49 protein-coding genes and 2 tRNA genes (2 of these 51 cut by a window edge) are annotated in these 57,671 nt (G+C 60.6%); 18 read left to right on the plus strand and 33 right to left on the minus strand.

Going from position 1 to position 57,671, the window contains the following annotated elements; genetic code table 11:
- A protein-coding gene (locus ACYAR8_RS09195) for a carboxy terminal-processing peptidase (RefSeq protein WP_463579701.1) crosses the window boundary here: on the plus strand, positions 1–770 show its final stretch. It extends 1,312 nt beyond the left edge of the window; the window shows 770 of its 2,082 coding nt (coding positions 1,313–2,082); its start codon lies off the left edge, out of view; it ends in the stop codon at positions 768–770.
- Positions 771–890: 120 nt separating this feature from the next.
- Positions 891–2,681 (plus strand): bifunctional diguanylate cyclase/phosphodiesterase, encoded by a 1,791-nt coding sequence (locus ACYAR8_RS09200; RefSeq protein ID WP_463579702.1) that lies wholly within the window; start codon positions 891–893, stop codon positions 2,679–2,681.
- Positions 2,682–3,353: 672 nt separating this feature from the next.
- Here ACYAR8_RS09200 and ACYAR8_RS09205 read toward each other — a convergent pair.
- The 5 genes from ACYAR8_RS09205 to ACYAR8_RS09225 form a co-directional block, all read right to left on the minus strand.
- Complete coding sequence (locus ACYAR8_RS09205; protein WP_065986840.1) at positions 3,354–3,728, minus strand: hypothetical protein; 375 nt, start codon at positions 3,726–3,728, stop codon at positions 3,354–3,356.
- A complete protein-coding gene (locus ACYAR8_RS09210) occupies positions 3,725–4,081 on the minus strand; it encodes a helix-turn-helix domain-containing protein (protein ID WP_463579703.1) in 357 nt (118 codons plus the stop codon). The genes ACYAR8_RS09205 and ACYAR8_RS09210 overlap by 4 nt, the downstream gene beginning before the upstream one ends.
- Before the next feature lie 145 nt (positions 4,082–4,226).
- A complete protein-coding gene (locus ACYAR8_RS09215) occupies positions 4,227–4,676 on the minus strand; it encodes a YkvA family protein (protein ID WP_074890601.1) in 450 nt (149 codons plus the stop codon).
- A gap of 428 nt (positions 4,677–5,104) precedes the next feature.
- Positions 5,105–5,890 carry an FKBP-type peptidyl-prolyl cis-trans isomerase gene (locus tag ACYAR8_RS09220; protein WP_074890603.1) on the minus strand — a complete coding sequence of 262 codons (786 nt, stop codon included), beginning with the start codon at positions 5,888–5,890 and terminating at the stop codon, positions 5,105–5,107.
- A 192-nt stretch (positions 5,891–6,082) separates the two neighbouring features.
- Positions 6,083–9,889, minus strand: coding sequence for a molybdopterin-dependent oxidoreductase (locus ACYAR8_RS09225; RefSeq protein WP_463579704.1), 3,807 nt, complete (start codon positions 9,887–9,889; stop codon positions 6,083–6,085).
- 647 nt (positions 9,890–10,536) lie between these two features.
- Here ACYAR8_RS09225 and nirB point away from each other — a divergent pair.
- Both nirB and nirD read left to right on the plus strand, forming a co-directional pair.
- Entirely contained in the window at positions 10,537–13,098 is a 2,562-nt protein-coding gene (nirB, locus tag ACYAR8_RS09230; protein WP_463579705.1) for a nitrite reductase large subunit NirB, read from the plus strand.
- Positions 13,095–13,472, plus strand: a complete 378-nt coding sequence (gene nirD / locus ACYAR8_RS09235; RefSeq protein ID WP_108122052.1) for a nitrite reductase small subunit NirD — start codon at positions 13,095–13,097, stop codon at positions 13,470–13,472. The genes nirB and nirD overlap by 4 nt, the downstream gene beginning before the upstream one ends.
- Before the next feature lie 869 nt (positions 13,473–14,341).
- Here the strand turns inward: nirD and ACYAR8_RS09240 are convergent.
- Together ACYAR8_RS09240 and ACYAR8_RS09245 are read right to left on the minus strand one after the other, a co-directional pair.
- A tRNA-Asp gene (locus ACYAR8_RS09240) sits at positions 14,342–14,418 on the minus strand.
- A gap of 19 nt (positions 14,419–14,437) precedes the next feature.
- A tRNA-Val gene (locus tag ACYAR8_RS09245) sits at positions 14,438–14,513 on the minus strand.
- A 159-nt stretch (positions 14,514–14,672) separates the two neighbouring features.
- On the opposite strand from ACYAR8_RS09245, the gene rdgC reads away from it, so the two are divergent.
- Positions 14,673–15,593: a recombination-associated protein RdgC gene (gene rdgC / locus ACYAR8_RS09250; protein ID WP_108122056.1), complete on the plus strand. Its 921-nt coding sequence runs from the start codon at positions 14,673–14,675 to the stop codon at positions 15,591–15,593.
- A gap of 142 nt (positions 15,594–15,735) precedes the next feature.
- Positions 15,736–16,698, plus strand: a complete 963-nt coding sequence (locus ACYAR8_RS09255) for a bile acid:sodium symporter family protein (protein WP_074890614.1) — start codon at positions 15,736–15,738, stop codon at positions 16,696–16,698.
- A gap of 222 nt (positions 16,699–16,920) precedes the next feature.
- Here the strand turns inward: ACYAR8_RS09255 and ACYAR8_RS09260 are convergent, their stop codons facing one another.
- Together ACYAR8_RS09260 and ACYAR8_RS09265 are read right to left on the minus strand one after the other, a co-directional pair.
- Positions 16,921–18,792 carry an MFS transporter gene (locus ACYAR8_RS09260; RefSeq protein WP_463579706.1) on the minus strand — a complete coding sequence of 624 codons (1,872 nt, stop codon included), beginning with the start codon at positions 18,790–18,792 and terminating at the stop codon, positions 16,921–16,923.
- Positions 18,793–18,934: 142 nt separating this feature from the next.
- A complete protein-coding gene (locus ACYAR8_RS09265) occupies positions 18,935–20,077 on the minus strand; it encodes a TDT family transporter (protein WP_463579707.1) in 1,143 nt (380 codons plus the stop codon).
- A gap of 323 nt (positions 20,078–20,400) precedes the next feature.
- Between ACYAR8_RS09265 and ACYAR8_RS09270 the strand changes: the two genes are divergently transcribed.
- Entirely contained in the window at positions 20,401–23,874 is a 3,474-nt protein-coding gene (locus ACYAR8_RS09270; protein WP_463579708.1) for a hybrid sensor histidine kinase/response regulator, read from the plus strand.
- Positions 23,875–24,337: 463 nt separating this feature from the next.
- On the opposite strand, the gene ACYAR8_RS09275 is transcribed toward ACYAR8_RS09270, so the two are convergent.
- From ACYAR8_RS09275 to cysK, 4 genes are all read right to left on the minus strand, one after another.
- Positions 24,338–25,192 carry a DMT family transporter gene (locus tag ACYAR8_RS09275; protein ID WP_074890621.1) on the minus strand — a complete coding sequence of 285 codons (855 nt, stop codon included), beginning with the start codon at positions 25,190–25,192 and terminating at the stop codon, positions 24,338–24,340.
- A gap of 394 nt (positions 25,193–25,586) precedes the next feature.
- On the minus strand, positions 25,587–26,909 hold the full coding sequence (locus ACYAR8_RS09280; RefSeq protein ID WP_463579709.1) for an OprD family porin: 1,323 nt from the start codon (positions 26,907–26,909) through the stop codon (positions 25,587–25,589).
- A 185-nt stretch (positions 26,910–27,094) separates the two neighbouring features.
- Positions 27,095–28,033, minus strand: coding sequence for an aspartyl/asparaginyl beta-hydroxylase domain-containing protein (locus tag ACYAR8_RS09285; RefSeq protein WP_133773082.1), 939 nt, complete (start codon positions 28,031–28,033; stop codon positions 27,095–27,097).
- A gap of 328 nt (positions 28,034–28,361) precedes the next feature.
- Positions 28,362–29,336, minus strand: coding sequence for a cysteine synthase A (gene cysK / locus ACYAR8_RS09290; RefSeq protein WP_074890628.1), 975 nt, complete (start codon positions 29,334–29,336; stop codon positions 28,362–28,364).
- A gap of 126 nt (positions 29,337–29,462) precedes the next feature.
- Between cysK and ACYAR8_RS09295 the strand changes: the two genes are divergently transcribed.
- Positions 29,463–30,536 carry an AsmA family protein gene (locus tag ACYAR8_RS09295; RefSeq protein ID WP_463579710.1) on the plus strand — a complete coding sequence of 358 codons (1,074 nt, stop codon included), beginning with the start codon at positions 29,463–29,465 and terminating at the stop codon, positions 30,534–30,536.
- 103 nt (positions 30,537–30,639) lie between these two features.
- Here ACYAR8_RS09295 and ACYAR8_RS09300 read toward each other — a convergent pair whose 3' ends face one another.
- Both ACYAR8_RS09300 and ACYAR8_RS09305 read right to left on the minus strand, forming a co-directional pair.
- A complete protein-coding gene (locus ACYAR8_RS09300) occupies positions 30,640–31,188 on the minus strand; it encodes a DUF2442 domain-containing protein (RefSeq protein WP_463579711.1) in 549 nt (182 codons plus the stop codon).
- Positions 31,185–31,415 (minus strand): DUF4160 domain-containing protein, encoded by a 231-nt coding sequence (locus ACYAR8_RS09305; RefSeq protein WP_172611112.1) that lies wholly within the window; start codon positions 31,413–31,415, stop codon positions 31,185–31,187. Before ACYAR8_RS09305 ends, ACYAR8_RS09300 begins: the two co-directional genes overlap by 4 nt.
- A 207-nt stretch (positions 31,416–31,622) precedes the next feature.
- On the opposite strand from ACYAR8_RS09305, the gene ACYAR8_RS09310 reads away from it, so the two are divergent.
- On the plus strand, positions 31,623–32,468 hold the full coding sequence (locus ACYAR8_RS09310; RefSeq protein WP_074890636.1) for an AAA family ATPase: 846 nt from the start codon (positions 31,623–31,625) through the stop codon (positions 32,466–32,468).
- Between the two features lie 46 nt (positions 32,469–32,514).
- Entirely contained in the window at positions 32,515–33,693 is a 1,179-nt protein-coding gene (locus tag ACYAR8_RS09315; RefSeq protein WP_108122074.1) for a vWA domain-containing protein, read from the plus strand.
- Between the two features lie 137 nt (positions 33,694–33,830).
- Here ACYAR8_RS09315 and ACYAR8_RS09320 read toward each other — a convergent pair whose 3' ends face one another.
- The 6 genes from ACYAR8_RS09320 to ACYAR8_RS09345 all read right to left on the minus strand — a co-directional run bounded on the left by ACYAR8_RS09320 (position 33,831) and on the right by ACYAR8_RS09345 (position 38,461).
- A complete protein-coding gene (locus ACYAR8_RS09320; protein WP_463579712.1) occupies positions 33,831–34,757 on the minus strand; it encodes a 5-oxoprolinase subunit C family protein in 927 nt (308 codons plus the stop codon).
- Complete coding sequence (locus tag ACYAR8_RS09325; protein WP_463579713.1) at positions 34,754–35,458, minus strand: 5-oxoprolinase subunit B family protein; 705 nt, start codon at positions 35,456–35,458, stop codon at positions 34,754–34,756. The genes ACYAR8_RS09320 and ACYAR8_RS09325 overlap by 4 nt, the downstream gene beginning before the upstream one ends.
- Positions 35,455–36,219, minus strand: a complete 765-nt coding sequence (locus tag ACYAR8_RS09330) for a 5-oxoprolinase subunit PxpA (protein ID WP_463579714.1) — start codon at positions 36,217–36,219, stop codon at positions 35,455–35,457. The genes ACYAR8_RS09325 and ACYAR8_RS09330 overlap by 4 nt, the downstream gene beginning before the upstream one ends.
- 363 nt (positions 36,220–36,582) lie before the next feature.
- Complete coding sequence (locus ACYAR8_RS09335) at positions 36,583–37,107, minus strand: DUF2937 family protein (protein ID WP_463579715.1); 525 nt, start codon at positions 37,105–37,107, stop codon at positions 36,583–36,585.
- Positions 37,108–37,120: 13 nt separating this feature from the next.
- On the minus strand, positions 37,121–37,894 hold the full coding sequence (locus ACYAR8_RS09340; protein WP_108122082.1) for a class II glutamine amidotransferase: 774 nt from the start codon (positions 37,892–37,894) through the stop codon (positions 37,121–37,123).
- Positions 37,895–37,945: 51 nt separating this feature from the next.
- Positions 37,946–38,461, minus strand: a complete 516-nt coding sequence (locus tag ACYAR8_RS09345) for an MFS transporter (RefSeq protein ID WP_463579716.1) — start codon at positions 38,459–38,461, stop codon at positions 37,946–37,948.
- A 151-nt stretch (positions 38,462–38,612) separates the two neighbouring features.
- Between ACYAR8_RS09345 and ACYAR8_RS09350 the strand changes: the two genes are divergently transcribed.
- A complete protein-coding gene (locus tag ACYAR8_RS09350) occupies positions 38,613–40,670 on the plus strand; it encodes a S9 family peptidase (protein ID WP_463579717.1) in 2,058 nt (685 codons plus the stop codon).
- A 119-nt stretch (positions 40,671–40,789) separates the two neighbouring features.
- Positions 40,790–41,272, plus strand: coding sequence for a Crp/Fnr family transcriptional regulator (locus tag ACYAR8_RS09355; RefSeq protein WP_074890651.1), 483 nt, complete (start codon positions 40,790–40,792; stop codon positions 41,270–41,272).
- A 16-nt stretch (positions 41,273–41,288) separates the two neighbouring features.
- Here the strand turns inward: ACYAR8_RS09355 and ACYAR8_RS09360 are convergent, their stop codons facing one another.
- Positions 41,289–41,576 carry a hypothetical protein gene (locus ACYAR8_RS09360; protein ID WP_074890653.1) on the minus strand — a complete coding sequence of 96 codons (288 nt, stop codon included), beginning with the start codon at positions 41,574–41,576 and terminating at the stop codon, positions 41,289–41,291.
- 111 nt (positions 41,577–41,687) lie between these two features.
- On the opposite strand from ACYAR8_RS09360, the gene ACYAR8_RS09365 reads away from it, so the two are divergent.
- From ACYAR8_RS09365 to ACYAR8_RS09380, 4 genes are all read left to right on the plus strand, one after another.
- Positions 41,688–42,374 carry a spermidine synthase gene (locus ACYAR8_RS09365; protein ID WP_463579718.1) on the plus strand — a complete coding sequence of 229 codons (687 nt, stop codon included), beginning with the start codon at positions 41,688–41,690 and terminating at the stop codon, positions 42,372–42,374.
- A gap of 70 nt (positions 42,375–42,444) precedes the next feature.
- Entirely contained in the window at positions 42,445–42,816 is a 372-nt protein-coding gene (locus ACYAR8_RS09370; protein WP_074890657.1) for a YajD family HNH nuclease, read from the plus strand.
- Between the two features lie 168 nt (positions 42,817–42,984).
- Complete coding sequence (locus ACYAR8_RS09375; RefSeq protein WP_065986778.1) at positions 42,985–43,473, plus strand: RNA methyltransferase; 489 nt, start codon at positions 42,985–42,987, stop codon at positions 43,471–43,473.
- 85 nt (positions 43,474–43,558) lie between these two features.
- Positions 43,559–43,930, plus strand: coding sequence for a YgaP family membrane protein (locus tag ACYAR8_RS09380; RefSeq protein ID WP_108122086.1), 372 nt, complete (start codon positions 43,559–43,561; stop codon positions 43,928–43,930).
- A 62-nt stretch (positions 43,931–43,992) separates the two neighbouring features.
- Here the strand turns inward: ACYAR8_RS09380 and ACYAR8_RS09385 are convergent, their stop codons facing one another.
- The 8 genes from ACYAR8_RS09385 to ACYAR8_RS09420 form a co-directional block, all read right to left on the minus strand.
- Positions 43,993–44,442, minus strand: coding sequence for a YcgN family cysteine cluster protein (locus ACYAR8_RS09385; RefSeq protein WP_074890660.1), 450 nt, complete (start codon positions 44,440–44,442; stop codon positions 43,993–43,995).
- A 323-nt stretch (positions 44,443–44,765) separates the two neighbouring features.
- A complete protein-coding gene (locus ACYAR8_RS09390) occupies positions 44,766–45,698 on the minus strand; it encodes a D-2-hydroxyacid dehydrogenase (RefSeq protein WP_074890662.1) in 933 nt (310 codons plus the stop codon).
- A gap of 131 nt (positions 45,699–45,829) precedes the next feature.
- Positions 45,830–46,123 (minus strand): YcgL domain-containing protein, encoded by a 294-nt coding sequence (locus ACYAR8_RS09395; protein WP_074890664.1) that lies wholly within the window; start codon positions 46,121–46,123, stop codon positions 45,830–45,832.
- Entirely contained in the window at positions 46,120–47,253 is a 1,134-nt protein-coding gene (gene rnd / locus ACYAR8_RS09400) for a ribonuclease D (protein WP_463579719.1), read from the minus strand. Before rnd ends, ACYAR8_RS09395 begins: the two co-directional genes overlap by 4 nt.
- Positions 47,254–47,386: 133 nt before the next feature.
- Complete coding sequence (locus ACYAR8_RS09405) at positions 47,387–48,046, minus strand: class I SAM-dependent methyltransferase (RefSeq protein WP_463579720.1); 660 nt, start codon at positions 48,044–48,046, stop codon at positions 47,387–47,389.
- On the minus strand, positions 48,039–49,688 hold the full coding sequence (locus tag ACYAR8_RS09410; protein WP_463579721.1) for a phosphoethanolamine transferase: 1,650 nt from the start codon (positions 49,686–49,688) through the stop codon (positions 48,039–48,041). Before ACYAR8_RS09410 ends, ACYAR8_RS09405 begins: the two co-directional genes overlap by 8 nt.
- Positions 49,689–49,884: 196 nt before the next feature.
- The gene (locus tag ACYAR8_RS09415; protein WP_463579722.1) at positions 49,885–51,510 is read right to left on the minus strand and encodes a GMC family oxidoreductase; all 1,626 of its coding nucleotides are present in this window, start codon (positions 51,508–51,510) and stop codon (positions 49,885–49,887) included.
- Positions 51,511–51,641: 131 nt separating this feature from the next.
- Complete coding sequence (locus tag ACYAR8_RS09420; RefSeq protein WP_074890671.1) at positions 51,642–53,330, minus strand: NAD-dependent malic enzyme; 1,689 nt, start codon at positions 53,328–53,330, stop codon at positions 51,642–51,644.
- Positions 53,331–53,724: 394 nt separating this feature from the next.
- On the opposite strand from ACYAR8_RS09420, the gene ACYAR8_RS09425 reads away from it, so the two are divergent.
- The gene (locus ACYAR8_RS09425; protein ID WP_108122094.1) at positions 53,725–53,955 is read left to right on the plus strand and encodes a DUF6555 family protein; all 231 of its coding nucleotides are present in this window, start codon (positions 53,725–53,727) and stop codon (positions 53,953–53,955) included.
- A gap of 49 nt (positions 53,956–54,004) precedes the next feature.
- Here the strand turns inward: ACYAR8_RS09425 and ACYAR8_RS09430 are convergent, their stop codons facing one another.
- From ACYAR8_RS09430 to ACYAR8_RS09440, 3 genes are all read right to left on the minus strand, one after another.
- Positions 54,005–54,676 carry a class I SAM-dependent methyltransferase gene (locus ACYAR8_RS09430; protein ID WP_463579723.1) on the minus strand — a complete coding sequence of 224 codons (672 nt, stop codon included), beginning with the start codon at positions 54,674–54,676 and terminating at the stop codon, positions 54,005–54,007.
- A 323-nt stretch (positions 54,677–54,999) separates the two neighbouring features.
- Positions 55,000–55,830: an undecaprenyl-diphosphate phosphatase gene (locus ACYAR8_RS09435; RefSeq protein ID WP_108122098.1), complete on the minus strand. Its 831-nt coding sequence runs from the start codon at positions 55,828–55,830 to the stop codon at positions 55,000–55,002.
- A gap of 119 nt (positions 55,831–55,949) precedes the next feature.
- Entirely contained in the window at positions 55,950–57,005 is a 1,056-nt protein-coding gene (locus ACYAR8_RS09440; RefSeq protein WP_463579724.1) for a WecB/TagA/CpsF family glycosyltransferase, read from the minus strand.
- Between ACYAR8_RS09440 and ACYAR8_RS09445 the strand changes: the two genes are divergently transcribed.
- On the plus strand, positions 56,992–57,671 hold the 5' portion of the coding sequence (locus tag ACYAR8_RS09445; protein WP_463579725.1) for a glycoside hydrolase family 5 protein. It continues 301 nt past the right edge of the window; the window shows 680 of its 981 coding nt (coding positions 1–680); the start codon lies at positions 56,992–56,994; its stop codon lies off the right edge, out of view. The two genes, ACYAR8_RS09440 and ACYAR8_RS09445, sit on opposite strands and share 14 nt — an antisense overlap.

The following is a 57,671-nucleotide window of genomic DNA, read 5'->3' on the forward strand; positions in this document are numbered from 1 at the left end:
CCGTTCTGGTCCGTAACGCCGACGGCAAAGTTGATGTGCTGGAAGACGAAAACAGCGGTGCGTTCTACAAAGGCCCGATGGCGCTGCTGGTCAACCGTCTCTCGGCCTCGGCTTCGGAGATTTTCGCCGGTGCCATGCAGGATTATCACCGTGCGCTGATCATCGGCGGCCAGACCTTCGGTAAAGGCACCGTGCAGACGATTCAGCCGCTGAACCATGGCGAGCTGAAACTGACGCTGGCGAAGTTCTACCGGGTTTCCGGGCAGAGCACACAGCACCAGGGCGTACTGCCGGACATCGCCTACCCGTCGATCATCGACACCAAGGAAATTGGTGAAAGCGCACTGCCTGAGGCCATGACTTACGACACCATCAAGCCGGCGATCAAGCCTGCGGTAGATCCGTTCAAACCGTTCCTCGCCCAGCTGCAATCGCGCCATGACGTGCGTTCGGCCAAGGACGCCGAGTTTGTCTTCATCGAAGAAAAACTCGCGCTGGCGAAGAAGCTGATGAGCGAGAAGACCGTCAGCCTCAACGAAGCAGAACGCCGCAAGCAACACGCCGACATCGAGGCCAAGCAACTGGCGCTGGAGAACGTGCGTCGCAAGGCCAAAGGCGAAGAGCCTCTCAAGGAGCTGAAGAAAGAAGACGAAGACGCGCTGCCTGCGGAAGACGACAAGACCAAACCCGAGGATGACGCCTACCTGGCTGAAACCGGGCGCATCTTGCTCGATTATCTGGGCTTGAGCGGTTCGGTAGCGAAAAAATAAAACACCATGAAACGTGACAAAATGATGGCAATACGTCATCAAACAGTCATGAAGCTGTCGTGAAATAGCGGGGCTCGACGCCACAGGCGTCCAGCCCCTTTTTCTTGCCCCGAGATTGCCATGACCGTGACTGAACAGCTGGGCGCTCTGAGTTCGATCCTGACTCACGGCGACTTGCACAGCCTGTTCCAACCGATTGTGTCGCTATCGGATCGGCGCATTCTCGGCTACGAAGCCTTGACGCGAGGCCCTTCCAACAGCGCGCTGCACTCCCCCCTCAGTCTATTCGCCGTGGCCCGCCAGGCCGGGCGCCTCAGCGAACTGGAACTCGCCTGCCGCGAGTCGGCCTGCCGTCGCTTCAGCCAGCAGAAGCTGGAGGGCAAGCTGTTCCTCAACATCTCGCCCGAGTCCCTGCTGGAAGCCTCGCACCCGCCGGGGCGCACCTTGCAGCTGTTGCAGCGCTACGGTATCCCGCCCAGCCGCGTGGTCATCGAGCTGACCGAGCAAACGCCCACCGATGACTTCGGCCTGCTCTACAACGCGCTGTATCACTACCGGGACATGGGCTTTTCCATCGCCCTCGATGACTTGGGCGCAGGGTATTCGAGCCTGCGGCTATGGTCCGAGTTGCGCCCGGATTACGTGAAGATCGACCGGCATTTCATCGACGGCATTCATCAGGACGCGGTCAAGCGCGAGTTCGTCGGCTCGATGCTGCAAATGGCCAAGGCGTCGCGGGCACTGGTCATCGCTGAAGGCATTGAGTTGCAGGAAGAGCTGGCCGTGTTGATCGACATGGGCGTCGAGTTGGTTCAGGGCTATTTGCTCTGCCGTCCGCAGGAGTTTCCACCCCGGGAGGCCCGCGCGCTGCTGCCAAAAGTCGACCCGGCCGCCGCGACCTTGACCGAAGAAACCAGCGACCTCAGCGCCCTGCTCAACGAGCTGCCGGCGGTGGTGCAGACCACGCCCACCGCCGCCGTGCTGGAGTCGTTTCGCAAACAGGCCAATCTCAACTCCCTGGCGGTGCTGGATGAGCAGCGTCAGCCAATCGGCATCGTCCACCGCCACTCGCTGTCGGACGTGTTGCTGCAGCCCTTCGCCACCGAACTGTATGCGCGCAAGCCCATTAGTCGTCTGATGAGCGACGACTTTCTAGCCGTCGAGCTGAGCCAGTCGCTTCAGCAGGTCAGCAGGCTGATCACCAGTCGCGCGCGACAACGCATCGAAGAAGATTTCATCATCATGCAGAACGGCGCCTACCTCGGGCTGGGCCGGGTAATTGATGTGCTTAAGCTGATCACCGAGGTCAAGATCCAGCAGGCGCGATACGCCAATCCGCTGACCCTGCTGCCGGGTAACGTACCGATCCAGCAATGCCTGACCCGGTTGTTGCAGCAGGGACGTGAATCGATGATCTGCTATGTGGACATCGACAGCTTCAAACCCTTCAACGACATCTACGGCTATGGGCGCGGCGACGAGGTGCTGCTGTGTCTGGCGCAGTGCCTGAACGACCGCATCGACCCGAGTCGTGACTTTGTCGGCCATATCGGCGGCGACGATTTCCTGATGGTGCTGGGCTCGGAAGACTGGCGCAAACGCTTGAACATGCTGCTCGAGGATTTTCAGAACCAGTGCCGACGCTTCTACCGCGCCGAGCATCTGGAGGCCGGCTGCTTCGTCGCCCTCAACCGCCAGGGCCAGCGCCAGGAATTTCCGTTGCTGTCGCTGTCCATCGGCGTTGTGCACCTGCATCCGGAAGTCTGCACGACCCTCGACGCCAGCCAGCTCGCCGAACTCGCTTCCCAGGCCAAGCACCATGCCAAAGAGGTGATGGGTGCGAGTTTGCATGTGATCAATACGCTGGAAGCGGAGGTCATGGCGACGTTGAATCAGGCGGTTTTAGGGTGACCGACTGGGTTCGCCAGCAAGCCGACTCCACAGGTTTTGTGCCTGACGCGGAAATCCCGGTCCACGGAAATCCAGTGTAGGAGCGCGCTTGCCCGCGAATGCGGTCTGCCTGTGCCATCCATTTCGACTGACCCACCGCCTTCGCCAGCAAGCCGGCTCCTTGGTTTTGCGTCTGACGCTGAAATCCCGGCCAGGGAAGATCCGGTGTAGGAGTGAGCTTGCTCGCGATCGGCTGCGCAGCAGTCGTGAAACCTGACGCCCCGGTTACCGCTGACACATCGCGTGCACGGGTCTGCTGCCGCTTCGCGCCAGATCGCGAGCAAGCTCACTCCTACAGTTTGATCCCCGGCCGGCGAGGAATGGGCGGCAGATCACATATCACGCAAAGACGTGCACGGATTTGGCGTCATACCCCGACCGGTGTAGGAGCGCGTTTGCCCGCGATCGGCTGCGCAGCAGTCGTGAAACCTGACGCCCCGGTTACCCCTGACACACCGCGTGCACGGGTCTGCTGCCGCTTCGCGCCAGATCGCGGGCAAGCGCGCTCCTACAGTCTGATCCGCGGTGGGCGAGGAATTGGCGGCATCGTTTAACACGGTCCGCATGAGCGTAGGTAAGGTTTGGGTGTGCGCCCGAATTCGGATCTGGCCTGTAAGCCACCCGATCTGCAACTTACTCCGGCTTCACCGGCTGCGCATACTCGAACTCAAACACCCGGGCCACTTCCGAGGCGTGCCAGGAGGCGGCAGCAATGCCGTCCGAGGGGCCGGAGAAACGGCCGAGGCGTTCGACGCATTCAAAGAATCCGGTGCGTGGCAGGCGGCTGGCGCCCTGGCTGATCACCAACGAACTGCGCAATGGCTGCTCGGCCCGGGCGTCGAGGGCGGCGAGGTGTTCAAGGGCGGCGGTCAGGGTTTGCATGGCGGGAGTGGGTAACTGCAACCGCTCAAGCAATGCGCGATAGGTGACCAGATGACGTTGGCGACGGGCCAGGTCCAGTTCGGCGAGCAACCCGTCCCAGTGCTGGCGACTGATGCGCACGCTCATGCCTCACCCCGCCAGCCCGCAACACCCAGTTCCCACGCCAGACTCCGGCGAATGGCCGCGTCCGGCTCACGGTCGCCGCTTTCTATCAGGTCCAGATAAGAGGGGCTGATGCCAACCGCGCGGGCCAGTTGCGCCACTTCAAGGCCCTTGGCCTCGCGCAATGCACCGAGCTGAGATAAAGAAGGAAAATCTGCAGCAGGCGACGACGGTTCATGCTCGGCCTCGGAATGGATCGCCGCCCCGGACTCCGGACCACGCGAAATACCCGCCGCGCGCAACAGCGCTTGGTACTGCGCCCATGGGAGCACGGCATATTCCGGCTCTCCATCGCGCGAAATAACCTGAAGATCCATATCACCCCCCTGTAGGACTAAAACACGCTGTTAAGCAGTCTTTTTCTAAGTATGGGCGGCATCTTAACAGCCGTTGGCTAACACTTGCGTATGGGGAATCAGCGGAGCGCTGGCAGCATCGTTAATGAGCTGCACAAATCCGCCTTCAAATCTTCTTCTCGTGCTCCAGCAAAACAGGCGTCGCCGGCAAACGCTCAACCACCGCGAGCTTTTCCGGGTTCTGCAATTCGCGCCAGGCACGGAAAGCGCTGAGCTCGGCCTCAAGGTGTTTCATCACCCACGCCAGGACCGCGATGTCGTCCAGCATCCCCAGACCCGGAATCCAGTCAGGAATCGCATCCAGAGGGCTAAGGAAATACATCAGGCCCGCCACGATCGACAGAATAGCCTTACCGCTGATGGCGCGATATTCCCCGCGCCAGTAGGCCAGGCACAGGGACTGAAGCAGTTTCAAATCGTCCTTGATCTTGCCCAACCGACCGCCCTCGCTGGCCGTTTTACCTGCGACGGCAAACAGCAATGCGGGCAGGCGACCTGCCGCCATCAGGCGCTTGGCCATGGGCAGATAACGAATGAGATTCCAGGGTGCCTTCATATCCACTCCACGATTACCGATAAAAATCGACGTACTGGCTTGATGCGTATGCCGCAATTGCCCACTGACCCGTACGCCGAATGCGCACCCGAAGGTTATCCACACAAATTGTGGATAACCTTGTGAACAGACCCGCTTTTCGCGGCCGGAACGCCCGTTCTACCGGGTCCGGACTTAGATCGCGCGTTTTTTACACACATAAAAACCCGCGAAAACCGTTGACTCACCGGGCATGTGACGCTAGCCACAACCCAATGAACACCCTGATGGACGCCCCGCAACCTCCGACAAATCCCGGCTTAAAGCACGTTGACTGACCGACATGGGACTCTGCCCGTCCAGACCGGTTCGATCAAAAAGAGGCGCAAATGAAAATGCCCCGTCGAGACGGGGCATTTCTTTCAAGCGATAACCGAACGCAGGAACGATTACTTCTTGGCGGCCGGCTTGGCCGGTTCGGCGGCCGGAGCAGCCTCTTCTTCATCAGCGCCGGCGGCAGCATCATTGGCGCCTGCAGCAGCAGGGTCCTTGATGCCCAGCAGTTCCAGGTCAAAGACCAGAACCGAGTTCGCCGGGATCATTGGGCTAGGGCTCTGTGCGCCGTAGGCCAATTCGCTAGGGATGTAGAGTTTGACCTTCTCGCCGACGTGCATCAGCTGCAGGCCTTCAACCCAACCCGGAATCACACCGCTGACCGGCAGATCAATCGGGCTGCCGCGTTCAACGGAGCTGTCGAACACTTTGCCGTCAGTCAGCTTGCCTTCGTAGTGAACAGTCACGACATCAGTCGGCTTCGGTACCGGACCGTCGGCTTTCTTGATGATTTCGTACTGCAGACCGGAAGCAGTGGTGGTGACTTCCTTACGCTTGCCGTTTTCTTCGAGGAATTTCTTGCCAGCGGCTGCCGACTCTTCGCTCATCTTGGCCATGCGCTCTTCAGCGCGCTTTTGCAGGTCGCCGAATGCTGCAACCAGCTCTTCGTCTTTGAGCTTCTGCTCTTTCTTGCCAACGGCGTCTTCGATACCCAGCGCTACCGCTTTGGAATCCAGATCGTCCATGCCTTCCTGAGCCAGGCTTTTGCCCATGTTCAGGCCGATGCCGTAAGAGGCTTTCTGGGCCGGGGTTTTCAGCTCAACGGTGCTGGCTTGCTTGTCACAGCCCGCGAGTACCAGACCGACCAGGGCAATCGCCGCTGCCAACCGATGCTGTTTCATTCTGTTTCCTTGTTCATGCGCCAATAGGGCAAACGAGTAAAGCCGCGAGCTTATCAGGCTGCCGCGATCAATGGCTACCGGCATGAGAGGGAGAAAAGGCAGATAAGTTCAGGTATCCAAAGGTTTTCTTGTTTGATCGAGAAATTCGTTCAGTTGGGGTTCAGCGGCCTGCCACGGGATGAGCGAACGACGCTAATACACGTCACGCACATAACGCTTCTGCTCGCTCAGACAGCGTAACTGCTCGGCCGCCTTTTCCAGGCTGACCCCGCCCTGTTCACTGATCACACGACGCAATGCCTGATCGACATCCCGCGCCATCCGCGAGGCATCGCCGCAAATGTAAAGGTGCGCGCCCTCCTCCAGCCAGCGCCAGAGCTCAGCGGCCTGTTCCTGTATGCGCTGTTGAACGTAGATCTTGTCCGCCTGATCCCGGGAAAAGGCCAGACTCAGCCGGGTCAGCAGGCCGTCCTGCTGCATGCCTTGAAGCTCGTCACGGTAGTAAAAGTCGGTCGCCTGATGCTGCTCGCCGAAGAACAGCCAGTTACGGCCCCGATCGCCCCGAGCGCGGCGCTCCTGTAAAAACGCCCGAAACGGCGCCACGCCGGTGCCCGGGCCGATCATGATCATCGGCACGTTGCCATCGAGCGGTGGGCGAAAATGCCGCGTGGGCTGCAGGAAAATCGGCACCTCGCACTCGCCCGCACGATCCGCCAGGAAGGTCGACGACACGCCTTTGCGCGGGCCGTAGCGCACGGCGGAAACCGTCAGATGGACTTCATCGGGATGCGCCTTGGCGCTCGACGCGATGGAATAAAGCCGCGGTTGCAGCGGTTTGAGATGATCTAGCCATTCCTCCGCAGAACAGGTAATGGGGAACTCGCGCAACACATCGGCCAACTGCCGGCCCCACAGCCAGTCCTTCAGCTCGCTTTTGTAGGGTTCGGTCAGCAGGTTTTTCAGATCGTTGCTGCCGTTACGCTCGGCGATGAACGCCAAGGTGTCTGCGCCAGGTCGCGCGATTTCGAACTGCTCGGCCAGCGCCTGACCCAGCGGCACGTCGCCAGCCTTTACGCCGCGCACCGGTTGCTCGGCATTCAGGCCCGTGAGCTTGAGCAACTCATCGACCAGCTCGGGGCAATTGCGCGGCCAGACCCCCAAGGCATCGCCGGCTTCATAGGTCATCCCTGAACCTTCAAGGGTCAGCGCCAGTTGCCGGGTGTCTTTCGCGGCACCGTCCGCATTCAGTCGCCGATTAATCGACAAGCGCGCGTAATAGGGCTCTGCTCGTGAAGGCTGTTTCCCAAAAACCGGGCCGTTGTCGATGATTGAAGGAGTAGGAAGATTCAGCGACAGCGCCTGCTGCAACCCTGTGAACCAGTTGTGTGCGTGGAGTTGGTATTCGCCGTCGCAATCGATTCTGGGGAGCAATGACGAGGCGCCTAGGTGCTGCAGGCGCTGGTCGAGGTTTTTGCCGTGCTGACAGAAGCTGTCATAACTCGAATCACCCAGCGCCAGAACGGCGTAGCGCAAAGATTCCAGACGTTCTTGCCGGGCAGCCAGTGACTGCCAGAACCGTTGCCCGTTATCGGGGGACTCGCCGTCGCCGAAGGTACTGCTGATCAGTGCCACGTTCTGCAGTTGGTCCAGACGCTCCGAGGGAAAACTGTCCATCGCCGCCACCTGAACCGGCACACCGGCAATCTTCAACTGGTCACCGAACTGCCGGGCCAATGCCTCGGCATTGCCGGTTTGTGATGCCCACAGCAGCGTCAACAGCGGCGCCTTTTCGGGTGCTGCCCGCGCCTCGGTCTCGGCTTGGGGCAAGTCGAGAAACCGATGACCGATCAGCTCGACCTTGCGCAGGGCGACCGCACAGCACTTGAATTCGGGTTGCCGGGAGATCGGGTCGACGGCGTCGTTGGTCACCGCGTTGATCGCCAGCTTTTCGCCATACACGTCGTTCCAGTGAAAAGGCGCGAAGCAGTTGCCTGGCAGCACGCGGTTGCTGATCACCGCAGGCAACACCGCCAGCCCCCGCGCAGAACGGATTTCCACGCCATCGCCTTCGCGGATGCCCAGCGCAAGGGCATCCTCGGGGTGCAGCTCGACGAACGGCCGAGCATTAAGCGCGTTCAGTGTTGGCACTTTCCCGGTCTTGGTCAGCGTGTGCCACTGGTGTTGCAGGCGGCCGGTGTTGAGCACCATGGGAAATGCATCGTTGGGCTGTTCAGCCGGCGGCATGTGCGGACGTGGGAAAAATACCGCCTTGCCGTTTGCGGTGGGAAAGACAATCGGCCGCCGTGGCGTTACGCCTTCCTTGACTGGGCTCGCACCGCTCTCGCTGAGGTAGCGAATCGGACTGCGCACGGTCTCGTCACTTGGCTCGCACGGCCACTGCAAAGACTGACCCCGCAGCCGCCCATAGCTGGCGCCGCGAATGTCGTAGCCCGTGGCGGGGTTCCAGGCCTGTTTGATTTCTTCGAATACTTCCTCCGCCGAGGCGTAAGTGAAAGCCTCGGCGAAGCCCATTTCACAGGCGACCCTGGCGATGATTTGCCAGTCCGGCAACGCCTGGCCCGGCGCATCGACGGCTTTCTGTGTCAGATTCAGATTGCGTTCGGAGTTGATCATCACCCCTTCCGCTTCGGCCCAGAGCGCGCCCGGCAACAAGATGTCGGCGTAGCGGTTGGTTTCGGTGTCGAGGAAGGCGTCTTGGGTAATGACCAGCTCGGCGGTCTTCAGGGCGTCGATCACCGTGGTGCGGTTGGCGACGCTGGCCACCGGGTTGGTGCAGATGATCCAGCAGGCCTTGATCACGCCGTCACGCATCTGCTCAAACAGGTCGATGGTGCCGCCACCGGGCTGGTGCGGGATGCAGCCCAGGGGGATGTGCCAGAGGTCTTCGATGAAGCGGCGATCGGCGTCCACCAACACCGAGCGCTGTCCGGGAAGTCCTGGGCCCATGTAGCCCATTTCCCTTCCGCCCATGGCATTCGGTTGGCCGGTCAGGGAAAACGGACCGCTGCCGGGCCGGCAAATCGCCCCGGTCGCCAGGTGCAGATTGCATAACGCATTAGTGTTCCAGGTGCCGTGGGTGCTCTGGTTCAGGCCCATGGTCCAGCAGCTCATCCACTCCTGCGCCGCGCCGATCATCCGCGCAGCCTGACGGATGTCGGCTTCGGCCAGGCCGGTAATCTGCGCAACATGAGCGGACGTGTACTCGGCGAGGAAGTCGGGCATGGCCTCCCAGCCCTGGGTAAAAGAGGCGATGAATTCGGCGTCGGTGTCGCCGTTCTCCACCAGCAGATGCAGCAGGCCATTGAGCAGCGCGAGGTCGGTGCCCGGTTTGATCTGCAGAAACAGGCCGGCCTTGTCGGCGGTGGCACTACGCCGGGGATCGACGACGATCAGCTTCGCCCCGGCCTTGACCCGGTCCATCATGCGCAGGAAAAGGATCGGGTGACAGTCGGCCATGTTGGCGCCAATCACGAAAAACAGATCGGCCTTGTCGAAATCATCATAGGACCCGGGCGGGCCGTCGGCGCCTAGCGAGAGCTTGTAGCCGCTGCCCGCGCTGGCCATGCACAGCCGCGAGTTGGACTCGATATTGGCCGTGCGCACAAAACCTTTGGCGAGCTTGTTGGCGAGGTATTGCGCCTCCAGGGACATCTGCCCCGAGACATAGAACGCCAGCGCGCCGGGGCCGTCGCGATCCAGAATCCCACGCAGGCGCCGGGCGGTTTCGCTGATCGCTGCGTCCATGTCAGCGCGTACCGGCTCGTGGCTGCGCTGATGGCGGATGTACGCGGACTCCATCCGTCCCGACCCGGCAATCGCCTGGCCGCAGGTGGTGCCTTTGGTGCACAGTCGGCCGAAATTGCTCGGGTGCGTCTTGTCGCCGACGACCTTGATGACCCGGTTGTCCTCGACCTGCAGGACGATGCCGCAACCGACGCCACAATAAGGACACACGCTTTTTACGCTGTTGCTCGCCATATTCCGTTTCCTGAAAGCAAAAAAAGACGCCCTGTTCTCATCCGTTGAAAAACGGAGAGCACACGGCGCCTTTGTCGTGAATATGGCAATCGGCGTTGATTGCCTGTGGGGACGATCTTGCAAATGGCAGGCCAGCGCGGGGCAATACCGCGCCTATAGAAACTCGCTCAGCTGCCGATTGGCCCTGGCAGGCCGCATTGCCGACGGCAGCGATCCCGAGTGCGCCACCGCTGCTCGCCAAACGGCTTCGGCGCGGGGAATGTTTGAGCTTCACGATGGGGCGGTCCGCGCGAAATCGCACTGTTTGTGTGCCGGCTCAGGCTGACCCAAATCCCGCTTCTGCCCAAAGGGCGGGCAGAATCAAGAGCAGAACGCGCCGTACGCGGGCGTGAGTTACTCACCCATACCCGGCTGGCACAGCCATTGCTAGGTCCCTGATCAAGTCCAGCCTGAACACGCGGTTGGCAGCCCTGGCCGGTCAACGCGGACCGCCAGCCGTTCGCGGCATCGGGCTCACCAGGTTGGCGTCGACACTGTGGTCGCGCGGCAACCCCTAAAAGAACAGGCAAAGGCGCCTGGAACCGAGAGGTTCCGGGCGCCTTTTTTTTGCTTTTGAAAAACCTGATTGGCCTTGGCCGGGACTCGATATGACCACCACAGTCGCCCCACTCAACGACGTCCAAACCCTGATCGTCATCGGCAACGGCATGGTGGGTCACCACTGTGTCGAACAGTTGATCGCCGCCGGCGCCCTTGAGCGCTATCGCATTCATGTGTTCGGCGAGGAAGGCCAACGCGCCTACGACCGCGTGCACCTGTCCGAATACTTTGGCGGCCGCGACGCCGAGTCACTGGCGATGAGCGCTGCTTCTTTATATGAGCAGACCGGTCTCGCGCTGCACCTGGGCGTGCCGGTGCTGGAAATCGACCGGGCGCGGCGCGAAGTGATCACCGCCAAGGGCAGCTTTGGTTACGACAAGCTGGTGCTGGCGACCGGTTCGTACCCTTTCGTGCCGCCCATCGAAGGCGCTGAAGGCCATTCGCGACTGGTCTACCGTACCTTGGACGACCTCGACACCATCCGCGCCGCCGCCAGCCAGGCGAAACGCGGCGTGGTGGTCGGCGGCGGGCTGTTGGGGCTGGAAGCGGCCAACGCGCTGAAGTCCCTGGGCCTGGAAGCCCACGTGGTGGAATTCGCGCCGCGCCTGATGCCAGTGCAGCTGGATGACCACGGCGGCGCTGCCCTGAAGGCGCGCATCGAAGCGCTGGGCGTTGGCGTGCATCTGTCTCGCGCGACGCAATCCATCAGCGCGGGGGAGGAATACCGCTACCGGATGAATTTCGCCGGCGATGAGTTCCTCGAAACTGACCTGATCGTTTTCTCCGCCGGCATCCGCCCCCAGGACGCCCTCGCCCGCCAGTGCGAACTGGCGTTGGGTCCGCGCGGCGGCATCGCCATCGACGAACATTGCCGCACCAGCGACGCCGACATCTTCGCCATCGGTGAGTGCGCCGCCTGGAACGGTAGCGTCTTCGGCCTCGTCGCGCCGGGTTATCAAATGGCGCGCAATGTCGCCGCGCAGTTGTGCGACCTGGCCGCCGAGCCGTTCTTCGGCGCGGATATGTCGACCAAACTGAAACTGCTCGGCGTCGACGTCGGCTCCATCGGTGATGCCCATGGCGCGCTGACAGGTTCGCGCAGCTACCGATTCATCGATGAGGCCAGTGGCAGCTATCGCCGATTGGTGGTGTCCGCCGACGGTAAAAAGGTACTCGGCGCCGTGCTGGTGGGCGATAACAGCTATTACGACACTTTGCTGCAATACGTGCAGAACGGCATCAAGCTGCCCGCCGATCCATCAAGCCTGATCCTGCCCCACAGCGACGGCGCGCCAACCCTTGGCGCCGATGCCCTGCCCGCCACGGCAACCATTTGCTCGTGCCACAACGTCAGCAAGGCCTCGATCTGCTCGGCCATCGACGGCGGTTGCACGGACCTGGCCGGGCTCAAGGCCTGTACCAAGGCCGCCACCGGTTGTGGCGGTTGCGCGGCGCTGCTGAAGAGCGTGTTCGAGCACGAGCTGATCGCCCGTGGGGTTGCCGTCGATAAGAGCCTGTGCGAGCACTTCCCCTTCACGCGTCAAGAGCTGTACGCCTTCGCCCGCGTGGAGAACATTGAAAGCTTCGACGAGATGCTGGCCCGCCACGGCAAAGGCCATCTGGGTTGCGACATCTGCAAGCCTACCGTTGGCTCGATCCTCGCCTCGTGCTGGAACCGGCCGATCATGGACCCCTCGCTGGTGCCACTGCAGGACACCAACGACACGTTCATGGCGAACATGCAGAAGAACGGCACGTATTCCGTTGTACCGCGCATTCCTGCGGGGGAAATCACTGCGGACGGTTTGATCGCCATCGGCGCGGTCGCAAAGAAATACGACCTGTACACCAAGATCACCGGCGGCCAGCGCATCGACCTGTTTGGCGCGCAGTTGCACGAGCTACCGGACATCTGGGCCGAGCTGATTGCCGCCGGCTTCGAGACCGGTCATGCCTACGGTAAATCGACGCGAACGGTGAAGTCCTGCGTCGGCAGCACCTGGTGCCGTTACGGCGTTCAGGACAGCGTGCAAATGGCGCTGAACATCGAGGATCGCTACAAAGGCCTGCGCTCGCCGCACAAGCTGAAGTTCGCGGTGTCCGGTTGCACCCGTGAATGCGCTGAAGCCCAGAGCAAGGACATCGGCGTGATCGCCACGGAGAACGGCTGGAATCTCTACGTATGCGGCAACGGCGGCATGCGCCCGCGCCACGCCGAGCTGTTCGCCACCGATCTGGACGACGAGACGCTGATTCGCTATATCGACCGCGTGCTGATGTTTTACATCCGCACCGCTGACAAGTTGCAGCGGACGTCGGTCTGGCGCGAGTCCCTTGAAGGCGGGCTGGATTTTCTGAAGGCCGTGGTGATCGATGACAGCCTGGGGCTGGCCGCTGAACTGGAGGCGCAGATGCAGTTGGTGGTAGACCGTTATGAATGCGAGTGGGCAAACGCGCTGAAGAGCCCGGAGAAACTCAAGCGCTTCCGCACGTTCGTCAACGACAAGGGCGCTGACCCTGACATTCATTTCGTCAAGGAGCGCAGCCAGCGTCGTCCGGCTCGCGCGGAAGAGTTGAATCTGATTGCCGCTGTGGAGGTTGCACGATGAGCCAGGCGAATGCGGCAGTGATGGAGATGCCGAAGACTCAGGTGTGGCGCGCGGTCTGTGCCCGTGAGGATCTGGTCCTTAATTCCGGCGTGGTGGCGCTGGTGGGCAATGCGCAGGTGGCGCTGTTTTATGTGGCGTCCATTGGTGGCGCGCCGCAGTTGTTCGCGGTGGACAATCGCGATCCGGTCACGGGGGTGAATGTGATTGGTCGGGGGTTGGTTGGCAGTTTGGGCGGCGACCTTGTGATCGCTTCGCCTTTGTATAAGCAGCATTACCGGCTGGAGGATGGCACGTGTCTGGAGGATGCGGCGCTGCGGCTGCGGACTTGGCCGGTTCGGCTGGTGGGGGATGTTGTGGAGGTTGATGTGGGGTAAGGCGTTCAGGCGTTCAGGCGTTTAGGCGTTCAGGCGTTCAGAATCAAGAGCGTCGGCCTAACGGCCTCGGGTTTCGCCTTCGGCGAGTTACTTGATAAAGCCCCAAGTAACCAAGGGCTTGTGCTCCTGGTTGGGCTCCTCCTTCGTCGGAGTACCCTCACTCCGGTCTCGCTCCGTGGGCCCGCGCCGAACGGACATCCATGTCCGCAACGGCGCTCTCGCGGCATCCATGCCGCTCGGCCCACTGCGCGAAACCTGCGTTCAGCCTGCACCCAAGTCGCGATTGACGGTGTTTGAGCATTTTTGTGTAGGAAGATCAAAAGCGCTTTTAAGCAGATCAAAGGCTTCCCGGCTGAAGCCGGTCCCACAGTCGGTGGCGCCGCCACTTCTGCCGGATGCACGCGATGCCTTTAGTGGGACCGGCTTTAGCCGGGAAGAGGCCAGTTCAGGCGCTGACATTCGATCGTTCCCACGCTCCGCGTGGTAGCGCAGCCCCGGACGCTCTGCGTCCTGCAGGCGAGGCGGACTCATGTCTGGGCGATGGGACGCGGAGCGTCGTGGGAGGTATTACCACGCGGAGCGTGGGAACAATCAAAGCAGATCAAAGGCTTCCCGGCTGAAGCCGGTCCCACAGTCGGTGGCGCCGCCACTTCTGCCGGATGCAGGCGATGCCTTTAGTGGGACCGGCTTTAGCCGGGAAGAGGCCAGTTCAGGCGCTGACATTCGATCGTTCCCACGCTCCGCGTGGTAATGCAGCCCCGGACGCTCTGCGTCCTGTAGGCATCCACCAAATCCCGGGCACAAAAAAAGCGACCCTAAGGTCGCTCTCTTTGTCGTTACGAGGAGTTCAAGGGCCTCGTAACTCAATATGGCGCAGCGGACGGGACTCGAACCCGCGACCCCCGGCGTGACAGGCCGGTATTCTAACCGACTGAACTACCGCTGCGCGTAACACTTGAAACGAATGGTGGGTGATGACGGGATCGAACCGCCGACATTCTGCTTGTAAGGCAGACGCTCTCCCAGCTGAGCTAATCACCCTTCGCTTCGGTGTGGCGCGCATTCTACGGAGCGATCAAAAAGCTGGCAAGCACTTTTTGAAATAAATTTTATAATCCTTCCAAAGGCTTACATCAGGGTTGGCCGCAGGGTCGCAGCAGCGAATAATGCCCCCCTTTGTATAAAGGAGAGATGTACCCCATGTGGTTCAAAAACCTGCTTGTGTATCGCCTGACCCAGGACCTGCCATTTGACGCCGAGGCGCTGGAAACCGCATTGGCGACCAAGCCTGCACGTGCCTGTGCCAGCCAGGAGTTGACCACTTACGGTTTCATCGCCCCGTTCGGCAAGGGCGAAGACGCGCCACTGGTGCACGTCAGCGGTGACTTCATGCTGATTTCGGCGCGCAAGGAAGAACGCATCCTGCCCGGCAGCGTGGTCAACGATGCATTGAAAGAGAAAGTCGAAGAGATCGAGACCGAGCAGATGCGCAAGGTCTACAAGAAGGAACGCGATCAGCTCAAGGATGAAATCATCCAGGCGTTCTTGCCTCGCGCCTTTATCCGCCGCTCGGCCACCTTCGCCGCCATCGCTCCCAAGCAAGGCGTGATTCTGGTCAACGCTTCCAGCCCGAAGCGCGCCGAAGACCTGCTGTCGACCCTGCGTGAAGTGGTCGGCTCGCTGCCCGTCCGTCCCGTGACCGTAAAGACCGCGCCAACCGCCGTCATGACCGAATGGGTCAAGACCAGCCAGACCGCCGAGCACTTCTTCGTGCTGGACGAGTGCGAACTGCGCGACACCCACGAAGACGGCGGCATTGTGAAATGCAAACGTCAAGACCTGACCAGCGACGAAATCCAGCTGCACCTGAGCACCGGCAAAGTCGTCACTCAACTGTCGCTGGCGTGGCAGGACAAGCTGTCGTTCGTGCTGGACGACAAACTCGGCATCAAACGCCTGAAGTTCGAAGACCTGCTGCAGGATGAAGCCGAGCAGAACGGCGGCGACGATGCGCTGGGCCAGCAGGACGCCAGCTTCACCCTGATGATGCTGACGTTCGGCGAGTTCCTGCCGCAATTGATGGAAGCGCTGGGCGGCGAAGAGATTCCTCAGGGGATCTGATTTCACCTCTCTCTGCAGGAGCCGGCTTGCTGGCGAACGCATCACGTCAGCTCACTTAAATGTTGCTGATACGCCGCGTTCGCCAGCAAGCCGGCGCTTACAGGTTCCACGTCCACTTCATACCAATAAAAAGGAGCAGGCCATGCGTGCCCTGGCTGCGTTGAGTCGTTTTGTCGGTAATACCTTCGCGTACTGGGTGCTGCTGTTTGCCGTGCTGGCGTTCCTGTTCCCGTCCTGGTTCATCGGCCTCAAGTCGTACATCGTGCCTTTGCTGGGGCTGGTGATGTTCGGCATGGGCCTGACCCTCAAGCTCGATGATTTTTCTGAAGTCGTGCGTCATCCCTGGCGCGTGGCTCTCGGGGTGGTCGCGCATTTCGTGATCATGCCCGGCGTGGCCTGGCTGCTTTGCCAGCTGTTTCACCTGCCCCCGGAAATCGCCGTCGGTGTGATTCTGGTCGGCTGCTGCCCGAGCGGCACATCGTCCAATGTCATGACCTGGCTGGCGAAGGGTGACCTGGCACTATCGGTGGCCATCGCCGCCGTCACCACCCTCCTCGCCCCGCTGCTGACCCCGGCGCTGATCTGGCTGCTGGCCTCGGCGTGGTTGCCGGTGTCTTTCATGGAAATGTTCTGGTCGATCCTGCAACTGGTCATGCTGCCGATCGTGCTGGGCGTCATCGCTCAACGCCTGCTGGGCGCCAAGGTAAGTTTTGCCGTCGACGTGCTGCCGCTGGTGTCGGTGGTGAGTATCGTGATGATCGTCTGCGCGGTGGTGGCAGCGAGTCAGGCGAAGATTGCCGAATCAGGCCTGCTGATCATGGCGGTGGTGATCCTGCACAACAGCTTCGGTTTTCTGCTGGGTTACTTCACCGGCAAGCTGTTCAAGCTGCCGCTGGCCCAGCGCAAATCGCTGTCTCTGGAAGTCGGCATGCAGAACTCCGGCCTCGGCGCCGCCCTGGCCGCCGCGCACTTCTCACCACTGGCGGCGGTGCCCAGCGCACTGTTCAGCGTCTGGCACAACATTTCGGGCGCGTTGCTTTCGACGTACTTCCGCAAGATGACACCGGATGTGGTGGTGGAGGAAGAGAAGCCAGTGGTGGGTTGATCAGCCGCGAAGCTGGCTTGCTCTCTGTAGGAGTGAGCTTGCTCGCGAAGACGGTATTCCTGCCGCTGAAAATTTAGCGGATGTACCCACCTCTTCGTGAGCAAGCTCACTCCCACAGGTCCGTCTTTCGCAGGTGATCTGTCGCAGGTCAACCAGCAGTCTCCCGCAGGCTATTCAGCAGTCTGAAATATCGGATCCCTGATCAACACACCGCCCCTCTGACTAACGCACCGTCCCCCGCAACTCCGCCACCCGCTCACGCACCAGCGCCGGTTGCGACTCCTCACCCGTCAACGCCGGACCGGCCACAAGGGTCACTCGCGACCACAGCCTGCGAAACACGCCCTTGTTCGGGTCGCGGCTGAAGAAACTGCCCCACAACCCCTGCAGCGCCAGCGGAATCACCGGCACGTCGGTTTCCTGCAAGATCCGGGTCATGCCGCTTTTAAAGGTGTCGATCTCGCCGTCGGTGGTCAGCTTGCCCTCCGGGAAGATGCACACCAGCTCGCCTTCATTGAGGTAATGGGCGATGCGTTCGAACGCTTTGTCGAACACCGCCTTGTCCTCCTTGATCCCGGCAATCGGGATCGCGCCCGCGGTGCGGAACACGAAATTCAGCACCGGCAGGTTGAAGATCTTGTAGTACATGACGAAGCGGATCGGCCGGCGCACCGAGCCGGCAATCAACAGCGCATCGACGAACGACACATGGTTGCAGACCAGCAATGCCGCGCCCTCATCCGGGATCTGGTCGAGGTCGCGATGCTCCACGCGGTACATGGAATGGCTGAGCAGCCAGATCATGAAGCGCATGGTGAACTCGGGCACGATTTTGAAGATGTAGGCATTGACCGCGATGTTCATCAGCGAGACGACGAGGAACAACTGCGGGATCGACAGTTTCGCCACGCTCAGCAAGATGATCGAAACGATCGCCGAGACCACCATGAACAGCGCGTTGAGGATGTTGTTGGACGCAATGACCCGCGAGCGCTCTTTCTCCGGCGTGCGCGACTGGATCAGCGCGTACAGCGGCACGATGTAAAACCCGCCGAAGACGCCGATGCCGAGGATGTCCAGCAACACCCACCACGCCTGCCCGTAACCCAGAATCGCCAGCCAGTTATTGGCCTGTACGTTCTGCGGGAAACCACCGGAATGCCACCAGAGCAACAAACCGAACACGGTCAGGCCCATGGAGCCGAACGGCACCAGACCGATCTCCACTTTGCGCCCGGACAGTCGTTCGCAGAGCATGGAGCCGGCGGCAATGCCGATGGAGAATACGGTCAGAATCAGGGTGACGACGGTTTCATCGCCGTACAGAAACTCCTTGGCGTAGGCCGGGATCTGCGTCAGATAAATCGCTCCGACGAACCAGAACCATGAGTTGCCGACGATGGAGCGGGACACCGCTTTGGTCTGGCCCAGTCCGAGTTTCAGGGTGGCCCAGGATTCGCTGAAGATGTTCCAGTTAAGGCGCATGTCCGGCGAAGCGGCCGCTGCCGGCGGAATGCCCCGGCTGGCGAGATACCCCAGGCACGCCACCGAGACCATCGCTGCCGCCACGATGGGCGCGTAATGGGTCGCCGACATCATCACGCCCGCGCCGATGGTGCCGGCGAGGATCGCCAGAAACGTGCCCATTTCCACCAGGCCGTTGCCGCCCACCAGTTCGTTCTCATGCAGGTGCTGGGGCAGGATCGAGTACTTCACCGGCCCGAACAGCGCCGAGTGAGTACCCATCGCGAACAGTGCGGCCAGCATCAGCGACAGGTGATTGAAGAGAAAGCCCGTTGCCCCCACGACCATGATCACGATCTCCAGGACCTTGATCATGCGGATCAGCTTGTCCTTGGGGTATTTCTCGCCGAACTGCCCGGCCAGCGCCGAGAACAGAAAGAACGGCAGGATGAACAGCAAGGCGCAGAGGTTGACGTAGATGGACCGGTCACCGTCGATGCTCAGCTTGTAGAGAATGGCGAGGATCAGCGACTGCTTGAAGATATTGTCGTTGAACGCCCCGAGGGACTGGGTCACGAAAAACGGCAGAAAGCGCCGCTTACCCAACAAACTGAACTGCGACTGACTCATCTTCCCTGGTCCTGAGTGGCGCCGGTGTCGGCTTTCTTATGGGAACGCCGAACGGCGGTTCCGGGCCACATTGAAGACGACACCGGCGGCAAAGTCGAGCATGCGCTCGATCGGATAGTCCGTTAGAGCGTGGGAGCGGTATCTAGCGTAAGCCAGCGATGCACGGCGAAACGAACAGCTCGCCTTTATAGGCCCCGCTCACGGTGCGCTTCATGATCACGAGCCACAGCGCTGTCAGCGCAGCGACCAGCACGCTGCCCAGGGCCGCGAAGAACCCGAGATGAAGCACCGCACCCAGCTTCAGGGTAGTCAGCGCGAACACGCCCAGTGGAAAGGTAAAGCCCCACCAGCCCAGGTTGAACGGGATGCCGTTGCGCAGATAACGCGCGGTGATCAGCAGCGCCATCAGGCACCACCACACGCCGACACCCCATAAAATCACGCCGCCGATCAGGCCAAGGCCCGACGCGATTTCGCCGACGCCGGGCAAGCCGTTGGCGTTGAAGATCAGCGGCGAATCGGCGCCCAGCACAATCAGGCCGAACGCGCCGGTGCTGATCGGCCCCAGGGCCAGCCAGCTCGACGCAGCCATGCTTTCGTGGGGCAGTTTGTGCAAGGCCATGCGCAGCAACAGGATGGTCAGGATACTGAACGCCACCGGCACCGACATCGCCCACAGCACGTAACTGGTGATGAGCACGCTGAACTGGCCGTGAGGATCGGACAGGTGAGGCGCCAACAGCCCGCCGCTGACCGCCGCCACTTCACAGGCCACAAGGGGCAGAAGCCAGACGGCGGTCATCTGATCGATACGGTGTTCCTGGCGAGTGAACATCAAAAACGGGATGAGCACGCCGCAGGCCAGGGACATCGCCACGTCCAGCCACCACAACAGCTCGGCGAACGGCAGCACGGCATCGCCCCAACGTGGCAGGCCGAAAGTCAGCAGTCCGTTAATCAGTGTCGCCAGGCCCATGGGAATCGTGCCGAAAAACATCGACACCGTGGAATGCCCGAACACCCGCCGCGCCTCGTCGAAAAACATCACCCAGCGGGCGATATAGAGCGCACTGAAGGTCAGGAACAGGACGACGTTCAGCATCCACAACGCTTCGGCCAGTTGGTACAGGCCGGGAATGGCCAGCGGAAGCTGCATCAGCACCGCCGAAAGAATGCCGGTGCCCATGGTCGCGGCGAACCAGTTAGGGGTGAATTGACGGATGACTTCCCGGGGATGGCTCAGTTGCCTGAAGGGTCTTTGCGGGATGAAGATGGCGTGGGTCATGGCGAGCTCCTGTCCTCGTGTGAGGTGGTCCCCATAGTAGGGCGGCACCTGATATCGAATAAGCGGGTAATTTAGCTATGCCTCATAGATTTCCCCGATATATAGGTGCCGACTGAAAACATAGGCATCAGAGCACCCTCGACACTGACTGCACGCGCTGCTTTTAGTGGGACCGGCTTTAGCCGGGAAAGGGCCGTTGCAAACGCTCTAGATGCGCCGCTCAGACCATGGTCGAAACAGACGAACCCCACGCGGCGTGCGAGACTGTCCGGCCGGCGAGGGATCGCCACCGAAACCGCTAGCCGTTTGTCTCTGGAGTTCCCATGTCGCTGTCCAGCGGGCTGATCGCTGCCGTCGCCCTGGCCTATATGGCCATCATGTTCGCCATCGCCTTCTACGGTGACCGTCGCAGCACCCCGCTGCCGCCGCGCCTTCGCGCCTGGGTGTATAGCCTGTCGCTGGCGGTTTACTGCACCAGCTGGACGTTTTTCGGCTCGGTCGGCCAGGCAGCCGAACAACTGTGGTCGTTTCTGCCGATCTACCTGGGCCCGATTTTGCTGTTGCTGCTGGCGCCCTGGGTGCTGCAGAAAATGGTGCTGATCAGCAAACAGGAAAACATCACCTCAATCGCCGACTTCATCGCCGCGCGCTACGGCAAGTCGCAAACTTTGGCCGTCGTCGTCGCGCTGATCTGCCTGATCGGCGTGTTGCCCTACATCGCGCTGCAGCTCAAGGGCATCGTGCTGGGGGTGAACATTCTCATTGGTGCCGGCGCCGACGCCACCGGCACGCGCGCCCAGGACACCGCGCTGATCGTGTCGCTGGTGCTGGCGCTGTTCACCATCGTCTTCGGCACACGCAACCTTGACGCCACCGAACACCACCGCGGCATGGTCCTGGCGATTGCCTTCGAGTCGCTGGTCAAGCTGTTCGCCTTTATGGCCGTCGGCGCGTTCGTGACCTTCGGGCTGTACGACGGCGTGGACGACCTGTTCAACCAGGCCATGCTCGCGCCGCGCCTGGAGGAGTACTGGAAAGAAACGGTCAACTGGCCGTCGATGGTGGTGCAGACCGGCGTCGCCATGATGGCGATCATCTGCCTGCCCCGGCAGTTTCACGTCACCGTGGTGGAGAACATCGAGCCCGAGGATTTACGCCTGGCCAAATGGGTATTCCCCGCGTACCTGCTGCTGGCAGCCGTATTCGTGGTGCCGATTGCGCTGGCCGGACAGATGCTGTTGCCCGCCTCGGTGCTGCCGGACTCGTTCGTGATCAGCGTGCCGTTGGCCCACGCCCACCCGGCGCTGGCGATGCTTGCATTCATCGGCGGCGCGTCGGCCGCCACCGGCATGGTGATCGTTGCCAGCGTCGCGCTGTCGACCATGGTCTCCAACGACATGCTGCTGCCGTGGCTGCTGCGGCGCAAAACCGCCGAGCGCCCGTTTGAAGTCTTCCGCCACTGGATGCTCTCGGTGCGCCGGGTCAGCATCGTCGTCATCCTGTTGCTCGCCTACGTCAGCTATCGGTTGCTCGGCTCCACCGCGAGCCTGGCGACCATCGGCCAGATCGCCTTCGCCGCCATCACCCAGCTGATGCCGGCGATGATCGGCGCGCTGTACTGGAAACCCGCCAATCGTCGCGGCGTGTTCGCCGGGCTCGCTGCCGGGGTGTTCATCTGGTTTTACACGCTTGTGCTGCCAATCACTGCCCACAGCATGGGCTGGTCGCTAAGCACTTTCCCGCTGCTGGCGTGGCTGCACAGCAACCCCTTCAATCTGCCGATCAGCCCGCTGACCCAAGGCGTGGTCCTGTCGATGCTCGGCAACCTGGCGTTGTTTGTGTGGGTCTCGCTGCTGTCGCGAACGCGCGTGTCGGAACACTGGCAGGCGGGCCGTTTCATCGGTCAAGAGTTGCAGGCGCGGCCCAACAACCGCTCGCTGCTGGCGGTGCAGATCGAGGACTTGCTTAAACTCTCGGCGCGCTTCGTGGGCGAAGAGCGGGCGCAACAAAGCTTCATCCGCTTCGCCTACCGCCAGGGCAAAGGCTTCAACCCTAACCAGAACGCAACCGGCGACTGGATCGCCCACACCGAACGTTTGCTGGCGGGGGTGCTGGGCACGTCGTCGACACGGGCCGTGGTCAAAGCGGCGATTGAAGGCCGCGACATGCAGCTCGAGGATGTGGTGCGCATCGCCGACGAAGCCTCCGAAGTGTTGCAGTTCAACCGAGCCCTGCTGCAGGGCGCTATCGAAAATATTACCCAGGGCATCAGCGTGGTGGATCAATCCCTGCGACTGGTGGCCTGGAACGCGCGCTATCTGGAGCTTTTCAATTACCCGGAAGGGCTGATCAGCGTGGGACGGCCCATCGCCGACATCATCCGCTACAACGCCGAGCGCGGTTTGCTCGGACCCGGCGAGGCCGAGGTGCACGTCGCCCGGCGGCTGCACTGGATGCGCCAGGGCCGCGCGCATACGTCCGAGCGGTTGTTTCCCAATGGCCAGGTGATCGAGCTGATCGGCAACCCGATGCCCGGCGGCGGCTTCGTCATGAGCTTCACTGACATCACCGCATTCCGCGAGGCCGAGCATGCGCTCAAGGGCGCCAACGAAAGTCTTGAGCAGCGCGTAGCTGAACGCACGCGGGAGCTGTCGCAGCTGAACACGGCACTGAGCGAAGCAAAGGCCCATGCGGAAGCCGCCAATCAGTCGAAAACGCGCTTTCTCGCCGCCGTCAGCCATGACCTGATGCAGCCGATGAACGCTGCGCGTTTGTTCTCTGCGGCGCTGCTGCACAACGACGACAATGTGCCCGCGGAGGCGAAACAGCTGATCCAGCATCTGGACAGTTCGCTGCGTTCGGCCGAAGACCTGATCAGCGACCTGCTGGATATTTCGCGTCTGGAGAACGGCAAGTTCACGCCGACCATCACGCCGTTCGCCTTGAATAATCTGTTTGAAACCCTCGGCGCCGAATTCAAGGCGCTGGCCCAGGAGCAGGGTCTGGATTTCCGCGTGCGCGGCAGCACGTTGCGCGTGGCCAGCGATGCCAAGCTGCTGCGGCGGGTGCTGCAGAACTTCCTGACCAATGCGTTTCGTTACGCCAAGGGGCCGATTCTGCTGGGGGTGCGGCGGCGGAACGGGCAGCTGAGCCTGGAGGTCTGGGACCGGGGTCCGGGCATTCCGGAAGACAAGCGGCAGGTGATTTTCGAGGAGTTCAAGCGTCTGGACAGCCATCAGACCCGCGCCGAGAAAGGCCTGGGGCTGGGACTGGCGATTGCCGACGGCTTGTGCCGCGTGCTTGGTCATTCCCTGGAAGTGCGTTCATGGCCAGGCCAGGGCAGCGTGTTCAGCGTTACGGTGCCGCTGGCGCCCGCCTTGCCGACGCCGGTCGCTGCGCCGACCGAACCTGTGCGCGCCGCGCTGAACGGCACGCAGATTCTGTGCGTCGACAACGAAGACAGTATCCTGATGGGCATGAACAGCCTGCTGAGCCGCTGGGGGTGTCAGGTCTGGACCGCGCGCAATCGCGAGGAATGCCAGGCCCTGCTCAACGACGGCATTCGTCCGCATCTGGCGTTGGTGGACTACCACCTGGACCACGGTGAAATCGGCACCGAACTGATGGGCTGGCTGCGTACGCAGCTGGGCGAGCCGGTCCCTGGCGTGGTCATCAGCGCCGACGGCCGCCCGGAGCTGATCACCCAGGTACACGCCGCCGGCCTCGAATACCTGGCCAAACCGGTGAAGCCCGCAGCGCTACGGGCGTTGTTGAGTCGGCATGTGCGGTTGGGTTGAGCGTCAGGTTGGTGGACACCAACATAATGCGAACGCCGATCCACTGTAGGAGCGCGCTTGCCCGCGATCGGCTGCGCAGCAGTCGTAAACCTGACGCCTCGGTTACGCCTGACACACCGCGTGCACCGGTTTGCTGCCGCTTCGCGCCAGATCGCGGGCAAGCGCGCTCCTACAGGTTCATCCGCAGCGTCCGAGGAATTCGCCTCAGACCACGATCCTTGCATCACGGTGGGCACATTCCGCCAAACCACGATCGGCGCATGGATGCTGCGGCAGAAGACGATCATTGTAGGAGTGAGCTTGCTCGCGATCGGCTGCGTAGCAGTCGTAAACCTGACGCCTCGGTTACCCCTGACACAACGCATGCACCGGTTTACTGCCGCTTCGCGCCAGATCGCGAGCAAGCTCACTCCTACAGGTTCATCCGCAGCGTCCGACGAGTTCGCCGGACGCTCGGCAGGTTCTACTCAACCTTCCTGAACACAAACACCAACCCCACCACGATCAGTACCATCCCCAGCATACTCATCAGCGCCAGGCGGTTGCCGTAGATCAGGTAGTCCATCATCGCGGTGACGCCGGGCACCAGGTAGAACAGGCTGGTGACGTTGACAAGATTGCCCTGGGCGATGAGCCGGTAGAGCAGGAACGTCGCCAGCACCGACACCACCAGCCCCATGTACAGCACCGGCACATAAAAGCCGATGCTGTGCTCGAAATGAAAAGGCTGAAACGGCACGAATACCGCACACACCACCGTCCCCGCAAGGTATTGCACCGGCAACGTGCCGAGGGGATTGTCAGTGATGCGCTTCTGCATGATCGAGCCGCCGGTCATGCTCAACATGCCAAGCACGCCGAAAGCCATGCCGGCGAGCGATCCGCCGTCGCCGATGCCTTGCCAGACCACCAGCACCAGACCCGCCAGCCCCAGACTCAGGCCGAACATGCGTGACCCCGAGCGGCTGCGCTCGACCAGCACGGCCGTCAGAATCGGTTGCACGCCCATGATCGTGGCCATCACGCCAGGCGCGACTTTCATGTCCAGCGCCAGCAGGTAGCAGATCTGATAAGCGCCCAGCAGCACAGCGCCCGTCATCAGGGCGAAGCCCATCGAGGCTCGTGTGGCGGGAAGCTTGTACCCCAAGGCCGGGATCAGAATCGCCAGCGCCCCCAGCGCCAGCAGAAAACGGAACAGCAAAAAAGCAAAAGGAGAAGCGTGGGTCAGGCCCCACTTGGAAACAATTGCGCCGCTGCTCCAGAGCAGGACGAAAAGCGTCGTCGTGGCCATCGAGGCCAAGGCTTTATGAGCGAACATGAGTCACCTGTGATTCAGACAAAATCGGACCCGGCACGAACCGGATTCACGGATGTTTTGCGAACGTTTGCAGGCTTCGGTCGACAGCGTTGAGGCAGTCGATCAGCCGAGCGCAACGACGCCTGGCGGTGCAACGGCGCACACGACAGGGCTATTCACAGGTGGGGGTGGCGGGTAGCGCGTGATGAAAGCGATTTGCATGCAGCCGCACGGTTCCGCAACAGCGCGAGCCGTGGCGGAGAAAGCGAACCGGGTGCGGGATGCGGGCATCGTGTTCATCTTCTGAAGGAGTGACTCAGTGTTGCCAGGTGTTACAGCAACGAGGCCGACTATAAACAGCCGACGAGGTCTCGCGCAACAGCGTTTTGCACGTCGGCCAATTTGACCGGACGACTCAGTCCAGCAGGTTCAGCGGATACTGCACCACGATATACAAGCGGTCGATATCGTCGCCCCCCTCAGCGTCGTTACCCCGGTGCGAAACATGGGACACGTCGAACGACAGGTTTTTGGCCGGTCCCGACTGAACGACGTATTTCAGGTCGATGTCGCGCTCCCAGTGACGTCCGTCCTTGCCCTGAATCGGCTGATAACGTCCGGTGACGTCATCTAACGGCTGATACACCGCGCCCCGTGGCGCATGGGTGCCATCAATGCCGCTGCCGCGCACATAGCGGGTCATGAACGTGAGACCGGGAATGCCAACGGCGGCGAACGAAAGGTCGTAGCGCGCCTGCCACGACTGCTCATGCGCGCCGTTGAAGTCGGCGTATTTGATCGAGTTGGCCAGATAGATCGAGTCGCCCCCCACAAAGTCGAACGGCGTGTCGCCGTCGATCTTCTGCCAACCAAGGGAGAATCCCTGGGAGCCAACGCTGTATTTCGCCAGCAGGCTGTAAGCGGTGTTACTCAGTGCGCCTGCCTTTGCGTCGCCCTGATCCAGGGTGCGGTAGAGATTGCCGTCCAGCAAAAACGAACTGTTGTCCGACAGCACGCTCAAGTGATGCAGATTGGTGTAGTACTGCCGCCAGGTGTCAGTGAGCTGTGAGGCGTACACCGAGCCGCCGAATGGAGAATCGCCAGTGGTCTCGACACCCATCAGACTCAGCGACGAACCGCGGGTGCTGGCACCGTAGCCATCGAAATCGCCCTTGGCTGTCGAAGCGTTTTGGTTCTTGAAGGCGGTAAAGTGCCCGGCCACCAGCTTCAGTCCATCGACGTCGCGGCTGTCAAGATAAAAGCCCGTGGCGTACTCCGGTTGCAGGCGCTTGTCGCCGGTATCCAGCACGGGGGTTTCCACTTCCATTTCGCCAAACTTCAGCGTGGTCTTCGAAATCCTCAGTTTGAGCGCGCCGCCCGCATCGGAATAATCGTCGGCAGCTCGTCCGTCATCGCCCAGCGGCAACAGACCGGTTCCGGCTCGCCCCTTTCCGCTGTCGAGTTTCAGGCCGTAGAACGCATGCGCATCGACGCCGAACCCGACAGTGCCTTGGGTGAACCCTGATTGCAGATTGGCGATAAACCCCTGCGCCCACTCCTGGCGGTAACTCTGCCCGGCGTGCCCTGTGCGGTAGTCGTTATCCAGAAAGAAGTTGCGTGCCAGCACATTCAGCGAGGTATCGGCGAGAAAACCATGTTCCTCATCGGTAGTGGCCGCCATCAGGTTGCTGGAGCATGAGAGTAACGCGAGAGACAACAGGGATATTCGGCTTGCCATGGATCTGCCTTCGTCAAAGGGTTCCTGGCAAAAAGGCGTGATGACGACAACCAGGAGCATTCAATGGTCGGCGCAGGGTGGTTCGCGGGATTGAATGGGCGTGCTATTAGCCATGAATGGCCGTCCGCCAGAAACAAAAAAGCGCCGCTGCACAGGGTGCAACGGCGCTTGATAAAGCCGTTCGTTCAGCCGAACAACCAGTAGCCCAGCAGCGTCAGCACGATCACCGCCAGCACCGGACGCAGGATGCGATAGGCCTTGGGGTTGGCGCGTTTGAACTGCTTGACCTTGCCGCTGAAGCTGTTGCTGAAGCGCTTGCTGAACGCATAGGCCTGATTGATCCCGCCGACGCGTTCGTCATCGGTGTTCTGCGGCGCCGTGGCACGGCCCAGAAACGCGCTGACGCGGCGGTTGACGGCAGTCATGAAGCGATTGCTCAACGGTCGCTCGATGTCGCAGAACAGGATCACGCGGGTGACGTCGGTTTCGTTCTTGACCCAGTGCACGTAGGTTTCATCGAACATCACGTCGTCGCCGTCGCGCCAGGCGTAGACCTGACCGTCGACGAAGATGCGGCAATCGTCGGAGTTCGGCGTCGACAAGCCCAGGTGATAACGCAGCGAGCCGGCGAACGGGTCGCGGTGCGGGTTCAGGTGGCTGCCGCCGGGCAAAAGCGCAAACATCGCGCCTTTGACGTTTGGAATGCGGCTGACCAGTTCAACCGTCTTGGGGCACAACGCCTCGGCGGATGGCAGCGGTTTGTCGTACCACTTGAGGTAAAAACGCTTCCAGCCCTTTTTGAAGAACGAACCGAAACCCGCGTCGTTGTCCTTGGCAGCGGCACGGATATAGCCTTCGTCGAACAGGTGCATGGCTTCGTCGCGGATGGTTTCCCAGTTGTCGCGCAGCACATCGAGTTCTGGAAACTTGCTGCGGTCCAGGTACGGCTTGGACGGCACGCTGGAGAACAGGTACATCAAAGCGTTATACGGGGCGAACAGTGCGGAGTGATTCACGAACTGGCGCAATACCGGCAAACGCGCCTTGCCGCGCAGATGCACGTACAGCGTGCTGCCGACAAACAGCAGCAGAATCGCCGCTTTGACAGCAAAAGAAAGGGTCATGAAACTCTCCTTGGAACAGGCAAAAATCTGGCGGCACGATAAAAACGATTGTGGGAGCGTGGCTTGTCCCGCGATCTGCCGGAAACCGGCAGCAAAACCTAGCGATGCGTTGCAATTGACACACCGTGTTAGCAGAGATCACGACGACTGCGTCGCCGATCGCGGGACAAGCCACGCTCCTACATGAATCAACAGCACGCGGCGTGCGGATTCTAGTGCAACACAAAACCCGACGGATGAGCTGGGACAATCACACGGCGGGTTTCGAATGGCGGTCATCATAAGCTTTAGTCCGCCGCGTAAAAAGCCGAAGCGGATGCGGACACGACTATTGGGTCAGCTCGCGTTCAGTAAACAGGTCGCTGAAGAGCATGCTCGACAAGTAGCGCTCACCCGAGTCCGGCAGTACCACCACGATCGTCTTGCCCTGCATTTCCGGCTTCTCGGCCAGACGCACCGCTGCGTGCATGGCCGCGCCGCAGGAGATACCGCAAAGAATCCCCTCCTCCTGCATCAGCCGCAGGGCCATGGCCTTGGCTTCTTCATCACTGACCAGTTCGACGCGATCAACAATCGAAAGGTCGAGGTTTTTCGGGATAAAACCCGCGCCGATGCCCTGAATCTTGTGCGGGTTGGGCTTGATCTCTTCACCGGCCATCGCCTGGGTGATGATCGGCGAGCCCATGGGTTCGACAGCCACCGAAATAATCGGCTTGCCCATGGCGTGCTTGATGTAGCGCGAGACCCCGGTGATCGTGCCGCCAGTGCCGACGCCCGCCACCAGCACGTCGATGGCGCCGTCAGTGTCGTTCCAGATTTCCGGGCCGGTGGTCTTCTCGTGAATGGCGGGGTTGGCCGGGTTTTCGAACTGCGCCGGCATGAAGTACGTGGCGGGATCACTGGCGAGCAGCTCCTCGGCCTTGGCGATGGAGCCTTTCATGCCCTGCGCCGGCTCGGTCAACACCAGTTCCGCGCCCAAGGCCTTGAGCACCTTGCGCCGCTCTATACTCATCGAGGCCGGCATGGTCAGGGTCAGCTTGTAGCCACGGGCTGCGGCGACAAACGCAAGGCCGATGCCGGTATTGCCGGAGGTGGGTTCGACGATGGTCATGCCGGGCTTGAGTTTGCCGCTGCTTTCGGCGTCCCAGATCATGTTCGCGCCGATCCGACACTTGACGGAATAGCCCGGATTACGCCCCTCGATCTTGGCCAGGATGGTGACCCCGCGTGGCGCGATGCGGTTGATCTGCACCAGTGGCGTATTGCCGATGGAATGGGCGTTATCTGCGTAAATACGGCTCATGACCGGGTCCTTGTGCAGGTTTGGAAAAGCTCAAAGCCTATGCCTTGAGCCGGTGCAACGTCCAGTCGAAGCGAACCGATCACCTCGCTAGCAGTCAACAAAACTACGTTACTAGAGGGTGGAGACATGAAACGTCGTTACAGCTGGCCGTTATGGACAATTGTTGGCTTGGGGGTGTTGCTGATCGCCGTCCATATCGCGCTGCCCTATGTAGTGCGCAATTATCTCAATGAAAAACTCGCTGACATGGGCGACTACCGCGGTCAGGTCACCGATGTGGACCTCGCCCTGTGGCGCGGGGCCTACCGCATCAACGGCCTGAAAATCGTCAAGGTCGACGGCAAGGTGCCGGTGCCGCTGCTGAACGCGCCTGTCATCGACATTGCTGTCAGTTGGCATTCGCTCTGGTACGACCATGCCGTGGTCGCCGAGGTCGCGTTCGCCAGCCCCGAACTCAACTTCGTCGACGGTGGCCCGGACAAGCGCCAGTCCCAGACCGGTGCGGGCACTGACTGGCGAGCTCAGCTGAACAAGCTGCTGCCGATCACCCTCAACGAGATGCGCATTCAGGACGGCAAGATCACTTTTAACAACTTCAACTCGACGCCGAAAGTGAAAATCGATGCCGACAATATCAACGCCAGCATCTATAACCTGACCAACGTCGAAGACAAAGCCGGCAAGCGCGATGCCCGCTTCGAGGGCAAGGCCATGCTGCTGGGCCATGCGCCACTGGAAAGCACCGCGACCTTCGATCCGTTCAGCCTGGAGGATTTCGACTTCAAGCTACGCGCGACCGGTATCCAGCTCAAGCGCCTGAACGACTTCGCGTCGGCGTACGGCAAATTCGATTTCAACGCGGGCGATGGCGACGTGGTCATCGAAGCCCAGGCCACCAATGGCCAGCTCAGTGGCTACATCAAGCCCCTGCTGCGTAACGTCGATGTATTTGACTGGCAGCAGGACGTCGAGAACCAGAACAAAGGCTTCTTCCGCTCAATCTGGGAAGCCGTGGTCGGCGGCAGCGAAACAGTGCTCAAGAACCAGGGGAAGAATCAATTTGCCACCCGCGTGGAACTCAGCGGCAGTGTCCACAAACAGGACATCAACGCCTTCGAAGCGTTTTTGCAGATCCTGCGCAATGCCTTCGTGAAGGCGTTCAACACGCGGTATGACAGTGGCAAGAGCGAGGCGAAGTAAACACAACGTTTTGACTGGCGCATGCCTGTGGGAGTGAGCTTGCTCGCGAAGCGTTTAGTCAGCGATGACCTTGATCGCTGACACGCCTGTATCGTGAGTCTGCTCACTCGCCATCTTCGCCTGCCTCCATGTCGACTCCGGCTGCCTTGTCGACACCGCCCCCTTTGTCAACGCCATAGGCCGCACGCTTCTCGGCCAGCAACACGCCATTGCCTGACTGATTCTGCAACGCATCCCATCCCAGACACGCAAGCGCCAAGGTGCGCGGTGCCGCCTCGCTGCCGTTGGTGTAGCGAGTGATGCTGCGCGTGCTGACGCCCAGCGCTTCGGCCGCCAGGGCCAGCGGCAGCCCGGTGCGCGCGCGCCAGCCGATGAATATCCGCGTGTTCTCGTCAGTGGCGGCCTGGGCCTTGGCATCCAGATAAAGGGTGTCGGCGCCAATCTGGATGTCGGCCTCGTCCCACTCGACGGTCCAGCCGTCGTCGCCAATCTGTGCCTGCTTGAAAATGTCCGGATCCTTGAGCGGTTGCAGCCCCGGAAATGCAGCAATGTCGCTGCTCAGGTCGAGGACGTACTTCATGTCGTTGATGAATGTCAGCGCCAATTGTTGATGAGCCAGCGCCTCTATGGTCTTGAGGCGTGGACGTTTCATGGATGCCATCGTTTCCATTCCTCCAGCAATTCTGTTTGGTGGGCCCTTACCCATTCGAGCGCCTCCCGGAGTACGGCGGCCGGGGCGTGGCCGAGCATGGGTTCAACCAACTGCAGACAGATCAACACATCCAGCCCGCCACCGGTGAGGTGCACGTGAGGCGGCAGGTGATCCTTTTCCCGCAGTTGAATCCTGTATTTGTCCCTGAATCTGTATTTAGTCGACATGCGCAGGAAGGTATCGCTATTTTGGCGATACCTCAATGGTGGTTACAATTTTCTTCCCGGTCAGACCGTGACGCTCCATTCAGATACTGAATAAAGCGTCTGCGTTCACAGTCGCGCGGGGTGCGCGGTATAGTCGCTGCATTCTTTGCGCCCTATCTTTCGCGGTTCAGGCCACTGGTCCGTTCGCGCTGTTCGAGGATTTTCCCGATGAAATTCGAAGGCACCCATGCCTACGTCGCCACCGACGATCTGAAGCTTGCGGTCAATGCCGCCATCACCCTGGAGCGCCCGCTGCTGGTCAAGGGCGAGCCCGGCACCGGCAAGACCATGCTCGCCGAGCAACTGGCCGAGTCCTTCGGCGCGCGGCTGATCACCTGGCACATCAAGTCCACCACCAAGGCGCACCAGGGCCTCTATGAGTACGACGCCGTCAGCCGCCTGCGCGACTCGCAGCTGGGCGTCGACAAAGTCCACGACGTGCGCAATTACCTGAAGAAAGGCAAGCTCTGGGAAGCCTTTGAATCCGAAGAGCGGGTCATTCTGCTGATCGACGAGATCGACAAGGCGGACATCGAGTTCCCCAACGACCTTCTGCAAGAACTCGACAAAATGGAGTTCTACGTTTACGAGATCGACGAGACGATCAAGGCCAAAAAGCGCCCGATCATCATCATTACGTCCAACAACGAAAAAGAGCTGCCTGACGCCTTCCTGCGCCGCTGTTTCTTTCATTACATCGCGTTCCCCGACCGCAGCACCCTGCAGAAGATCGTCGACGTGCATTACCCGAACATCAAGAAGGACTTGGTCAGCGAGGCGCTGGACGTGTTCTTCGACGTGCGCAAAGTCCCGGGCCTGAAGAAAAAGCCCTCGACCTCCGAGCTGGTGGACTGGCTCAAACTGCTGATGGCCGACAACATCGGCGAAGCGGTACTGCGCGAGCGCGACCCCACCAAAGCCATCCCGCCGCTGGCCGGTGCGCTGGTCAAGAACGAGCAGGACGTGCATCTGCTCGAACGCCTCGCGTTCATGAGTCGTCGCGGCAATCGCTGAGCCTTTTCTGGTCAAGCTTATTTAGATCAAGGGCGGGACGCCGATTATGTTGCTCAACCTGTTCAACGAAATGCGCGCGGCCAAAGTGCCGGTATCGTTGCGTGAACTGCTCGACCTCATCAATGCGCTGAAGCAGCGCGTGACGTTCGCTGACATGGACGAGTTCTATTACTTGTCGCGCACGATTCTGGTGAAGGACGAGCGCCATTTCGACAAGTTCGACCGGGCGTTCGGCGCTTACTTCAATGGCCTGGAAAAGCTCGACGATCACTTGCAGGCGCTGATCCCCGAGGACTGGCTGCGCAAGGAATTCGAGCGCTCGCTGACCGCTGAAGAGCGCGCGCAGATCCAGTCGCTGGGTGGCCTGGACAAACTGATCGAAGAATTCAAGAAGCGTCTGGAAGAGCAAAAGGAGCGCCACGCCGGCGGCAACAAATGGATCGGCACCGGCGGCACCAGCCCGTTCGGCTCAGGCGGTTACAACCCCGAGGGGATTCGGGTGGGCGACGCCGGCCAGCGTCAGGGCAAGGCTGCAAAGGTTTGGGATCAGCGCGAGTACAAGAACCTCGATGATGGGGTTGAGTTGGGCACGCGCAACATCAAAGTGGCGCTGCGGCGCCTGCGCAAGTTCGCGCGCCAGGGTGCGGCGGACGAACTGGACATCGACGGAACCATCGACCATACCGCCCGCGACGCCGGGCTGCTGAACATCCAGATGCGTCCCGAACGCCGCAACACCATCAAGCTGTTGCTGCTGTTCGACATCGGCGGTTCGATGGACGCCCACGTGAAGATCTGCGAAGAACTGTTCTCGGCCTGCAAGACCGAGTTCAAGCACATGGAGTACTTCTACTTCCATAACTTCGTTTACGAATCGGTGTGGAAGAACAACCAGCGCCGCACCTCCGAGCGCACCCCTACCCAGGACCTGCTGCATAAATACGGCGCCGACTACAAAGTGATCTTTATCGGCGACGCTTCCATGGCGCCCTACGAAATCACCCAACCGGGCGGCAGCGTCGAACACTGGAACGAAGAAGCGGGTTACGTCTGGATGCAGCGGTTCATGGCCAAGTTCAAGAAGATCATCTGGATCAATCCGTACCCCAAAGACGCCTGGGCCTACACCACCTCCACCAACATCGTGCGGGACTTGATCGAAGATCAGATGTACCCGCTGACACTGCGCGGGCTGGAGGAAGGGATGCGGTATCTGGCGAAGTAATGCTGAGACCGTAGGAGCGTGGCTTGTCCCGCGATCGGCGACGCAGTCGTCGTAAAACCGGATTGTGGCGTCCATCACGCGGAACGCATTTCCGAATTGCTGCCGGTTCCCGGCAGATCGCGGGACAAGCCACGCTCCTACAGCGGACGGCGGACGAGATCCTGGAACCCCACCTGCTCCCGATGCGCCACATCCTGCACCACCGCTTTCATCCGCACCACACTCCCCGGAAGTTTCTGCGCCAGCCGCGCCAGTGACAGCGGCGTCAGCGCGCCGAGCCTTGGATAGCCGCCGATGGTCTGACGGTCGTTGAGCAGGATGATCGGCTGGCCGTCCGGCGGGACCTGTATAGCACCGAGCGGGATGCCTTCGGAGATCATCGGTTTGCCTTGGTAAACCAGCTCCGGCCCCAGCAGGCGCATGCCCATGCGGTCGGCGCGGCTGTCGAGGGTCCAGTCGCTATTGAACGCATCGAACAGGCTCAAGCCGCTGAACTGGCCGATCTGTGCACCGAGAACGACATCCAGCGGACGCTGTTCGGAAAAGTCAGGGATGAGGTGACCGGGCAGCGCGTGAAGCTCAAATGACGCCCCTGAATAACTGAGTTGATCGCCTTCAGACAGCGCTCTGCCGGAACCGTCCAGCCCGCCCAGCCCTTCACGTGTAACCGTGGCGCAGCTACCGAGCACATCGACCGCCGCAAATCCGCCGGGCGCCGCGAGGTAGGCGCGAGCACCGGTGATGGGCCGGCTAAAACCTAGCTGCTGGCCTTTCCGCACGAAGAAGCTGCGCCACGGCGCAATCGGGCGATCGTCAAGCATGGCGCCCAGATCCGCACCGGCAAGCGCCAGGCAGCAGTCTGATTCGGCCAGCAGCGTCAGACCGCCCAAGGTCACTTCGATAACGGCAGCGTCCAGCGCGTTGTTCAGCAGTTTGTTGGCCCACGACATCGACACCCAGTCCAGTGCCCCGCCCTGCGCGACGCCAAGGTGCCGCACGCCAAACCGTCCCGCGTCCTGCAACAGGCACAGCGGCGTGCTGCCTTTAACCGTCAACATGCTCATGCCAAGCCCTCCAGCGGCGTGTCGTCGCCGCCCAGGCGAATAAACTCGGCGTGATCAATGGCGGCAAACCGCACCGTATCGCCGGGCTGCATCAGGCTGTAGCCGTCGATTTCGCGATCAAAGAGTTTGGCCGGGGTGCGCCCGAGGATGTTCCAGCCGCCGGGTGACTCCAGCGGGTAGGCCGCAGTTTGCCGCTCTGCGATGCCGACGCTCCCGGCAGCAACGCGCTTGCGGGGTGTCTTGATGCGCGGCGCGGCAAGGACCTCTTCCACCAGCCCCATGAACGCGAACCCCGGCGCGAACCCGAGCGCGAAGACTTGATACTCGCGCTGGCTGTGGCGGCCAATCACCTCCTCAACCGATAACCCGCTGCGCGTCGATAACAGGCTTAACTCGGGCCCGACGCTGAGGTCGTACCAGACCGGCAACACATGCTGCCGGCCGCTTTGGGCGGCATCGGGTGCAAGGTCGGTCAGCGCCTCGGTAATGAGTGCCCGAGCCTGTGTCGGACTCAGCGCCAACAGATCGTAATGCACCATCAGCGTGGTGTAGGACGGCACCAGATCAATCAAATGTGCAGCGAAACCCTCCCGCAGACGCAACGTCGCGGCGAGCATCCACGGCATGTTGGTCTGGTCGATGGCGTCGAACAGGCGGACCATCAGGCAATCGATCGCGACGACTTCGATGCGCAGGTTCACAGGGCAGACGGTCCGGCGTCAGCGCTGTTCAAGGCCTGACGAATACGCTGAACTGCACCAATGGAGCTGGCGTTGTCGCCGTGCACGCACAAGGTGTGGGCCTGGAGTCGCAGCTCGCTGCCATCGCTGGCGATCAAGGCTTCGCCTCGGGACAACGTCATGGCCTGGGCGATGATGACGTCTGCATCGTGGTGCACAGCCCCGGGAAGGTTGCGCGAGACCAGACGCCCCACATTGTCGTAGGCCCTGTCAGCAAAGGCTTCGAACCACAGCGTGACGCCGAATTCATCGGCAATTGCTTGCGCTGCCGCGTTGTCGCGCATGGCCAGCAGCATCAGCGGCAGTTCCGGGTTGTAACGGGCGATGGCTTCGATGACGGCGCGCAGTTGCGTCGGGTTGGCCATCATGTCGTTGTACATCGCGCCGTGGGGTTTGACGTAGCTGACGCGGCTACCTTGAGCCCGGCAAACACCGTCGAGCGCGCCGATCTGGTAATGCAGCAGGTCTTGAATTTCCTGCGGTGAACAGGCCATCGAGCGACGACCGAAACCCACCAGATCCTGATAAGCCGGGTGCGCGCCGATGGTGACGTTGTTGGCCAGCGCCAGCGCGACGGTCTTGCGCATGACACTCGGGTCGCCGGCGTGGAAGCCGCAGGCAATGTTGGCGCAATCGATGTAGGGCATGACCTCTGCGTCCAGACCCATGGTCCAGGCGCCGTAGCTTTCGCCGATATCACAATTCAATAACAGGCGGCTCAAAGGCGTGACTCCTGTGCGAACGAAACGGGGAGAAGCTCGAGTGTACGCGCGGGATAATCAGGTTGGCAGCGCGGGACACGGGGCTGTGCGGATGGGAGCATTCTTCGGCGCGGATTGCCGAAGCGTCCAACTAATTAAAGCGCGGGGGGAGGATAAGAAAAAGTGAACAGTGCGAGGGATCTTTACTGACTGGGATGGCCCCTTCCCGGCTGAAGCCGGTCCTACGGGTGCGCGGGGTGTTCTGCTAAATCGCCTTCCCGGCTAAAGCCGGTCCTACGAAGTACGCATCATTGTAGGACCGGCTTTAGCCGGGAAGGCGTCGGCAGCATCACCGTCAACGCAAGCCAAGCCGGGCAATCCGCCTCAGCGCCAGTCGCGCCCCACCGGCCGCACGTGGTGGCGGCCGACAAACAACCAGTCGATGAACACCACAATACTTTCGATAACCAGCGAGAACAGTAGCGCGCACAGCAGGCCCCAGCCGATGACTTCCGGCGACAACAGCACCTGCCAGGTGTAGCCATTCCAGGTTTCGTTGCGGATGTCGGTGTCAGCGGCGGTCAGCACATGCCAGGCGCGGGTGTACCACGGGCCTTGAAGCGCCAGCCATTCCCGGTCAAGGGTCTGATTGCGGCTAAGCAGGTTGCTGATGTTGTCGGCATCGGTGCGGAACACCGGGTCATCGCTGCTGCGGTAATGCTGGATCAGCGCCTGCACGTCGCCATTGAAGAACCGCTGGGCGGTCTCGTTATAGCCGCGCAGGCTTTGCTGGGCTTCCAGCATGTGCGCTTCGACGCGCTTGCTGTAATCGCTGATGAAGCCCGGAATCTGCACGCCTATCAACAGGCCCGCCGTGAACAACACCAGTCGCAGGTAGCTTCGCAGCATAGATCCCTCTCTTTCAGGCCGAGCCTTCGGCAACGCATTCGCCGCGGCGCCAAAGACTCCAGTGACCTGGCTCATAGCGATTCCAGGTCTCGTTTTCGGTCAGCGGCTCGGTGGCAATCACCGTCACCACATCATTGGGCGTGGTTTCCGCCTGGAAATCGACGATGACGTCGACGTCTTTCAGGCGTGCCGGCCCAAACGGGGCGCGGCGGGTGATGTGCACCAGCTTGGTCGAACAGTAGCAAAACAGCCAGTCGCCATCACTGAGCAGCGCATTGAACACGCCTTTGCTGCGGTATTCGTCGCAGGCTTGCACCAGGGTCGGCAGCAGCTGCTCGATCTCGACCGGCTCAGGGAACCCTTCACGGACGCGGTTGAGCAGATCGCAGAAGGCCGCTTCACTGTCCGTGTCGCCCACCGGCCGATAGAAGGTCGCGCCGGGATGAAAATCCGCGAGCTGACCATTGTGGGCGAAACACCAGTTGCGCCCCCACAGTTCGCGCACGAAAGGATGGGTGTTGGACAGACAGACCTTGCCGACGTTGGCCTGACGAATGTGGCCGATGACCACTTCGCTCTTGATCGGGTAACGCTGAACCAGTTGCGCGACCTCCGACTCGCTGCTTGCGGCGGGGTCCTGAAACAGGCGCAGGCCACGGCCTTCATAGAAACCGATGCCCCAACCGTCGCGGTGCGGACCGGTACGACCACCCCGCTGCATCAGCCCGGTAAAGCTGAACACGATGTCCGTCGGTACGTTGGCACTCATGCCCAGAAGTTCACACATGCTCAGGTCTCGGTGCGTTCAAGCACGCGTCTGGGAAGATGCCGGTCACGATCACAGTTTGGGTTCGACGCGATGGCGGCCGCTCGGCGCCGGCGTTGAAGCAGCCACTGGCGTTGTCGCGGGCGACTGGCTGGCGAAGCGCCCTGCGGCCTGGTCTGCGTAAGGCTCGTCGTGTTCCTTCTGCTCGGCGGCGGCCTGTGCAGCGGCAGCTTCGGCGTGGGCCAGACGGGCTTTCTTCTTGCGCAGGAACGGCAAGCGGATCAAGGCGTAAATGAGGTAAAGGCCCAGGGCGATGGCGCCGTAGGTGGCGAGGTCGAGCACGGCGCGCCAGACGTTGTTGCCGACTTTCAGCGCCAGATCCAGCACGCTGATCGCCAGCGCCGGGGCATATTGATCCTTGGCCGGATCGACGATGGTCGGGCAAAACAACAGCACGGCGCCGACCACCCGCAAGGGTTCGCGCAGGTAGCGCCACATCCAGCCGGTCAGCTTGAACCACACCAACAGACAGCCCAACGCGGCGAACGCGTAGAGGCCCCAGGCAATCAGATAGTCGTTGTCGGTCATGACGTCCGTGGTAAGGCAGGTAAAGAGGCGCTTATGATAACGACTTTTCACCAGCCCGGCTTCCCCGGCTTCAGTTATCGGTTTGCCGTATGTCCAGCACCCGGCAGCGCGACCGATCCCTTTCAGATGAGCCCACGTGAGAGAGCCCAGCATGCCTTCCGCACCACATATTTCCAACGCCCCCGTCGCCCGCCAGGCTGACGGCGCCGACCCGTACGCCTGGCTGCAAAACCGCGACACCGATGAAGTGCTCGATTACCTCAAGGCCGAAAACGCCTGGCAGGAACAGCAGCTCGCCGGCCAGCAGCCGTTGCGCGAAACCCTGTTTCAGGAGATCAAGGGTCGTATTCTCGAAACCGACCTGTCACTGCCCTCCCCCTGGGGCCCTTATCTTTATTACACCCGCACCACCGAGGGTGACGAATACGCCCGTCACTACCGATGCCCGCGTCCGGCCGATGACTCCCAGACCCTCGACGAAAGCGCTGAAGAGTTGCTGCTCGACCCGAACGAGCTGGCCGGCGGTGGCTTCTTCTCCCTCGGTACCTTCAGCATCAGCCCCGACCATCAGCGCCTGGCCTACAGCCTCGACACCAGCGGCGAGGAGGTTTATCAGCTGTACGTCAAGGAACTGAGCAGCGGCGCGGTCAGCAGCCTGCCGTTCGAAGACTGCGACGGCAGCATGACCTGGGCCAACGACAGCCAGACGCTGTTCTTCGGCGAACTGGACGACACCCATCGTCCGCACAAGCTGTACCGCCACAAGCTGGGCGAAGTATCCGCCGAGCTGGTGTTCAGCGAGCCGGACGGGCGCTTCTTCCTGCATTGCTACCGCAGCAGCTCGGAGCGGCAGTTGATCGTGGGGCTGGACAGCAAGACCACCAGCGAGGCCTGGGTGCTTGATGCTGGCACGCCCGAGCAGGCGTTCGTGTGCATGGCACCGCGCAGCGAAGGCCACGAGTATTCGGTGGACCATGGGCTGATCGAGGGCGAATGGAGCTGGGTGATCCGCAGCAATCAGGACGGCATTAACTTTGCGCTGTACCACGCTCCGGAAAAAAGCGATGGCATCCCGGAGCGGAGCGACTGGCAGAACCTGATTGCCCACAGCGAGACGGTGATGCTCGACGGCTTCAGCCTCAACGCCAAAGGCCTGACCTTGAGCCTGCGCGAAGGCGGTTTGCCGATCGTCGAAGTGCATCCCCAGGGCCTGCCGGCGTACCGCGTGCAACTGCCGGATGCGGCGTACAACCTGTATGTGCAGGACACCCTTGAGTTTGAGAGCGACAAAATTCGTCTGCGCTATCAATCGCTGAATCGTCCGCCGCAGGTGTGGCAATTGTCGCTGGCCACCGGGGAAAAAATCGTACTCAAAGAAACGCCGGTGCTAGGTTTATTCGACGCCGATGCCTACGTCAGCCAGCGATTGTGGGCGACCGCCGCCGACGGTACGCAAGTGCCGATCAGCCTGGTGGTCAAGCGCGAGTTGGCCGGTCAGACCGTTCCGCTGTATCTGTATGGCTATGGCGCGTACGGCGAAAGCCTGGACCCGTGGTTTTCCCACGCGCGGCTGAGCCTGCTTGATCGAGGCATTGGTTTCGCCATCGCCCATGTGCGCGGCGGCGGTGAGCTGGGCGAGGCCTGGTACCGCAACGGCAAGCAGGAGCACAAGCAGAACACCTTCAGCGACTTCATTGCCTGTGCCGAACACTTGATCGCGGAGACACTGACCACTGCCGAACAGCTGGTCATCAGCGGTGGCAGTGCCGGCGGCCTGTTGATCGGCGCGGTAGTGAACCAGCGTCCGGAGCTGTTCAAGGCGGCCATCGCTGAAGTGCCGTTCGTCGATGTCCTGAACACCATGCTCGACCCCGATCTGCCCCTGACCGTCACCGAGTACGACGAGTGGGGGAACCCGCAGGAGCCGGATGTTCACGCGCGGATCAAGGCCTACGCGCCTTATGAAAACGTCACGGCGCAGGATTATCCGGCGATGCTGGTGATCGCGGGCTATAACGACAGTCGCGTGCAGTATTGGGAAGCGGCCAAGTGGGTGGCAAAACTGCGTGATCAAAAAACCGACGACAACCTGCTGTTGCTCAAGACCGAACTGGGTGCAGGCCACGGCGGCATGAGCGGTCGTTATCAGGGATTACGTGACGTAGCACTCGAATACGGATTTATTCTGAACGTGCTGAAAATGGCCTGACGAAAACTGCGCGGGCGGTGTGTCACGTAGCAAGCCCCTGGACGCTGTAAAGTCCGGGGCTGCTCTCACGCCAGCCAGTGCTTTACGCAATCTCCCAGAACACTCAACAAGAACTCGCCATGTCTACATTGCTCAACTCTTCGTCACTGAATAAAGAAATCCGCGACATGCTGATGGACTGCGGTCTGTTCATCGCCCTGACGCCGGCGGAATTTGCCGCCGCTGCGGGGTACTTCAGCATCAGCAGCATTGAAAAGGGCGACGCGATCTTCAACGAAGGCGACGCCGGCACGTTCATGTGCATCATTCATTCGGGCACGGTGTCGGTGCAGAAGCTCAACAGCGACGGCCAGCCGGTGGAGACCGCCATTCTGCGCAGCGGCAGAGCGTTTGGCGAAATGGCGGTGCTGGACGGCGAACGCCGCTCGGCGACGTGCATCGCCGCTTCGTCGTGCTATCTGCTGAACCTGGGCAAGGATTCGCTGGACAAGATGCTCAACGAGGCGCCGAAAGTGGCGGCGAAGATCATCCGCGCGGTTGCGGTGGCCATGTCAAAGCGGCTGCGCATGATGGACGGTCAGGTGGTGACGCAGCAGGATTGAGAGCGCCGAGGGTGATTCAGGGATTTGACTTGGCCGACGGCTGCAGTCCCGGCAAGGGGTCATCGTCCTTTGGCGGACCTGGCTGAGGAATCTTCGGCAGTAGCGGCGGGTTGCCCTGCCCGCCTGCATGGGGAACGCCCGGCGGGGCCACTTGCGGGTAAGGCGTCGGTGTTGCAGTGCCCGGCGAACCCTCGGAAGCCGCGATAGGCTCGGGCGTATTCAGAACCGGCTGCAGGCTCTCGGCAGACGCTTGCGACACGCCGAGCACAGTGATGACAATCGTCAGTAGAATGGAGCACTTCATCGTTGGCCTCCCCTGCCAATCTTTCGCTTACCGCTCAGGCTACTCCTGCGCAACGCATCGCGCTCTGACAAATTGCGCTGCATGCGGCCCTACCCTTTTGACGAGTTATCCATGAAACGTTTTGTTCTGCTCGACACCACTCCGATCCCCGATAACGGCGGCGCCTTGTGCCTGTTCGAGTACGGCGAAGATTTTGTCATCAAGATTCAGGGCGGCGACGGCGGCCAGTTGATGAACACGCGCATGCACGGCTCCGAAGACGCCCTGGCCGAAATCCCCTGCAAGAAGGTCGCCTCACGTATCAGCCCGCGGGTATTGATCGGCGGACTCGGCATGGGCTTTACCCTGGCGTCGGCACTTAAGCACCTGGGCAAGAACGGCGAAGTAGTAGTCGCCGAGCTGGTGCCCGGCGTGGTCGAGTGGAATCGCGGCGCGCTGGGCGAGAAATCGGGCAATCCGTTGCAGGACCCGCGCGCAAAGGTGGTGATACAGGACGTCGCTCAGGTACTCAAGGCCGAACCCCAGGGCTTTGACGCGATCATGCTGGACGTCGACAACGGCCCTGAGGGCCTGACGCAAAAGTCCAACAGCTGGCTGTACTCGGCCGGCGGTCTCGCCGCCTGTGCCAGCGCGCTACGCCCAAAAGGCGTGCTGGCCGTGTGGTCCGCCAGCGCTGACGCGGCCTTCAGCGACAAACTGCGCAACGCCGGTTTCAAAGCCGAAGAGGTCAAGGTCTACGCCCATGGCAACAAGGGCACACGGCATACCATCTGGATAGCTGAAAAACTCAAGGGCTGATCGACGGGCAAAGCGCTAGACTTGCCTGCATTGCTCTCCATCGCCAACAGAACATGAAACAGGTGACGCCATGAGTTCGGCCAACACGCCAACCAACACTTCAAAACTGGACCGCATCCTCGCCGACAACCAGCGTGACCGCGAAATGGGTTATCGCGACAAAGCCCTGCGCATGTACCCGCACGTCTGCGGCCGCTGCGCCCGGGAGTTTGCCGGCAAACGCCTCAGCGAGTTGACCGTTCACCACCGCGACCACAACCACGACAACAACCCCCAGGACGGCTCCAACTGGGAACTGCTGTGCCTTTACTGCCACGACAACGAACACTCGCGTTACACCGATCAGCAATACTTCTCGGAAAGCTCCACCAGCAGTCCAAAAACCGCCAAGGCCACTCACAACCCGTTCGCCGCGCTGGCGGGGTTGATGAAGAAGGACTAGTAGACGAGCTGCAAGTTTTAAGCGGCAAGCTGCAAGCAAGGGCACGGCGGCGCTTATGCGATCATCGCTTGCCAGGCTTGTGGCTTGTGGCTTGTGGCTTGCCGCTTAAAGCTTAAAGCTGCCTCTTCCCCTATACTCCCGCGCTTTCTCTGATGAGCACCCTCCCCCGTGGCCAACAAACGCTATGCCTGCATCGGCTTGTTCAATCCCAAATCCCCGGAAAACGTCGGTTCGGTGATGCGCGCAGCGGGCTGCTATGGCGTGGCGTCGGTGTTCTACACCGGCAAGCGCTACGAACGTGCGCGTGATTTCGTCACCGACACCAAGAAGATCCACCAGGACATTCCGCTGATCGGCATCGATGACCTGAGAAAGATCATCCCGCTGGGCTGTGTGCCTGTAGCCGTGGAGCTGGTGGAAGGCGCAAGAGCGCTGCCGGAGTACACCCACCCTGACCGGGCGATCTATATCTTCGGGCCCGAAGACGGTTCGCTGGATAAAGAGATCCGCGATTGGTGCGAAGACGTGGTGTACATCCCCACGACGGGCTGCATGAACCTCGCGGCGACGGTCAACGTCGTGCTTTACGACCGCATGGCCAAAGGCATCAACACCCGCTCTGGCCCGCAGTTCGGACGGGAAACCGACCGCACCTGACGTCCGCGCGCTGACAAAACGCATTGAACAGTTTGCGCGTGAGGCAGTCAGCTTTAAGGACCCTACCCTTCATGGAGAACGCATCATGAGCGACACCCCGATCATTGAACGCATCGAACGACCTTTGCACGACTACCCGGAGCAGAACGTACAGGGCTGGGAGCGCATTGGCTCGCTGGCAGGTGGTGTACTGATGATGGGCAAGGGTCTGCGCCGCGGCGGGATCTTTGGTCTGGTGCAACTGGCAATCGGCGGTGCCGTTCTGGCCCGTGGCATTACCGGCCACTGCTCGGCCAAGGCGCTCATCGACAAAAGCCGCAGTGAGATGGACGTGGCCCGCTCGCGCATCGAAGAAGCCGGCGCTGAACTGAGCAAGCTGAAAACCAAGGCTGAAGTCGCTGTAGAGGACGCTGTCGACACCGGCGTCGACGCATTGAAAGGTCCGAAAGGCGTCTGATCCACGCTGCATCGCACGCAAGCTCGTGACGGCTGAACCGACAGCCTCACGAGCTTTTTGCTTTAGCCCGCACGAAAAATCAGGTAATCCTCCCAGTCGTCCTCGGGCACGCTGCCTTCGCTGAGCATGCGGCCGGACTGAGAAATACGCTGCTTGTGCACCTGCTCCCGATCCCCACACACCAGATGGTGCCAGAGCGGCAAGTCCTTGCCCTCGCTGACCAGCCGATAGCCGCAGGTGGGCGGCAGCCACTTGAATTCGTCGGCTTTTCCAGGCGTCAGCTGAATGCAGTCCGGGACCTGGGCGCGGCGATTCGGGTAGTCAGTGCAGGCACAGGTGTTCAGGTCCAGCAGCTTGCAGGCGATGCGCGTGTAGTAAACGCTGCCGTCGTCCTCGTCCTCCAACTTTTGCAGGCAGCACAAACCGCAGCCGTCACACAACGACTCCCACTCGACTGCATCGAGTTGCTCGAGGGTTTTGCGTATCCAGAAGGGTTCTACGATGGCGGCCATGGTTCTCGCGCAAACAACTGTCGGGCAATGAAAGGCCGCCAGTCTAGAGGCACAAGGCAATTGGGCCAAGCATTGGCGACTGTCGGTACAACGCGTTCCTCCGGCTGGACCTGGTTCGGCGGGTAATGCGGTCCGCGAAACGCCGAGCCCGCGTCGGCCGCTGTCTGATCGGGCGGCTGAAGGGGATTTCAGTTTGTAAGGGCTGGACGCTGGGTTTTAGTGGGACCGGCTTTAGCCGGGAAGGCGTCGGGGGACACTCCACAAAATGGATGGCGTACACACTGACCTCTTCCCGGCCGAAGCCGGTCCCACAAGGGAAGTGCTCAATACCCCTTCGCGAAATCCACTTCTCCGCGCAACGCCTCGCCAGCGGCATAGGCCTTGAGGTTGTCCACGAACAGCTGCGTCATCGCCGGCGGCGAGGTCGGGGCCGAGCTGTGGCCGGTGAGCAACAGCCCCCACGCCGTCCAGAACGGATGACGTTGAGGCAGCGGCTCTTGGCGGCAGACGTCAATGACCGCCCCTGCCAGATGCCCTTCCTTCAGCGCTTCGACCAGATCCGCATCGACCACCGCCGTGCCCCGGCCGACGTTGATGAACAACGCCGAAGGCTTGAAGCAGGCAAACAGTTTGGCGTTGTAGAGGTCGTGGGTCTGCGGCGTGTTGGGCAGCAGGTTGATGACGAAATCGACCTCGGCCACGAGACGCGGCAGGTCCTCCAGTGCAGCCACTTCAACGAAGGGCGCTTCGGCCCGCGCGCTCGACGCTATGCCGTAGACCTCGACCCCAAACGGCACGAGGAACTGCGCCACGTGCCGGCCGATGTCGCCGGTACCGACAATCAGCGCTTTGCGCCCGGACAGGCTACGGCCCATGCGATTGTCCCACTTGCGCTCGACCTGACTGACCAGCCGCGCCAACACTTCACGCTCGTGTACCAGCATGTAGGTCAGCACGAACTCGGCCATCACCTGACCGAATATGCCGACGGCGCGGGTCAGTTGATAGTCGCGGTACAGCCCGTCAGCCAGCAGCGGGGTGATGCCGGCCCAGGTCGATTGCAGCCATTTCGGTTTGTGACCCTGGCGGAGCAAATTCGCCAGCAGGTCGGGTTGACCGAGCCAGACCGGCGCCTCGGCGGCCATTTTCGACAGCTCGGCGGAGTTGCCGCTGCTCAACACTTCGATCTCGGGGGCAGTCTGGCGGAGCAGTTCGGTGTAAACGGGGTAATCGTGTTCGGCGATCAGAACGCGCATGGATTCAAAACTCGAATAAACGGGACATGCGACCGCGCAGCGTTCCGGACCGTGCTCGGCTGAGTCGGTCAGGTCTGACGCATGCAACGGTCCGGTATACCCCTGCGGTGGATTGCAGGGTCAGAAATCGATCACATCGGATCGTTGCGGCGCAGCAGCTCTTCGGGCAAGTGCTCGATGTAATCGTCTTCAGCCGGAGGCATCTGCAGGTGGTAACCCTGCTTTTCCAGATTGGCGAGCACCGCGTGAATGTCTTCACGGGCCAGGGCGCGTTCCGGCGACAGCACCAGATTGAAGGCGTGCTGAGGCTTGCCGAACGCGGTCAGCAATTCCTCGGGCACACGCTCCAGTGCGTCGCTCTTGAGGACATACAGGTACATTTCGTTCCTGCGCGGGCTGCGGTAGATGGAGCATATACGTTTCAAGGCTGTTCTCCGGCGTTGGCCAGGCTGTCGAGCAGCATCTGGCCCATCAATTCGCGGCGCCAGCCACGCAGCGAATCGGGCAGTTTATAGGGACCGTCTGGGTAACCGGTCTTGAGCAGGGCTTCGAGGGTCTTTTTGCGCAGCATCAGTTCCGGCGCCATGTCGAGGCGTTCGGCTTGCTGCTGACCAATGACGCGCAGGCTCTTGAGCACGTTAGAGGCCTCGATCGGCAGCGGCTCCGGCAGCGCGGGCGGCCACAGATCCGGCGACACGCTGCCGGCTTTCTTGATCAGGTCGAGCAGAAACTCGCCGTCCTGACGCACGGTCTTGGGGTGCATATCATCGATTTTCGCCAGCGCGGCGAGGTTGTCCGGCTGGGACTTTGCCAGCGGCCACAGCGAATGTTCGCGTAGAACGCGGTTGCGCGGCTGATTGCGCAGGCGCGCCTGTTGCTCGCGCCAGGCGCAGAGTTCACGCAGCACGGCGAGCTGCGCGCGGGACAGCTTCCACGCCAGCTTGGCGTCGCGGTAAGCGTCATAGGGATCGGTTTCGCGGCGCAGGTTGGCGACCAGTTCGGCACCGTCTTCCAGCACCCACGCATACTTTTCATCGGACAAACGCGGACGCAGCAGGTTGTACACCTCGGCCAGGTGCACGGCGTCTTCGGCGGCGTAGCTGATCTGGGTTTCCGAAAGCGGACGCTGCAGCCAGTCGGAACGCGTCTCGCCTTTCGGCAGATCGATGTTCAGCACTTCCTGGACCAGACGCGAATAACCCATCGAGAACCCGAGGTTCAGATAGGCGGCAGCCAGTTGCGTGTCGAACAGCGGCGCCGGCAGGCTGCCGGTCAGGCGCAGCAGCACCTCAAGGTCCTCGCTGCAGGCGTGAACGACTTTGATGACGTCAGGGTTTTCCAGCAGCGCGGCCAGAGGTTTCCAGTCGCTTATCAGCAACGGGTCGATCAGGTAAGCGCGTGAACCATCGCCGATCTGCAACAGAGCGGCGATGGGATAGAAGGTGTCGACCCGCATGAATTCGGTGTCGAGCGCGACGTAGGGCAGTGTCTGCCACTGTGCGCAATGTTCGGCGAGGCTATGGTCGTCGCGAATCCAGTGAATATCGATGGCCACACGGCTCTCCCTCGAAGAATGGCGCGCAGTATATATCGCTACAAGCGGTTACCGGGCATCCGTCCTGCAAGTCTCGAACAACTTCATCTTTGAAGCGCGCAAATAGCCGCCGCGGCGACGACCGTCCATCCGATCACTGGTCGGCCTTGCGCAGCACGTACACACGCCACATGGCGTAGCCGGGAAGAAAATCATGGTGATCGACGATCCTGAAACCCGCCCGCGCGAACTCGGATTCAATGTCGCTGCGGCACACCACAAATCGATTGCGGGGCGCGGACACTTCAACGTCCAGTCGACCCTGCTGACGTTTGCGACGCCACGATTTCACGTTGCCGTCCACCCACAGCCCGACAATGGCCGTGTCCCGGGTCACCCGGTGAAACTCCTCGAGAATCGCGCCGCGTTTTTCGCTGTCGGCCAGGTGATGGAACAACCGCATGCAGAAGATGCAGTCCACCGCATTGGCGGACAGGCCGATGGAAAACGCCGAACTCTGGAACGTGCGGATGCGCTTGCGCACCTCGCTTGACGACTGCGCCTCGGCAAACGCGAGCATATCGGTGGAAGGATCGGCCGCGAGGATTACCCGATTGGCGTGTTCGGCCAACACCGGCCAGAAGCGCCCGGCGCCCGACGGCAAGTCCAGCACCAGCCCTGGCTCGCCCGCATCCCGCAACGCCATCCGTGCCAACTGCGCATCGCGCCAGAGACTCAGACGTCGGCTGAGGGTGTGTTCATGCCGTCTCACGTACTCGTCGACGTGCACTTTCTTGCCGAGGGGCTCACTCATTGGCCAGTACCCCGTCCGTATAAATCCCCCGACAGCCCGCGAACATGTCCAGTGCCGGGTTATAGACACTGGTCCGCACTTGCAGCAGGCCCAGCATCGAATGGAAAAGATTGTCCTGACTGAGAGGGGCGTTCCGCTCTTTTTGCAAACAATGGGTATCCACTGCGAATGACTGCTGATAGTTCTCGGAGAACCAGGCAATCATCGGAACATGTTTCTGTTGGTCGGGCGCCAGCATATAAGGCGTGCCATGCAGGAACAGGTTGTATTCACCCAGCGACTCGCCGTGATCGGAGAGATAAACCATCGCCGTGTCCACTTTGCCCTGATTGTTGCGCAGGATATCGATCAGCGACGCCAGTACATGGTCGGTGTACAGCAACGTGTTGTCGTAACCGTTGACGATACTTTCCCGGGAGCAATTATTCAGTGCATTGCTTTCGCACACCGGGGTGAACTTCTCGAATTCTTTTGGATAACGCTTGAAGTACTCGGGACCATGACTGCCCATCTGGTGAAGTACCAGCACGGTGTCTTTGTCCAGTGTGTCGATGAAGTGCTGCAGCCCCTGCAACAGGATTTCATCGCGGCACTCGTTGTTGGCACACAGCCCCGGATCCTTGAGATTGCTGACATCCTGCAACGTCACCCGGTCGCAGGTGCCCTTGCAGCCCGACTGGTTGTCGCGCCAGATCACATCGAGCCCTGCGCGTTTGAGTACATCGAGCATGCCTTCTTCATTGCGTGCAGTCGTTGCGTTGTAATCCTTGCGGCCCATGTTGGAAAACATGCACGGCACCGACACCGCCGTCTCTGTGCCGCAGGAATGCACATCCGTAAAGGTGAGCAGGCCGCGCTCCTTGCTCAGCTGGGGCGTGGTATCGCGGTTGTAACCCAGAATGCCGAAGTTCTCGGCTCGCGCACTTTCACCCACGACCAGCACGGTCAGTGACTTGCGCTTGTGCTGCTGCCAGTCGCTGGCAAGTTTGGCGTCTTGACCGATACTCACGAACGGCCGCTGCGCGGACTTGACCTGCTCGCTCAAGTAACCCACGGACGCCGCAAGGTAGTTGCTCGGCACCACCATGAGGCGCAACTCGTGATGATTGCGAAACAGTGACGACAGCCCTTGGTAATTCGACAACGCCACGCCGCCAATGGCGACCGCGCACACAACCGACACCAGCGCCTTGCTGAGCAACTCACGGGGCCAGCGACGATAGGCAATCGGTGTTTTGAAAAGAATGAATGACGGTACAACACCCAGAAAGAACAAATAACCGAGCAACTTCAATGAAAGAAGATCGCGCACTTCGGTGACATTGGTTTCAGCAAAGTTCCTGAACATCCCCGCGTCAATCATCACGCCGTATTGGCTCATGAAATAAGCCACACCAGCGCTGATAAAAAAGAGGCAGACGAGCACCGGTTTCAATACGCGCTTGAACGCTAAAAGTGTGAAGAAGATATTAAACACACAGAACACCATCAGCGCAAAAGCACCGCGCAACAACAGGCCCTTACCGTCTGAGTCGGTAATGGCGAATAGATGCTGCCAGAGGGTCAGGTTAAACCCGATCAATAAAAAGGCACTGGCAAGCAATGTCACAAGCTCGGGACGAACTGCTTTGACGTTCAGCATAAAAGTCTGCTTGGCTGGAAATGAGAAATTAAACGCGGAAGGAACCCCGCCGATGCCGCGAACTTTAGGCATCTGGCCATCAATTTTTTGTGAAAAGGATGAGAACGATTGGTGGGGTGGGTTTGCTGCTTGTTGAATAGGCTCCTGCGGGGCAAGCCGCAGGAAATCAGTCAGGTCTTGAGTAGTCGATCAAGCTTTATGCCGGGCAGCTCTGCGCCACTGCATCCTCAATAATCATCTGCGCCGCCTTCTCGGCGATCATCACGGTCGGCGAGCAGGTGTTGCCGGAGGTGATGTTCGGCATGATCGACGCGTCCACTACGCGCAGGCCGGTGATGCCGTGCACGCGCAGGCGTTCGTCGACCACGGCGTCGCGGCCCTGCCCCATCTTGCAGGTGCCGACCGGGTGAAAGATCGTCGTGCCGACGACGCTGGCCGCCTCGCGCAGCTCTTCCTCGGTTTGCAGGCTTGCGCCAGGCAGGTACTCAACCGGTTCGAAGGGAGCGAGGGCGGGCGCGGCGGCGATGCGACGGGTCAGGCGAATCGCATCCGCCGCCACCTTGAGGTCGGTCTCGTGACTCAAATAATTCGGTTTGATGATCGGCGCAGCATCGGCCAGCGCCGAACGAATCTCCACCGTGCCGCGGCTCTGCGGGCGCAAATCGCACACGGACGCAGTGAAGGCGGGAAACCCGTGAAGCGGCTCGCCAAAGCGCTCAAGGGACAAGGGCTGCACGTGGTACTCAAGATTGGCGCTTGCCTGCTCCGGCCCCGAGCGCGCAAACGCACCCAGCTGACTCGGCGCCATCGCCAAGGGCCCGCTGCGATTGAAGGCGTAGCGCAGGCCCATGTTCATCTTGCCCCACAGGCTGCCGGCCATCTGATTCAGCGTCTGGCCATTAGTGACCTTGTAGATCAGACGGAGCTGCAGGTGATCCTGCAAATTCGCGCCAACGCCGGGTAGCTCATGCAGAACGGCCATGCCGAGCTTTTCCAGCAGAGGCCGTGGCCCGATGCCTGAGCGTTGCAGGACCATGGGCGACCCGATGGCGCCGCAGCAGAGAATCACTTCCCGCCTGGCGCGAAGCGTCTGTTCCTGCCCGTTGACGCGCGCAAGCACTCCACTGGCTCGACTGTTTTCGAACACCACGCGCGACACTTCCGCGCCTGTGATCACCGTCAGGTTCGTCCGCTTCAACGCCGGCCGGAGAAATGCCTTGGACGCGTTCCAGCGCACACCGCGACGCTGATTCACCTGAAAATAGCTGCACCCTTCGTTGTCGCCGCCATTAAAGTCGGGGATCGACGGGATGCCGGTTTCCGCCGCTGCCTCACGGAACGCATCCAGCAAGGTCCATGAGAGACGCTGCTGCTCGACCCGCCATTCGCCTCTCCCGCTGTGAAGTTCTGAGTCGCCGGCGTAGTGGTTTTCCGAGCGTTTGAAGATCGGCAGGACGTCCTTCCAGCCCCAGCCCATGTTGCCCTGCTCCGCCCACCCGTCGTAGTCCCGGGCCTGGCCGCGCATGTAGATCATGCCGTTGATGGACGAGCATCCGCCCAGTACTTTGCCGCGAGGGTAGTTGAGCGCGCGTCCGCCGAGGCCGGGCTCCGCTTCGGTTTTGAAGCACCAGTCGGTGCGCGGATTGCCGATGCAGTAGAGGTAGCCCACCGGCACATGAATCCAGGCGTAATTGTCCTGGCCGCCGGCTTCGAGCAACAGGACCCGGTGAGCAGGATTCTCTGACAGCCGATTGGCCAGCAGGCAGCCCGCCGGGCCTGCGCCGACGATGATGTAGTCATAAAGACTGACGTCCGTTTGCATGCGTCCCTCGCTGATGTTTTTTGTTTTTATGCAGGCCCCATCCTGAAGTTTTTCGCCACAAAACAAAAGACCGCCGCATGTTTCCATGGGGCGGTCCGGGTTGACGCGTTTGCCGTCAGTGACGGAGGTGTTTACACCGCACTGCGACGGTAGCTGCGGTAGTTCGGCATCCAGAAGTTACGCTCGATGGCTTCGACGAGCATTTCTTCGGTGGTCTCCAGCGCCACGTCTTCAGCCTGAGCCTGCTTGGCCACGGCCAGGGCAATCTTCTTGCTCACCTGTTGAATCTCCTTCAGCGGCGGCAGGACTGCGTCACCCTTGCCCGTCACCATCGGCGAGCATTCCGCCAGCGCATTGGAAGCCGCCATCAGCATTTTGTCGGTGATGCGCGTGGCTTTCGACGCCACAACACCCAGGCCGATGCCCGGGAAGATGTAGGAGTTGTTGCACTGGGCGATGTGGAACGTGCGATCGCCCACAGTGACCGGGGCAAACGGACTGCCAGTGGCTACCAGCGCATCGCCGTTGGTCCAGGTCAGCACTTCCTGCGGCGTGACTTCGACCTTCGAGGTCGGGTTGGACAACGGCATGACCAAAGGCTTGGCGCAGTGCTTGTGCATCTCGCGGATGACCTGCTCGGTGAACAGGCCGCGCTGGCCAGAGACACCGATCAGCACGGTCGGCTTGCCATTGGCAACCACGTCCAGCAACTCGGGCGAACCCTCACCGCTCGACCAGCCCGCCACGTCCGCAGTCTTCTGCGCGAGGTTCTTCTGGAAGTCCAGCAGGTTGTCCATGCTGTCAGTCAGCAGCCCGAAGCGGTCGACCATCATCACGCGTTTGCGTGCGTCAGCTTCGCTCAGGCCTTCGATAACCATGGCCGCAATGATGTGCTCGGCGATCCCGCAACCCGCCGAACCCGCGCCGAGGAACACCACGCGCTGCTGGCCAAGGGTTTCGTGCTTGGCCTTGCAAGCCGCCAGCAAGGTGCCCACGGCAACCGACGCGGTGCCCTGAATGTCATCGTTGAAGCAGCACAACTCATCGCGGTACTTCTCCAGCAACGGCATGGCGTTGGTCTGGGCGAAGTCTTCGAACTGCAGCAACACGTCCGGCCAGCGGCGCTGAACGGCCTCGATGAACAGCGCGATGAAGTCCTCGTATTCCTTGCCGGTGACGCGCTCGTGGCGCCAGCCCATGTACATCGGGTCGTCCAGCAGCTCTTTGTTGTTGGTGCCCACATCGAGCACGATCGGCAAGGTATACGCCGGGCTGATGCCGCCGCATGCGGTGTACAGCGACAGCTTGCCGATCGGAATGCCCATGCCGCCGATGCCCTGATCGCCCAGACCGAGGATGCGCTCGCTGTCCGTCACCACGATGATTTTGATGCGATCTTTCGTTGCGCTGCGCAGGATATCGTCGATGCGATCGCGCTCGGGGTAGGAAATGAACAGCCCGCGGTGGGTGCGGTAGATCTTCGAGAATTCCTGACACGCCTGACCCACGGTCGGGGTGTAGATGATCGGCAGCATCTCGTCGAGGTGGGAATCCAGCAGGCGGAAGAACAGGGTTTCGTTGTTGTCCTGGATCGAACGCAGATAAATGTGTTTATCCAGATCGCTCGCGCATTGCTGGTACTGGTTGTAAACGCGAGTGACCTGCTCTTCGATGGTTTCGACATTCTGTGGCAGCAGGCCGACCAGGTTGAAATCAATACGTTCTTGCGGTGTAAACGCGCTGCCTTTGTTGAGCAGCGGCATCTCCAGCAAAGAAGGGCCGGCATAGGAAATATATAAAGGTCGCGAGGTCTTGGTCATTTGCAGTGATCGCCTTTTCTCTGTTTGCTCTATCAATACGTCGTCGAAACGAAGCCCCGGAGGTCGGTGTACACGACGCTCAACGCAGGATCCGTCGGAAGAAATAGGGGGTAAAAACAGGGTGCCTATCTTACTCGCCTGAAAACGATTGCGACATTTTGTCGCCCTCCGATTGCGAAATGATGGGGGGAAGTCATCGGACCGGTCAGGAATTCGCCTGTCACCGCGAGCAAATCAACTGTCTGCGGTCACAGATAAAACTAACGGTGGCAGGCTGCCCTCTTCGCGTGATGAAGTCGGCATCGTGGTCACAGATTCGCCGCGCTGAAAGGATTTACACATTGAACTGGCGATAAGCCAGTGCAGTCACATTGATATCAGACCGGAGATATCAATGTCAGACCAGCGCATCTTTCGTATCCACTACCGCTTTCTGGACGAGCAGCGAGTGTTCCTACAACCAGACACAGTGCTGGAAGAAGCAGACGCCTGGTACTACGCCTGCCTGCACGCAGGCATTGGCGTGCTGCACAACCTGTCCAAGACACGGGAAGAGCTGACCGCGCTGATCACCCATGGCCGGCGGTATGGTTTGACGGACGTGCGCTGGGGAGAGTGGGTCTGATGGTTCTGCCCAGCCCTCCGCCGGCGCTTTTTGCAGAAGGCGGTTGACGCTATCCAATCCGCTGGATCACATAGCTCGTCTCAAAGCCGTGAACACATCCGATCACGTTGAATCCCTTGAAATAGCCCGTCGCGCGAAGCAAATCCACAGCAGGGCCTACTTCAGGTGAATGCTGGAAGTCGCCGTAGTCGTCAAACACGATAAACCCGCCCGTGACGACGCTTGGCGAGTACAGCAGGAAGTCCAGCAGCACATTGCGCCCGGCGTGGCCGCCATCGATGTGCAAGAGCGCCACCTTTGGCGACAGGTTGTAGAAGCGCTCGGCACACAACTCCGAATACCCCCTCAGCACCAGGGCGTTCGAAAACAGCTTCTCCTGGTAGTAACTGAATTCTTCAAACTGGTTGGGCAGCTCAAAGGGATCAATCCCGATGATGCGGCGCTCGCGGTTGCAGACCTCATTCATCAGCACCAGCGACTTGCCCTTCCAGACACCAATCTCGACCACGTCGCCGGGGATGCCTTCGACCAGAAGCGCCAGGTAACCCAGTAACCGCACATGATCGTGAAACGACAACTCCTTGCGCGGCATCGCCCGCTCCGCCGGCAACGTGCTCTGCGCCTGCTCGAAGTGCTTGCCGATCAACGTCCAGATCTGGGCGATCGAGTCATTGAGTTCCGGGTTGCTGATGAAATCGTTGAGCTCTTGGATGGTAGTCATGGCTTCTCTGACTGGCTGGAAGGGTGCAGGGATTGGGGGATGGAGCGTGGAGCGATCTCGTGCCGCGAGTGGGCGTGAGATCGAGAGTAGGCGGGGGTTGGGGAAAGTAAAGGCCCGAGCACACCATTCTGGATGCTCGATTATCGATGTGCCGCAAACCCGGGCTCATTATCAGTACATGATCCCGGATCCGGCAACCCGCAGCCCTCGTACCACGTTGTCAGGAGGGCTTGTGACTTCAGCGTTTAGCCTGTGTGCGACGGCGGACTATTTTGTTCAACACTCAGCAGTCACGGCCGGCACTGAGTGGCAGCAGCAGGGACTCATCCCTGGGCTGTGGACCAGTCAACCCAATGGAAGTGCCAGGTCATGAGAATCAGCAAACCGAACGCAATTCTGTAGTAGGCAAACACTGCGTAACTGTGGCTTGCGATGAACTTCAACAAACCGCGCACGGCAATCATCGCGAAGACAAACGACACCACAAAGCCAAGGGCAAATACGGGCAAGTCCTCGGCGACAAACAGGTGGCGGTATTTATAGCCGGAATACACGGCTGCACCGACCATGGTGGGCATCGCCAGAAAGAATGAAAATTCGGTCGCAGCCGTCCGCGACATTCCGAACAATAATCCACCGATTATCGTCGACCCGGAGCGCGAGGTTCCGGGGATCATTGCCAGGCATTGAGCGAACCCTATCTTCAGGGCATCACTCCAGCGCATGTCATCCACCTCCTCCACGCGAACGGTATGATTACGCTTCTCCGCCCACAACATCACACATCCACCAACAATCAGAGCGACCGCAACGGTGATCGGGTTGAACAAGTACTCATGAATGGTATCGGCGAACAAGACACCCAGTACAACGGCAGGAAGAAAGGCAATAACAAGGTTGGCCGTGAAGCGCCGGGACGCGGGCTGAGTCCTCAAACCGCCGACGGTGGTAAAGATCTTGCGTCGAAAGGCCCACACCACCGCAAGAATGGCGCCTAACTGGATAATGATATTGAACGCCATTGCGCGCTCACCACCAAAGTTCAAAAGATCCGCCACGATAATCTGGTGACCGGTGCTGGAGACAGGCAAAAACTCTGTGAGCCCCTCCACCACGCCCAATATAATTGCCGAAGCATTTGCCGTAATGTCCATCATTTATCCTTGCTAACGCCGCCGCACTTTAGTGATCCTGGACATGGAATCAGCGTTCGCCAAGTTCCATGACAGCCCGTTCGAATATCCGCTACTGCCGGGTTAGGCCGGGCTACTCTTTACTGCCCTCTCGTAGAAACTTTATTCGGAGTCTCCACTTCGACCACCGACACCTGTTCCACAGGTTTAACTGGGTTACCCGTCGGGGAGGCTTCGGGCCTTGCCTGGGAAGCGAGTACCGGTTGTTCACTGCGCCCGGACGGATTGACCGCTGTGGTTGCGCCGGCTTTTGTTGCGGATTGTGTGGCTTCGCCTCTCATAATGTTGCGAAGCACATACATGAAAAACACCGGAATCCCGATGACATAGCGTTGGCACAGACGCTTGGGTTCCTTGCACAGTCTGTAGAGCCACTCCGTTCCCGTACGGCGCATGATCTCTGGAGCTCGGTCCACACGGCCTGATGCAAAATCAAGGATCGCACCCCCACAAACGATGATTGCAGGCCCCGTTATTTGTGCCTTCAACAGCTGCGCAACCTGTTCCTGCTTGGGCATACCCATGGCAAGAATAATCACAGCGAGACTCGAGGCGATATGCCGGGCTTTAAACATATCTACATACATTCCCGGGGACTGAAATCCGTCAAGCGAGACAATGTCTCTGGACCCGGTCAGTGCTTCGGCGCCGAGGGTCAGCCAAGGCTCCTGAGTACCAAAAGCAAAGTATTGGATCGGGCGAGGTGTGCCTTCGCCCAGTCTCGCAATAAGATTGGGAATAAAATCAGTACCATTGAGATTCAAACCCGGATAGAGGCCATTCAACTTGCAGGCCATCTTGATGCCTATCCCATCACGAAGCAGACAGTCTATTTTTTCAAAGCTATCTCTAACATCGGCACGCTGTTCAATTAGATTATAGGCATGCTGATTCAAGAACCCCACGACCAATGGCTTATCGGTGTGGGCAATTTGCGTGAGCAGCGAGTCATAACCTACTGCATCGAGGAGCGACAGCCAATCCAACGCGCTCTCGGTACTATTTACCTGTGTCATATATTTCTCGATTGTAGATAATGGCCCAACACCCATTGAAGGATTTGATGCCTTGAAAATGTTCGGAAACAGGTTTCTCTTTTCATGCGGTCTGCTGCTGAGCCCCATGATGGTGATCAACGCGGTGCAGTCGGCGAATCTTCCTTTGGTGCAAATCAACCTTGCGGGTGCCGCATTTGGAGAACAGAAATTGCCCGGCACCCTGGGCTACAACTATTTTTTTCCGACGTTGAATGACCTTGAACAGTGGCGTGTCAGGCATTTGAAGGTGATACGTTTCCCGATACTGTGGGAACGATTGCAGCCGCGCCTCAACGGCGATTTCGATCCCGCCTACGCGGCGTTGATCGACACGTTCCTGACCCAAGTGAGCCAGAAAGGCATGACTGCCATTCTGGATATTCACAACTACGGGGCTTACCGTGGCAAGGCCGTAGGTTCGAGTGAAGTGCCTTTGGCCGCTTACCGCGATCTCTGGAGCCGGATCGCCGGACGATGGCACAACAGAGCCGGGCTTCATGGCTACGACTTGATGAATGAGCCGCACGATAAGGCTGATGCCGGCTGGCCTGCCGCCGCTCAGGCGGGCATTGACGGCGTGCGCTCCGTTGACACGACCCGCCCTATCTACGTCGAAGGACGTGCATGGTCCAGCGCGGCGCTTTGGCCCGCGCTCAACGATGATCTTCTTGACCTCAAAGACCCTTCCGATCAGTTGATCTTCTCGGCGCACCTTTACCTGGATAGCAATGGAAGCGGGACTTACCAGAGCGGCCCGGGATTGCT

The sequence above is a fragment of the Pseudomonas sp. HP_01 genome, assembly GCF_055284355.1.

Excerpts from the sequence above, each read along its gene's own strand:
- ACYAR8_RS09340 (WP_108122082.1), bottom strand. The coding sequence starts at position 37,894 with ATGTGTGAACTTCTGGGCATGAGTGCCAACGTACCGACGGACATCGTG.
- ACYAR8_RS09385 (WP_074890660.1), bottom strand. The coding sequence starts at position 44,442 with ATGGCCGCCATCGTAGAACCCTTCTGGATACGCAAAACCCTCGAGCAA.
- ACYAR8_RS09430 (WP_463579723.1), bottom strand. The coding sequence starts at position 54,676 with ATGACTACCATCCAAGAGCTCAACGATTTCATCAGCAACCCGGAACTC.
- ACYAR8_RS09285 (WP_133773082.1), bottom strand. The coding sequence starts at position 28,033 with ATGACCCTTTCTTTTGCTGTCAAAGCGGCGATTCTGCTGCTGTTTGTC.
- ACYAR8_RS09360 (WP_074890653.1), bottom strand. The coding sequence starts at position 41,576 with ATGAAGTGCTCCATTCTACTGACGATTGTCATCACTGTGCTCGGCGTG.
- ACYAR8_RS09370 (WP_074890657.1), top strand. The coding sequence starts at position 42,445 with ATGAGTTCGGCCAACACGCCAACCAACACTTCAAAACTGGACCGCATC.
- ACYAR8_RS09435 (WP_108122098.1), bottom strand. The coding sequence starts at position 55,830 with ATGGACATTACGGCAAATGCTTCGGCAATTATATTGGGCGTGGTGGAG.
- ACYAR8_RS09415 (WP_463579722.1), bottom strand. The coding sequence starts at position 51,510 with ATGCAAACGGACGTCAGTCTTTATGACTACATCATCGTCGGCGCAGGC.
- ACYAR8_RS09410 (WP_463579721.1), bottom strand. The coding sequence starts at position 49,688 with ATGCTGAACGTCAAAGCAGTTCGTCCCGAGCTTGTGACATTGCTTGCC.
- ACYAR8_RS09365 (WP_463579718.1), top strand. The coding sequence starts at position 41,688 with ATGAAACGTTTTGTTCTGCTCGACACCACTCCGATCCCCGATAACGGC.
- ACYAR8_RS09310 (WP_074890636.1), top strand. The coding sequence starts at position 31,623 with ATGAAATTCGAAGGCACCCATGCCTACGTCGCCACCGACGATCTGAAG.
- ACYAR8_RS09425 (WP_108122094.1), top strand. The coding sequence starts at position 53,725 with ATGTCAGACCAGCGCATCTTTCGTATCCACTACCGCTTTCTGGACGAG.
- ACYAR8_RS09420 (WP_074890671.1), bottom strand. The coding sequence starts at position 53,330 with ATGACCAAGACCTCGCGACCTTTATATATTTCCTATGCCGGCCCTTCT.
- ACYAR8_RS09280 (WP_463579709.1), bottom strand. The coding sequence starts at position 26,909 with ATGGCAAGCCGAATATCCCTGTTGTCTCTCGCGTTACTCTCATGCTCC.
- ACYAR8_RS09215 (WP_074890601.1), bottom strand. The coding sequence starts at position 4,676 with ATGAAGGCACCCTGGAATCTCATTCGTTATCTGCCCATGGCCAAGCGC.
- ACYAR8_RS09345 (WP_463579716.1), bottom strand. The coding sequence starts at position 38,461 with ATGACCGACAACGACTATCTGATTGCCTGGGGCCTCTACGCGTTCGCC.
- nirB (WP_463579705.1), top strand. The coding sequence starts at position 10,537 with ATGACCACCACAGTCGCCCCACTCAACGACGTCCAAACCCTGATCGTC.
- cysK (WP_074890628.1), bottom strand. The coding sequence starts at position 29,336 with ATGAGCCGTATTTACGCAGATAACGCCCATTCCATCGGCAATACGCCA.
- ACYAR8_RS09210 (WP_463579703.1), bottom strand. The coding sequence starts at position 4,081 with ATGGATCTTCAGGTTATTTCGCGCGATGGAGAGCCGGAATATGCCGTG.
- ACYAR8_RS09295 (WP_463579710.1), top strand. The coding sequence starts at position 29,463 with ATGAAACGTCGTTACAGCTGGCCGTTATGGACAATTGTTGGCTTGGGG.
- ACYAR8_RS09270 (WP_463579708.1), top strand. The coding sequence starts at position 20,401 with ATGTCGCTGTCCAGCGGGCTGATCGCTGCCGTCGCCCTGGCCTATATG.
- ACYAR8_RS09205 (WP_065986840.1), bottom strand. The coding sequence starts at position 3,728 with ATGAGCGTGCGCATCAGTCGCCAGCACTGGGACGGGTTGCTCGCCGAA.
- nirD (WP_108122052.1), top strand. The coding sequence starts at position 13,095 with ATGAGCCAGGCGAATGCGGCAGTGATGGAGATGCCGAAGACTCAGGTG.
- ACYAR8_RS09335 (WP_463579715.1), bottom strand. The coding sequence starts at position 37,107 with ATGCTGCGAAGCTACCTGCGACTGGTGTTGTTCACGGCGGGCCTGTTG.
- ACYAR8_RS09390 (WP_074890662.1), bottom strand. The coding sequence starts at position 45,698 with ATGCGCGTTCTGATCGCCGAACACGATTACCCCGTTTACACCGAACTG.
- ACYAR8_RS09350 (WP_463579717.1), top strand. The coding sequence starts at position 38,613 with ATGCCTTCCGCACCACATATTTCCAACGCCCCCGTCGCCCGCCAGGCT.
- ACYAR8_RS09255 (WP_074890614.1), top strand. The coding sequence starts at position 15,736 with ATGCGTGCCCTGGCTGCGTTGAGTCGTTTTGTCGGTAATACCTTCGCG.
- ACYAR8_RS09355 (WP_074890651.1), top strand. The coding sequence starts at position 40,790 with ATGTCTACATTGCTCAACTCTTCGTCACTGAATAAAGAAATCCGCGAC.
- ACYAR8_RS09260 (WP_463579706.1), bottom strand. The coding sequence starts at position 18,792 with ATGAGTCAGTCGCAGTTCAGTTTGTTGGGTAAGCGGCGCTTTCTGCCG.
- ACYAR8_RS09225 (WP_463579704.1), bottom strand. The coding sequence starts at position 9,889 with ATGGCGAGCAACAGCGTAAAAAGCGTGTGTCCTTATTGTGGCGTCGGT.
- ACYAR8_RS09305 (WP_172611112.1), bottom strand. The coding sequence starts at position 31,415 with ATGTCGACTAAATACAGATTCAGGGACAAATACAGGATTCAACTGCGG.
- ACYAR8_RS09300 (WP_463579711.1), bottom strand. The coding sequence starts at position 31,188 with ATGAAACGTCCACGCCTCAAGACCATAGAGGCGCTGGCTCATCAACAA.
- ACYAR8_RS09275 (WP_074890621.1), bottom strand. The coding sequence starts at position 25,192 with ATGTTCGCTCATAAAGCCTTGGCCTCGATGGCCACGACGACGCTTTTC.
- ACYAR8_RS09200 (WP_463579702.1), top strand. The coding sequence starts at position 891 with ATGACCGTGACTGAACAGCTGGGCGCTCTGAGTTCGATCCTGACTCAC.
- rdgC (WP_108122056.1), top strand. The coding sequence starts at position 14,673 with ATGTGGTTCAAAAACCTGCTTGTGTATCGCCTGACCCAGGACCTGCCA.
- ACYAR8_RS09220 (WP_074890603.1), bottom strand. The coding sequence starts at position 5,890 with ATGAAACAGCATCGGTTGGCAGCGGCGATTGCCCTGGTCGGTCTGGTA.
- ACYAR8_RS09405 (WP_463579720.1), bottom strand. The coding sequence starts at position 48,046 with ATGAGTGAGCCCCTCGGCAAGAAAGTGCACGTCGACGAGTACGTGAGA.
- ACYAR8_RS09265 (WP_463579707.1), bottom strand. The coding sequence starts at position 20,077 with ATGACCCACGCCATCTTCATCCCGCAAAGACCCTTCAGGCAACTGAGC.
- ACYAR8_RS09380 (WP_108122086.1), top strand. The coding sequence starts at position 43,559 with ATGAGCGACACCCCGATCATTGAACGCATCGAACGACCTTTGCACGAC.
- ACYAR8_RS09315 (WP_108122074.1), top strand. The coding sequence starts at position 32,515 with ATGTTGCTCAACCTGTTCAACGAAATGCGCGCGGCCAAAGTGCCGGTA.
- ACYAR8_RS09320 (WP_463579712.1), bottom strand. The coding sequence starts at position 34,757 with ATGAGCATGTTGACGGTTAAAGGCAGCACGCCGCTGTGCCTGTTGCAG.